Origin of the sequence: Thiobaca trueperi (assembly GCF_004342175.1) — a bacterium.
GTDB classification, from domain to species: domain Bacteria; phylum Pseudomonadota; class Gammaproteobacteria; order Chromatiales; family Chromatiaceae; genus Thiobaca; species Thiobaca trueperi.
Genome location: NZ_SMAO01000003.1, coordinates 284487 through 342157 on the forward strand (window position 1 = coordinate 284487; position 57671 = coordinate 342157).

General features: G+C 61.2%; 50 protein-coding genes (2 of these 50 cut by a window edge). 29 read left to right on the top strand and 21 right to left on the bottom strand.

What is annotated here, in order from left to right; translation table 11 throughout:
* Window positions 1-140, bottom strand: partial view of an NAD-dependent malic enzyme gene (locus EDC35_RS07135; RefSeq protein WP_132976553.1) — the beginning only. 1552 nt of this gene lie to the left of the window's left edge; the window shows 140 of its 1692 coding nt (coding positions 1-140); it begins with the start codon at window positions 138-140; the stop codon falls past the left edge of the window.
* 374 nt (window positions 141-514) lie between these two features.
* Between EDC35_RS07135 and EDC35_RS07140 the strand changes: the two genes are divergently transcribed.
* Genes EDC35_RS07140 through EDC35_RS07165 form a run of 6 tightly spaced genes read left to right on the top strand, consistent with a single transcriptional unit; the run spans window position 515 to window position 5594 of the window.
* On the top strand, window positions 515-2425 hold the full coding sequence (locus tag EDC35_RS07140; protein WP_243651507.1) for an NADH-quinone oxidoreductase subunit 5 family protein: 1911 nt from the start codon (window positions 515-517) through the stop codon (window positions 2423-2425).
* A complete protein-coding gene (locus EDC35_RS07145; RefSeq protein ID WP_132976555.1) occupies window positions 2422-3282 on the top strand; it encodes a respiratory chain complex I subunit 1 family protein in 861 nt (286 codons plus the stop codon). The genes EDC35_RS07140 and EDC35_RS07145 overlap by 4 nt, the downstream gene beginning before the upstream one ends.
* 23 nt (window positions 3283-3305) lie before the next feature.
* The gene (locus tag EDC35_RS07150; protein ID WP_132976556.1) at window positions 3306-3755 is read left to right on the top strand and encodes an NADH-quinone oxidoreductase subunit B family protein; all 450 of its coding nucleotides are present in this window, start codon (window positions 3306-3308) and stop codon (window positions 3753-3755) included.
* Entirely contained in the window at window positions 3752-4150 is a 399-nt protein-coding gene (locus EDC35_RS07155; RefSeq protein WP_132976557.1) for an NADH-quinone oxidoreductase subunit C, read from the top strand. The genes EDC35_RS07150 and EDC35_RS07155 overlap by 4 nt, the downstream gene beginning before the upstream one ends.
* A gap of 3 nt (window positions 4151-4153) precedes the next feature.
* Window positions 4154-5233 carry a hydrogenase large subunit gene (locus EDC35_RS07160; protein WP_132976558.1) on the top strand — a complete coding sequence of 360 codons (1080 nt, stop codon included), beginning with the start codon at window positions 4154-4156 and terminating at the stop codon, window positions 5231-5233.
* 4 nt (window positions 5234-5237) lie between these two features.
* The gene (locus EDC35_RS07165; protein WP_132976559.1) at window positions 5238-5594 is read left to right on the top strand and encodes a 4Fe-4S dicluster domain-containing protein; all 357 of its coding nucleotides are present in this window, start codon (window positions 5238-5240) and stop codon (window positions 5592-5594) included.
* Between the two features lie 66 nt (window positions 5595-5660).
* On the opposite strand, the gene EDC35_RS07170 is transcribed toward EDC35_RS07165, so the two are convergent.
* From EDC35_RS07170 to EDC35_RS07180, 3 genes are all read right to left on the bottom strand, one after another.
* Complete coding sequence (locus tag EDC35_RS07170) at window positions 5661-6944, bottom strand: TRAP transporter large permease (RefSeq protein ID WP_132976560.1); 1284 nt, start codon at window positions 6942-6944, stop codon at window positions 5661-5663.
* Window positions 6941-7654 (bottom strand): TRAP transporter small permease, encoded by a 714-nt coding sequence (locus EDC35_RS07175; protein ID WP_132976561.1) that lies wholly within the window; start codon window positions 7652-7654, stop codon window positions 6941-6943. Before EDC35_RS07175 ends, EDC35_RS07170 begins: the two co-directional genes overlap by 4 nt.
* 94 nt (window positions 7655-7748) lie before the next feature.
* Window positions 7749-8759, bottom strand: coding sequence for a TRAP transporter substrate-binding protein (locus EDC35_RS07180; protein WP_132976562.1), 1011 nt, complete (start codon window positions 8757-8759; stop codon window positions 7749-7751).
* Window positions 8760-8961: 202 nt separating this feature from the next.
* On the opposite strand from EDC35_RS07180, the gene EDC35_RS07185 reads away from it, so the two are divergent.
* Window positions 8962-10029 (top strand): FAD:protein FMN transferase, encoded by a 1068-nt coding sequence (locus EDC35_RS07185; protein WP_132976563.1) that lies wholly within the window; start codon window positions 8962-8964, stop codon window positions 10027-10029.
* 156 nt (window positions 10030-10185) lie between these two features.
* On the opposite strand, the gene EDC35_RS07190 is transcribed toward EDC35_RS07185, so the two are convergent.
* A complete protein-coding gene (locus EDC35_RS07190) occupies window positions 10186-11502 on the bottom strand; it encodes a TRZ/ATZ family hydrolase (RefSeq protein WP_132976564.1) in 1317 nt (438 codons plus the stop codon).
* Window positions 11503-11570: 68 nt separating this feature from the next.
* On the opposite strand from EDC35_RS07190, the gene mtnA reads away from it, so the two are divergent.
* The gene (mtnA, locus tag EDC35_RS07195) at window positions 11571-12623 is read left to right on the top strand and encodes an S-methyl-5-thioribose-1-phosphate isomerase (protein WP_132976565.1); all 1053 of its coding nucleotides are present in this window, start codon (window positions 11571-11573) and stop codon (window positions 12621-12623) included.
* A gap of 89 nt (window positions 12624-12712) precedes the next feature.
* On the opposite strand, the gene EDC35_RS07200 is transcribed toward mtnA, so the two are convergent.
* Together EDC35_RS07200 and EDC35_RS18500 are read right to left on the bottom strand one after the other, a co-directional pair.
* A complete protein-coding gene (locus tag EDC35_RS07200) occupies window positions 12713-13036 on the bottom strand; it encodes a DMT family transporter (protein ID WP_132976566.1) in 324 nt (107 codons plus the stop codon).
* A gap of 42 nt (window positions 13037-13078) precedes the next feature.
* Window positions 13079-13258 (bottom strand): hypothetical protein, encoded by a 180-nt coding sequence (locus EDC35_RS18500; RefSeq protein ID WP_165903371.1) that lies wholly within the window; start codon window positions 13256-13258, stop codon window positions 13079-13081.
* A 253-nt stretch (window positions 13259-13511) separates the two neighbouring features.
* Here EDC35_RS18500 and EDC35_RS07210 point away from each other — a divergent pair, with 253 nt between their 5' ends.
* The 3 genes from EDC35_RS07210 (at window position 13512) to EDC35_RS07220 (ending at window position 15409) form a co-directional block, all read left to right on the top strand.
* Window positions 13512-13826: a DUF3301 domain-containing protein gene (locus EDC35_RS07210; RefSeq protein WP_132976568.1), complete on the top strand. Its 315-nt coding sequence runs from the start codon at window positions 13512-13514 to the stop codon at window positions 13824-13826.
* Window positions 13827-14080: 254 nt separating this feature from the next.
* Window positions 14081-14881, top strand: coding sequence for a 16S rRNA (adenine(1518)-N(6)/adenine(1519)-N(6))-dimethyltransferase RsmA (gene rsmA, locus EDC35_RS07215; protein ID WP_132976569.1), 801 nt, complete (start codon window positions 14081-14083; stop codon window positions 14879-14881).
* Window positions 14882-14899: 18 nt separating this feature from the next.
* The gene (locus EDC35_RS07220; protein WP_132976570.1) at window positions 14900-15409 is read left to right on the top strand and encodes a retropepsin-like aspartic protease family protein; all 510 of its coding nucleotides are present in this window, start codon (window positions 14900-14902) and stop codon (window positions 15407-15409) included.
* On the opposite strand, the gene EDC35_RS07225 is transcribed toward EDC35_RS07220, so the two are convergent.
* The gene (locus EDC35_RS07225; RefSeq protein ID WP_132976571.1) at window positions 15399-16706 is read right to left on the bottom strand and encodes a DUF3422 family protein; all 1308 of its coding nucleotides are present in this window, start codon (window positions 16704-16706) and stop codon (window positions 15399-15401) included. The genes EDC35_RS07220 and EDC35_RS07225 overlap by 11 nt on opposite strands.
* A 442-nt stretch (window positions 16707-17148) precedes the next feature.
* Between EDC35_RS07225 and EDC35_RS07235 the strand changes: the two genes are divergently transcribed.
* The 4 genes from EDC35_RS07235 (at window position 17149) to EDC35_RS07250 (ending at window position 27695) form a co-directional block, all read left to right on the top strand.
* The gene (locus EDC35_RS07235; RefSeq protein WP_132976572.1) at window positions 17149-18576 is read left to right on the top strand and encodes a formylglycine-generating enzyme family protein; all 1428 of its coding nucleotides are present in this window, start codon (window positions 17149-17151) and stop codon (window positions 18574-18576) included.
* A 148-nt stretch (window positions 18577-18724) separates the two neighbouring features.
* Window positions 18725-21214 (top strand): DNA topoisomerase 3, encoded by a 2490-nt coding sequence (locus tag EDC35_RS07240; protein ID WP_132976573.1) that lies wholly within the window; start codon window positions 18725-18727, stop codon window positions 21212-21214.
* A 104-nt stretch (window positions 21215-21318) separates the two neighbouring features.
* On the top strand, window positions 21319-25164 hold the full coding sequence (locus EDC35_RS07245) for a glycosyltransferase (protein ID WP_132976574.1): 3846 nt from the start codon (window positions 21319-21321) through the stop codon (window positions 25162-25164).
* Window positions 25164-27695 (top strand): glycosyltransferase, encoded by a 2532-nt coding sequence (locus tag EDC35_RS07250; RefSeq protein ID WP_132976575.1) that lies wholly within the window; start codon window positions 25164-25166, stop codon window positions 27693-27695. The genes EDC35_RS07245 and EDC35_RS07250 overlap by 1 nt, the downstream gene beginning before the upstream one ends.
* Here the strand turns inward: EDC35_RS07250 and EDC35_RS07255 are convergent.
* From EDC35_RS07255 to EDC35_RS07275, 5 genes are all read right to left on the bottom strand, one after another.
* Window positions 27677-30892, bottom strand: coding sequence for a glycoside hydrolase family 99-like domain-containing protein (locus EDC35_RS07255; RefSeq protein WP_243651508.1), 3216 nt, complete (start codon window positions 30890-30892; stop codon window positions 27677-27679). The genes EDC35_RS07250 and EDC35_RS07255 overlap by 19 nt on opposite strands.
* Window positions 30893-31260: 368 nt before the next feature.
* Window positions 31261-32187 carry a glycosyltransferase family 2 protein gene (locus EDC35_RS07260; protein ID WP_132976577.1) on the bottom strand — a complete coding sequence of 309 codons (927 nt, stop codon included), beginning with the start codon at window positions 32185-32187 and terminating at the stop codon, window positions 31261-31263.
* A gap of 26 nt (window positions 32188-32213) precedes the next feature.
* The gene (locus EDC35_RS07265) at window positions 32214-32441 is read right to left on the bottom strand and encodes a hypothetical protein (protein WP_132976578.1); all 228 of its coding nucleotides are present in this window, start codon (window positions 32439-32441) and stop codon (window positions 32214-32216) included.
* A complete protein-coding gene (locus EDC35_RS07270) occupies window positions 32438-35710 on the bottom strand; it encodes an HAD-IA family hydrolase (protein ID WP_132976579.1) in 3273 nt (1090 codons plus the stop codon). The genes EDC35_RS07265 and EDC35_RS07270 overlap by 4 nt, the downstream gene beginning before the upstream one ends.
* A 51-nt stretch (window positions 35711-35761) precedes the next feature.
* Complete coding sequence (locus tag EDC35_RS07275) at window positions 35762-36697, bottom strand: glycosyltransferase (RefSeq protein WP_165903372.1); 936 nt, start codon at window positions 36695-36697, stop codon at window positions 35762-35764.
* A gap of 324 nt (window positions 36698-37021) precedes the next feature.
* Between EDC35_RS07275 and EDC35_RS07280 the strand changes: the two genes are divergently transcribed.
* Window positions 37022-37873 carry an ABC transporter permease gene (locus EDC35_RS07280; RefSeq protein WP_132976581.1) on the top strand — a complete coding sequence of 284 codons (852 nt, stop codon included), beginning with the start codon at window positions 37022-37024 and terminating at the stop codon, window positions 37871-37873.
* Between the two features lie 203 nt (window positions 37874-38076).
* Complete coding sequence (locus EDC35_RS07285) at window positions 38077-38832, top strand: ABC transporter ATP-binding protein (RefSeq protein ID WP_132976582.1); 756 nt, start codon at window positions 38077-38079, stop codon at window positions 38830-38832.
* A gap of 336 nt (window positions 38833-39168) precedes the next feature.
* Here the strand turns inward: EDC35_RS07285 and EDC35_RS07295 are convergent, their stop codons facing one another.
* From EDC35_RS07295 to gatC, 7 genes are all read right to left on the bottom strand, one after another.
* The gene (locus EDC35_RS07295) at window positions 39169-39369 is read right to left on the bottom strand and encodes a hypothetical protein (protein ID WP_132976583.1); all 201 of its coding nucleotides are present in this window, start codon (window positions 39367-39369) and stop codon (window positions 39169-39171) included.
* 346 nt (window positions 39370-39715) lie between these two features.
* Window positions 39716-40297, bottom strand: coding sequence for an antibiotic biosynthesis monooxygenase (locus tag EDC35_RS07300; protein WP_207896141.1), 582 nt, complete (start codon window positions 40295-40297; stop codon window positions 39716-39718).
* A 484-nt stretch (window positions 40298-40781) separates the two neighbouring features.
* On the bottom strand, window positions 40782-42050 hold the full coding sequence (locus EDC35_RS07305) for a hypothetical protein (protein ID WP_132976584.1): 1269 nt from the start codon (window positions 42048-42050) through the stop codon (window positions 40782-40784).
* Between the two features lie 150 nt (window positions 42051-42200).
* The gene (locus EDC35_RS07310) at window positions 42201-42797 is read right to left on the bottom strand and encodes a GNAT family acetyltransferase (RefSeq protein WP_132976585.1); all 597 of its coding nucleotides are present in this window, start codon (window positions 42795-42797) and stop codon (window positions 42201-42203) included.
* 428 nt (window positions 42798-43225) lie between these two features.
* Window positions 43226-44200 (bottom strand): PIN domain-containing protein, encoded by a 975-nt coding sequence (locus EDC35_RS07315; protein WP_132976586.1) that lies wholly within the window; start codon window positions 44198-44200, stop codon window positions 43226-43228.
* Window positions 44201-44394: 194 nt separating this feature from the next.
* The gene (gene gatA / locus EDC35_RS07320; RefSeq protein WP_132976587.1) at window positions 44395-45849 is read right to left on the bottom strand and encodes an Asp-tRNA(Asn)/Glu-tRNA(Gln) amidotransferase subunit GatA; all 1455 of its coding nucleotides are present in this window, start codon (window positions 45847-45849) and stop codon (window positions 44395-44397) included.
* Complete coding sequence (gatC, locus tag EDC35_RS07325) at window positions 45849-46136, bottom strand: Asp-tRNA(Asn)/Glu-tRNA(Gln) amidotransferase subunit GatC (RefSeq protein WP_132976588.1); 288 nt, start codon at window positions 46134-46136, stop codon at window positions 45849-45851. The genes gatA and gatC overlap by 1 nt, the downstream gene beginning before the upstream one ends.
* A gap of 237 nt (window positions 46137-46373) precedes the next feature.
* Between gatC and EDC35_RS07330 the strand changes: the two genes are divergently transcribed.
* From EDC35_RS07330 to lipB, 12 genes are all read left to right on the top strand, one after another.
* Complete coding sequence (locus EDC35_RS07330) at window positions 46374-47420, top strand: rod shape-determining protein (RefSeq protein ID WP_132976589.1); 1047 nt, start codon at window positions 46374-46376, stop codon at window positions 47418-47420.
* A 75-nt stretch (window positions 47421-47495) separates the two neighbouring features.
* Window positions 47496-48368 carry a rod shape-determining protein MreC gene (mreC, locus tag EDC35_RS07335; protein WP_279387986.1) on the top strand — a complete coding sequence of 291 codons (873 nt, stop codon included), beginning with the start codon at window positions 47496-47498 and terminating at the stop codon, window positions 48366-48368.
* A complete protein-coding gene (gene mreD / locus EDC35_RS07340; RefSeq protein ID WP_132976591.1) occupies window positions 48365-48853 on the top strand; it encodes a rod shape-determining protein MreD in 489 nt (162 codons plus the stop codon). Before mreC ends, mreD begins: the two co-directional genes overlap by 4 nt.
* Window positions 48854-48855: 2 nt before the next feature.
* Complete coding sequence (gene mrdA / locus EDC35_RS07345) at window positions 48856-50727, top strand: penicillin-binding protein 2 (RefSeq protein WP_132976592.1); 1872 nt, start codon at window positions 48856-48858, stop codon at window positions 50725-50727.
* Window positions 50717-51859 (top strand): rod shape-determining protein RodA, encoded by a 1143-nt coding sequence (rodA, locus tag EDC35_RS07350; RefSeq protein WP_132976593.1) that lies wholly within the window; start codon window positions 50717-50719, stop codon window positions 51857-51859. The genes mrdA and rodA overlap by 11 nt, the downstream gene beginning before the upstream one ends.
* 98 nt (window positions 51860-51957) lie before the next feature.
* Window positions 51958-52815 (top strand): CDP-alcohol phosphatidyltransferase family protein, encoded by an 858-nt coding sequence (locus EDC35_RS07355; protein ID WP_243651510.1) that lies wholly within the window; start codon window positions 51958-51960, stop codon window positions 52813-52815.
* Window positions 52706-53227, top strand: a complete 522-nt coding sequence (locus EDC35_RS07360; RefSeq protein WP_243651511.1) for a lysophospholipid acyltransferase family protein — start codon at window positions 52706-52708, stop codon at window positions 53225-53227. Before EDC35_RS07355 ends, EDC35_RS07360 begins: the two co-directional genes overlap by 110 nt.
* The gene (locus tag EDC35_RS07365) at window positions 53224-54171 is read left to right on the top strand and encodes a phosphatidate cytidylyltransferase (RefSeq protein WP_132976595.1); all 948 of its coding nucleotides are present in this window, start codon (window positions 53224-53226) and stop codon (window positions 54169-54171) included. The genes EDC35_RS07360 and EDC35_RS07365 overlap by 4 nt, the downstream gene beginning before the upstream one ends.
* Window positions 54172-54345: 174 nt before the next feature.
* Window positions 54346-55323, top strand: coding sequence for a septal ring lytic transglycosylase RlpA family protein (locus EDC35_RS07370; RefSeq protein ID WP_132976596.1), 978 nt, complete (start codon window positions 54346-54348; stop codon window positions 55321-55323).
* Window positions 55324-55404: 81 nt separating this feature from the next.
* A complete protein-coding gene (locus EDC35_RS07375) occupies window positions 55405-56541 on the top strand; it encodes a D-alanyl-D-alanine carboxypeptidase family protein (protein WP_132976597.1) in 1137 nt (378 codons plus the stop codon).
* A 106-nt stretch (window positions 56542-56647) separates the two neighbouring features.
* Window positions 56648-56917, top strand: coding sequence for a YbeD family protein (locus EDC35_RS07380; RefSeq protein ID WP_132976598.1), 270 nt, complete (start codon window positions 56648-56650; stop codon window positions 56915-56917).
* Entirely contained in the window at window positions 56914-57567 is a 654-nt protein-coding gene (gene lipB, locus EDC35_RS07385; RefSeq protein WP_243651512.1) for a lipoyl(octanoyl) transferase LipB, read from the top strand. Before EDC35_RS07380 ends, lipB begins: the two co-directional genes overlap by 4 nt.
* Window positions 57568-57577: 10 nt before the next feature.
* On the opposite strand, the gene ilvD is transcribed toward lipB, so the two are convergent.
* On the bottom strand, window positions 57578-57671 hold the 3' end of the coding sequence (ilvD, locus tag EDC35_RS07390; protein WP_132976599.1) for a dihydroxy-acid dehydratase. It continues 1754 nt past the right edge of the window; 94 of the gene's 1848 nt are visible here — the last part of the coding sequence; the start codon falls outside the window, past its right edge; its stop codon occupies window positions 57578-57580.

A 57671-nucleotide genomic window follows, 5' to 3' on the forward strand; every position in this document is an offset into this window, starting at 1 on the left:
AGCGCGTCGCGCTCGCTGTCGGGAAAACCGGTGCCCTTGTTCAGCAGGGGATCGTGGACGAGCTCCAGCCCGCGCTTGCGCACCGGGAGTACCGGCGCATCGGGGGAGTCAGTCACATGGTGTTCGAAGGGTCTGGACATGGTCAGGTCTATCGGCGGTTGGCGAATGAACAGGGTTGCCCATTCTACTCCCGCTTTGCCGGGGCGCCATGTCGGTTGATGGCCGCCAGCCGATCTGGCAGGGCGCGCGGCTTTATTACGAATTGTTGACACTTGCTGCGGCCAGATCGGCTAAATTAACACCGTTTTGTCCCTACAAAAAAAGAGTTGATACGCCGGTTTCTACTCGACATTCAAGGTCGTCCGCCACCCGTCATGACTCATCGCCCATTCGTTGCTCGGACCTGCCGTCAGGCGCAGGCCGCGCTGTCCGCATCCTTTCACCGTTCCATGAGGAATCCCGGATGCCGTTGATCGCCCTATTGATCCTTTTTCCACTCTGCGCAGGGCTGGCTGTGCTCTCCACGCGTGACATCGAGCAGCGCGAGAATCTCGTGCGCTGGCTGGCCTATGGGCTCGGCGGCGCCACCCTGCTGCTGGCGCTGCTCCATTTCCGCACGGAACCAGAATTTTTTACGCTCGGTCAGGGGCTGACCGGTGCGCTGGACAACCTCTTCATGCTGGGTGGGATCGCGGTCTCGCTCTATCTGCTCTATGCCTGTCGGCAGATCAAGGGACGCGAATGGTATATCCCGGTCCTGTTGCTGGTGCAGATGGGTCTGATGCTGTTCGTCGAACTGGCCCCCGAGCATCCCGTCGTGGCGCGGCCCTTCTATCTCGACAGCTTCTCGGTCCTGATGGCGCTCATTGTCGGCGTGATCGGCGGTCTGATCTGCATCCATGCCGTCCGTTACATGCACGACTATCACGCGCATGGTCATGGGGCGCAGGAGGCGAAGACGACCTGCCCCGAACGGCGGCGGCGCTCGTTCTTTTTCATGCTGTTCGTCTTTCTGGCCGCGATGTTCGGCATCGTCTTCTCCAACCATCTGCTCTGGCTGTTCTTCTTCTGGGAGGTGACGACACTCTGCTCCTTCTGGCTGATCGCTTACTCGGGGACGGATGAGGCGGTGCGCAACGGTTTTCGCGCGCTCGGCATCAATCTCATCGGCGGCGTCTCCTTTGCCGGCGCGCTGGTCTGGCTGACCCATGGGCCGGGACTGCATACCTGGGAGCTGGATCAACTGGTTGCCGCTGGCAGTGCGCTGGCGCTCATTCCGGCGGTGCTGATCGCGGTCGCGGGTCTGACCAAATCGGCGCAGATGCCCTTCTCGTCCTGGCTGCTGGGGGCGATGGTCGCGCCGACCCCAGTCTCCGCACTGCTGCATTCGAGCACTCTGGTCAAGGCCGGCGTCTTCCTGCTGGTCAAGCTCGCGCCGGTCTTCCACAATACCTACGCCGGACTGCTGCTGTCGCTGATCGGCGGCCTGACCTTCCTGGTCACCTCGCTGATCGCGATCAATCAGCGTAGCGCCAAGCTGGTGCTGGCCTATTCGACCATCGCCAATCTGGGGCTGATCGTCATGTGCGTCGGCATCGGCACGGCGGCGACCCTGTGGGCGGCGATCCTGCTGATCGTCTTCCACGCCGTCGCCAAGGCGCTGCTGTTTCTCGCCGCCGGGACCACCGCGCATCTCATCGGCGGGCGCGACATCGAAGATATGGAAGGACTGGTCTATCGCCGTCCGGCCCTGGCTGCCGCGATGCTGATCGGCATCCTCGGCATGTTCCTCGCGCCCTTCGGCATGCTCCTGAGCAAATACGCCACCCTGCAAGCCTTCCTCACTGTGGAAGTGCTGCCGCTGGGCGGCGTGCTGCTCGCGGTCATCATCGTCTTCGGCAGTGCCCCAACGCTCTTTTTCTGGAGCAAATGGATGGGCAAGCTGGTGGCCGTGCCACGCCGTCCGCAGCCGAGCGAACTGCCGCTGCCGCGCGACGAGGCCATTGCACTCTTCTCGCTCGCGGCACTGACGACGCTGGCCTGTGCGCTCTTCCCGCTGATCGACTGGCTTTTCATTCATCCCTATACCGGCTCGCTGATTGGCGCCGGACTGATCCCGGCGCTGGACGGGCATCTGCCATGGGAGACCATTGCGACCATGAGCTTCATGCTGGCCGCGCTCTTTCTGCTGCCCATCCTCTTCTGGCTGCGCCCGCCGCAGTTCCAGGCGTCGAGCGGCTATCTGAGCGGCGCCAATGTGGACGGCAGCGCCTCCTATCGCGGCGCGATGGGCGCCGAACGCGAGGTCGCCAGCCGCAGCTATTTCCTCACCGATTTCATCCGCGAGGGGATGCTGACCCGTGTCGGTCTGCTCGGCTCCGGATGTCTGCTGATCCTGATGATGCTGACGGGGGCGATCCGATGACCGCGCACGCCTGGACCCTGGCCTTTGCCTTTCTCATCCTGGGGCCGCTGCTCGGCGCCCTGCTGGCCGGACTCGACCGCATCCTGACTGCGCGGATGCAGTCCCGGCGCGGGCCGCCGCTGCTGCAACCCATCTACGACGTGCTTAAGCTGTTCGAGAAGGACACCCTGGTCGTCACCTCGCTGCAGACACTCTATCTCTGGGGCTTTCTGCTGTTCATGGCGATTTCGGGATTCATCCTCTTTCTCGGCGGCGATCTGCTGCTGAGTCTGTTCGCACTCGCGGTATCGGGGATCCTGCTCTGTCTCGCCGCCTATGCGACCAATTCGCCCTACAGCAACATCGGCTCTTCGCGCGAGCTGATGCTGATGATGGCCTATGAGCCGATGCTGCTGATCGTCCCGCTCGGCTTTTTTCTGGTGACCGGCAGTTTCCGCGTCTCCGACATCATCGCTGGCGAGCCCTGGCAGGTGCTGGAGCTTGGCGGCATTCTGATCGGCTTTCTCTTCATCCTCACCATCAAGCTGCGCAAATCGCCTTTCGATCTCAGCTCGTCGCACCATGGCCATCAGGAACTGGTCAAGGGTCTCACCACCGACTTCTCAGGCAGCGATCTGGCGCTGGTCGAGATTGGTCACTGGTACGAGAACGTCATCCTGCTCGGCTGGCTCTATCTCTTCTTCGCCCCGCTGGGCGTGGCCTGGGCGCTGCCGATCTCGCTCATTCTCTTTTTCGGCGAGGTGCTGGTCGATAACACCCATGCGCGGCTCAAATGGGCGCCCACGCTCAGGTTGTCCTGGTGGGTCACGGGCCTGTTTGGCGTGACCAATCTCGTGCTGCTGTCGCTGTTTGCTTAGGTTTTCAAGCGGGTAACTAGACGATGTCTTTCATCACAAAATCCCCCTGGATCCTGCATTACGCAGCGACCAGTTGCAACGGCTGCGATATTGAGCTGCTGGCCTGCCTGACGCCGCATTACGACGTGGAGCGGTTCGGCATCGTCAATACCGGCAATCCCAAGCACGCCGACATCTTTCTCGTCACCGGCTCGGTGAACGAGGAGTCGCGCAAGGTGGTCGAGAATCTCTATGCGCAGATGCCCGACCCCAAGGCCGTGGTCGCCATTGGCGCCTGCGCACTCAGCGGCGGCATCTTCCGCGATGCCTACAATGTCTATGGCGGCATCGACAAGGTCATTCCGGTCGATGTCTATGTCCCCGGCTGCGCCGCGCGCCCCGAGGCAATCATCGATGGGGTCGTGCAGGCGCTCGCCATCCTGGACGAGCGGGCGAAAGAGCGTAAACGTCAACGTAAAATGGTGGCAGCATGAGTCTGGGCGAACCGTTCGAGGATCTCGAACTCGATCAATGGGTGACGACCGCCGTCCGCCATCAGTCTGAGGGCTTTCGTCTGGTGCAGATGACCGGCACCGCGCGTGCGGATCATTTCGAGATCATGGTCAGTTACGACAAAGATTATCGCTGCGTGAATTACCGCACCCGCATTCCGCGCGACCACCCGGAACTGCCCAGCCTGAGCGCCATCTTTCCCGCCGCTTTCACCTATGAAAACGAACTCAAGGATCTGTTCGGCGTGGTCGTACCGGGTCTGACGCTCGATTATGGCGGAAACTTTCTGCGCACCAAGACCAAGATCGCCTTTTCCGGCGAGGTCGTGGTGAAAAAAGGCGCCGCGACAGCCACCAAAGCCGGTCAGGAGGTCTGAGTCATGTCCAATACCATCGTCCCCTTCGGCCCGCAGCATCCGGTCCTGCCCGAGCCCATCCATCTCGATCTCGAACTCGACGACGAGCGGGTCGTGCAGGCGCTGCCGTCCATCGGCTATGTGCATCGCGGGCTCGAACTGCTCGCCGAGCGTCATGACTTCACCGAGATGGCGCAGGTCGCCGAGCGCATCTGCGGCATTTGCAGCTTCATCCACAGTCAGGGCTACTGTCAGGGCATCGAACAGCTTCTGGGCATCGAGGCGCCGCCGCGCGCCGCCTATCTGCGCACCGTCTGGGCCGAACTGTCGCGGATCCAGAGCCATCTGCTGTGGCTGGGACTGGCTGCCGACGCCTTCGGCTTCGAGAGCCTCTTCATGCAGAGCTGGCGCATCCGCGAGGCGATCGTCGATATCATTGAAGAGACCACCGGCGGACGGGTCATCTTCGGCACCTGCAAGGTCGGCGGTATCCGCAAGGATCTCGATGCCGACACCGTGCAGCGGGTGCGCCAGCGTTTGCGCGACATCGAAACCGGCTACGATGAACTGGCGACGATCTTTCGCCGCGATCCCACCGTCAAACAGCGCACCGTCGGCGTCGGTCTGCTCAGTGGCGAGGACGCCTATGCGCTCGGCGCCGTCGGGCCGGTGATCCGCGCCAGCGGCATCGTGCGCGACACCCGGAAGCTCGGCTATGCCGCCTACGGCGAACTCGACTGGGAGCCGATCGTCGAGCAGGCGGGCGACTGCTACGCCCGCTGCGAGGTGCGTCTGCGCGAGATCAGCCAGTCGTTCGATCTCATCGCCCAGTGTCTCGACCGTCTGCCGTCAGGCGAGATCGAGGTCTCGGCGAAAGGCAAAAGGCCCAAGGGCGAGGCCATGTTTCGGCTCGAACAGCCGCGCGGCGAGGTCTGTTATTACATGCAGGCCAACGGCCAGAAAAACCTGGAACGCTTCCGCGTCCGCACCCCGACCTTCGCCAACATCGCCCCGCTGGTGCACATGCTCAAAGGAAGCGAACTGGCCGACGTGCCGGTCATCGTGCTGACCATCGATCCCTGCGTGAGCTGTAACGAGAGGTAACGCCATGTCCTGGTTCCCCATCTCCACGCTGGTGACCCGGAACGCCATGCAGCGTCCCGCGACCCGGCTCTATCCATTCGAGCAGCGCACGCCCTATGCCCGCACGCGCGGGCATGTCGCGTTCGCCATCGACAACTGCGATTTCTGCACCGTCTGCGCCGTCAAATGCCCGACCCGCGCCATCGTCGCCAGCAAAAAAGACCGGACCTGGGCCATCGACCACAGTCTCTGCATCCTCTGCGAGAACTGCATTGAGGGTTGCCGCGAAGGCTGCATCACCCTGAGCGACAAGCCCTGGCCGCCGATGCTGGCCAAGGATGTGCTCGGTTTTCGGCAGGCATTCGAGTCGCCTGCTGTTTAAGGCGGTTTCCAGGATACGTCAGACATCAGGCCCGCGCCGCAAGACGACGGGCCTGTGTCATTGCCGCTACATCATTCCCAGGTAGGTCGGCAGCCAGATCGACATCGTCGGCCAGTAGGTGACGAGCATCAGGAAGCAGAGCATCGCCAGCAGCCAGGGCCAGACGGCGACGGTCAGTTCGGTGATGCCCATCTTGGTGATGCCCGAGGCGACATAGAGATTGAGCCCCACCGGCGGGTGACACATGCCGATCTCCATGTTCACCACCATCACGATGCCGAAATGCACCGGATCGATCCCGAGCGCCATCGCTACTGGAAAGAGGATCGGCGCAAAGATGAGCACGATGGAGGTCGGCTCCATGAAGTTGCCAGCTGCCAGCAGCAGGACGTTGACCGCCAGCAGGAAGCCGATCGGCCCCAATCCCTGCGCCAGCATCCAGTCGGCGAGCGTCTGCGGGATGTTCTCGTTGGTGAGGATGAATGAGAACATCACGGCGTTGGTGATGATGTAGAGCAGCATGGCGCTCATGTTCGCCGAGTTCAGCAGCACACGCGGCACGTCCTTGAGTTGCATGTCCTTGTAGATGAAGACGGCGACGATGAAGGCATAGACCGCGCTCATGGCGGCGGCCTCGGTCGGGGTGAAGAGTCCGGCATAGATACCGCCCATCACGATGACGATCAGCATCAGACCCCAGATCGACTCGCGGAAGGTGCGCCAGCGCTCGCCGAAACTCGCCTTGGGCATACGCGGATAGCCGAATTTGCGTGCCCGCCACCAGGTCACGCCGCCCAGTACGGCGGCGAGTCCGATGCCCGGAATCACGCCCGCCATGAACATGGCGCCGACCGAGGTGTTGGTCGCCACTGCGTACATCACCATCACGATGGACGGCGGGATGAGGATGCCGAGCGCGCCCGAGGTGGTGACGATACCGGCGCCGAATTTGCGGGGAAAACCGGCCTTGAGCATCGCCGGCAGCAGGATCGAGCCGATCGCCACCACGGTCGCCGGACTGGAGCCCGAGACCGCCGCGAAGAGCGCGCAGGCCGCGACGCCGGCCAGACCCAGCCCGCCGTACCAGTGTCCGACCATCGCCGAGGCGAAGGCGATCATGCGTCGCGCCACCCCGCCGTGGGTCAGAAAATTACCGGCGAGGATGAAGAAGGGGATCGCCATGATCTCGAACTTCTCGATGCCGGTGAAGAGCTTGAGCGCCACGGATTCGAGCGGCACCTGGGTCATGGTGAAGAGGAAGGTGAGCACGGTCAGACCGAGCGCGATGGAAATCGGCATCCCGGTCAGCATGAGCAGGGTCAGGATACCGAAGATGATGAGTGCGCTCATGACTGGCGGTCCTCGCGGTCGGCGCCGTCCTGGCGGTCGGACTCGCCCAGGGATGGATGTTTGAGATCGCGGTAATGCAGGTTGTCGTCCATGTCGTAGACGTTCACATCCACCGGCACGGTTTCTTCGGCCAGACCTTCGACATGGCCGTGGTCATGCTGCGGCAGTTCGCCGGTGCGGAGGAAGCTGTAAGCCACCTGCAGAAAGCGGAAGCACATGAGGGTCGAGCCCAGCGGCACCGCCAGATAGACGAGCCAGGTCGGCCATTCGAGATCGGGCGTGGTCGGGCCTTCCGGGAGGTCGCCGGTCTCCAGACCAAAGAGATTCAGCGTGGCGTAATGCGCACCGTTTTCCCAGATGAAGCGGGCGCCGAGCGTGGCGACGATGGCGGTGAAGATTGCGCCGGCCAGCAGGCCGAAGAGGATGATTTTGGCGCGCCGGCTGTCCGAGAGACGGTTGATCAGCACATCGACGCCGACATGGATGCCGGTTCGTACCCCGTAGGCGGCGCCGAATTTGGCCATCCAGACGAAAAGGATGATGCAGAGTTCCTGAGTCCAGCCGAAGTCGAGCGACAGCAGCCAGTCCTGCACGACGGGAATGTCATAGCCGGAGGCATAACGGTGCAGGACCGAGGCGAAGACGATCAGGGTCGCGCTGCCCATGAACAGAATCACGAGCCATTCTTCAAGATGATCGAGCAGTTTCATGCGTGGATGCTCCAATTTAAACCGCATTCAAAAAAAATGACGGGCGACATTTCGAGCCATGACTCGAAACGCCGCCCGTCACTCTTGACGCCGTTTAAAGCGAGTCGGGCTTGAAGCCGGTTGCCTGATAGATGTCCTGAATCAGCTTCTTGCCGACGCGCGGGGCCATTTTTTCGTGCACCGGCACCAGCTTGAGTTTGAAGGCCAGCTTCTCTTCGTCAGTGGGCTTATAGATCTTGGTCTTGCCGCTCGCCTCAATGCCGGCCAGCGCCTGATCGTTTTCTTCCTTGGCGATCTTGTTTGCCAGTTCGGTGGCTTCGTCCATGGCCTGGTTCAACTGCTTGCGGATGTCATCCGGCAGACCTTCCCAGAATTTTTTGTTGACGATGACCGCATAGCCCAGATAGCCGTGCTGGGTCAGGGTCAGGTCGGATTGCACCTCATGCATCTTCTGGGTGTACATGTTGGACGGCGGGTTTTCGGTGCCATCCACCACGCCGGTGTCGAGCGCCTGATACACCTCGGAGAACGCCATGACCTGCGGCAGCGCGCCGAGCGCCTTCATCTGCGCTTCGAGCACCTTGGACGACTGGATACGGAATTTCTTGCCCTTCATGTCATCGGGCGTCTTGATCGGGAAATTGGCCGAGAAGGACTTGAAGCCATTGTCCCAGTAAGCCAGACCGACGATGCCCTTGGGCTCCAGCTTTTTGAGGATCGACTTGCCGATCTCGCCCTGAGTGACCGTGTGCAGATCGTCATAGTCGGTGAAGATGTAGGGCAGGTCGAAGGCCTCGAAGTCCTTGACGCCCAGCGGGCCGAACTTGGCCAGCGAAGGGGCGAGCATCTGCACCGCGCCGATCTGGAGCGCCTCCATTTCCTCTTTGTCTTTGTAGAGCTGGCTGTTGGCATAGACCTCGACCTTGACCTTGTCTCCGGTCAGCTCGGCGGCGCGCTTGGCGAAGAAATCGGCGGCTTTTCCCTTTGGTGTGTCCGATGCGACCACATGGCTGAACTTGATGACGATCGGCTGATCGGCGGCCTGGACAGCGCTTGCTGCGCCAATGGAGAGCGCCAGGCCGAGTATCAGGACGGGAAATTTCATGCTGTACCCCTCATCATTTGAAATAGTCTTTCGTTAGGCTATAGAATTCAACGTCATGTGACGAAGAACCCGTTGCAGACTACACGTCCGTTGGGCTGCCTTCAAGACAGGGGAACCTCTCGCCAGACGCGTGGGCATCCGGCCGCGATTGCGGCATCCGCAGGCTCTGTTGCTCGAACTGCCCATTTTTCAGGAATCTCCGATGTTCAAATCCGGCTTCATCCGTTCCAAGGTTGCAGGCGCCCGTGGCTGGTCTGCCATCGCCCTGACGATCCTCTCGCTGACTGCCTGTGGAGAGCGGGCAGCGCCTCTGATCGAAATCGATGGCCCGACGATGGGTACCTACTATTCGGTCAAGATCGCCCGCCCACCCGCCGGCCTGACCACCGAAGGTTTGAAACCGGGACTGGAAGCCGTGCTTGATCAGGTGATCGCTGAAATTTCGACCTATGACGAAACCTCCGAATTGTCGCGGCTCAACCGCAATCCGAGCACCGACTGGATTCCGGTCTCGCCCAATCTCTATGCCGTCATCGCCGAAGGTCAGCGCATCGCCGCACTGACCGATGGCGCCTTTGACATCACCATCGGACCGCTGGTCAATCTCTGGGGCTTTGGTCCCGAGTCACGGCCCGAGACGGTGCCGAGCGCCGAGCAGATCCAGGCGGCGCGTGAGCGGGTTGGCTGGCAGAAGCTGGAACTGCGCGCCTCGCCACCGGCGGTACGCAAGGCGCGCGCCGATCTCTATATCGACCTCTCCGCCTTGGGGGAAGGGGAGGGGGCCGATCGGCTCGCGGTCTGGCTGGATGGGCAGGGCGTGACGGATTACATGATCGCGGTGGCCGGCGCCATCCGCGCCAAAGGGCTCAATGCCAAAGGCCAGCCGTGGGCGATTGCGATTGAAGAACCGCGCCCCGACCGGCGCGCCGTGCATCGCATCATTCCGGTCTCGGATCGGGCGCTCTCGACCTCGGGCGACTATCGCAATTTCTTCGAACAGGACGGCAAACGCTATTCGCACGAGATCGACCCCGCCACCGGCGCCCCGGTCGATCGCAATCTGGGCTCGGTCACGGTCGTTGGCGACAGCGGTCGGGTGGTTGATGGTCTGGCGACCGCGCTCATGGTACTCGGCGACCAGCGCGGTCCGGCGCTGGCCGAAGCCCAGGGGCTGGCGGCCTATTTTATCGTCCGCGAGGGCGACGGCCTGCGCGGCTTCGGCACGCCGGGGTTTCAAAGCGAAGTCGAAGGCGATGAACGGGGCGAGTGAAACTGACAGGAACGATTGAACCCAGCCGGACGGGGCATTCGCCCCGTCCGAAACGGTTTGAGCGATGCCGATCTGTCTTCAACACGTACGTGACGGGGTGAATACCCCGTCACGCTTGGAGCAACTGCTGGGGCGAATGAATTCGCCCCTACGATCTTATCCCATGATCTCCAGCCGCTCGCCCCAGACCTGAGCCGTTGCGACGATCTCCGCCGTATCCAGCCGCGTAGGCATCCCGTCGCGGAGCACCTGACGCCCCTGGATCCAGACCTGACGCACCTGATGACGCCCGGCGGCATAGACCAGTTGCGACACCGGATGATAGAGCGGCTGCGTATGCGGATCGCGCAGATCCAGGGCGACGAGGTCGGCTGACTTCCCCGGCTCCAGCGAGCCGATCTCATCCTCCAGCCCCAGGGCGCGTGCGCCGTTGATCGTCGCCATCCGCAGCGCGGCGGCAGCGGGCACGGCCGAGGCCGAGCCCGCCACGCCCTTGCCGAGCAGCGCGGCGGTGCGCATCTCGCCCAGCAGATTCAGGTCGTTGTTGCTGGCTGCGCCATCGGTGCCGAGCGCGACATTGACGCCGGCCTCCAGCAGTCTGGCGACCGGGCAGAAGCCGCTCGCCAGCTTGAGATTCGACTCCGGACAGTGCACCACATGCGCGCCGGTCTCGGCCAGCCGCGCGATCTCGGCCTCTTCGAGCTGGGTCATGTGGATGGACACCAGATTCGGCCCGATCAGCCCCAGACGGTCCAGACGGCTCAATGGACGCTCGCCATGATCGCGCAGCGATTGGACGATCTCGTCGTGGGTCTCATGCAGATGGAGATGGATCGGCACCTCCAGCTCGTCGGCCAGGGTGCGGACCCGTTGCAGCGGCGCGTCGCAGACGGCATAAGGCGAATGCGGCGCGAAGGCGACCCGGATCAGCGGATGGTCACGATACTGATCGTGCAGGCAAAGCCCCTTGGCGATGTAGGCGTCGGCGCAATCCGCATAGCCGGTCGGAAAATCGACCACGATCATGCCGATCACGGCGCGCATCCCGGCCTCCGCCGTCACCTGCGCCGTCACGTCCGGGTGGAAATACATGTCGTTGTAGCAGGTCACACCGCCGCGCAGCATCTCCAGCACCGCCAGCCGCGTGCCGTCGCCGACGAATGCCGGATCCACCCAGCGCTGTTCGGCCGGCCAGATGTGATCGTGCAGCCAGGTCATCAACGGCAGATCGTCGGCCAGACCGCGCATCAGTGTCATGGCGGCATGGGTGTGGGCATTCACCAGTCCCGGAATCAGCACATGACCCGGCAGCTCGACCACCCGTTCGGCCTGGATCGACTGCCGCGCTTCAGCGGAAGGCAGGACTGCCAGAATGCGCCCCTCGGCAATGGCGACCGCATGCTCGGTCAGTTGCCGATCTTCGGGGTCAACAGGAAGCATCCACTGCGCATGGATCAGGAGTTCGGCTTGCATCGTGCGGTCCTTTGGTTGTGGCGTCGAATGGGAGAGAATGGCGGGCAACATGCCACAAGGAGACATTGATGAAAACCACCCCCGCCATCCCCACGCCCGACGATGCCGCGCTCTGGCATGAAGGCCGTCTGTATCTGGCCGATCAGCGTCTGCTGCCTGAGCGCGCCGAGTTTCTGGTCTACGACCATGCCGCCGAGGTGGCCGACGCCATTCATGACATGGTCGTGCGTGGTGCGCCCGCCATTGGGGTGACGGCGGCCTATGGTGTGGTGCTCGCGGGACGCGATGCCTTTGCCGCCGCCGGTGCGGGCTGGAGGCAGGCCATCGAGGCCGATCTCGAACGTCTGGCGGCATCCCGTCCGACGGCGGTCAATCTCTTCTGGGCCATCCGGCGCATGCGCGACCGGATCGCGCAACTGGATGCCGCCGATCCGACCCCGGCTCTGTTGGATGAGGCGCTCGCCATCCATGAGGAAGATCGCGCCGCAAACCGGCGCATCGGCGATCTGGGTGCCGAGTTGATCGCGGGTCCGACCGACATCATCACGCACTGCAACGCGGGTGCCATCGCCACCGGCGGTTATGGCACCGCGCTGGGCGTGGTGCGCAGTGCTTATGCTGCCGGCAGGATCCGCCGTGTCTACGCCGACGAGACCCGGCCCTGGATGCAGGGCGCGCGGCTCACCGCCTGGGAGCTGATGCATGACGGTATCCCCGTCACCCTGCAAGCCGACTGCGCGGCGGCAAGCCTGATGGCGGGCGGGACGGTCGGCTGGGTCATCGTCGGCTCGGATCGGATCGCGGCCAACGGTGACGTGGCCAACAAGATCGGCACCTATGGTCTGGCGGTCATGGCTAAATATCACGGCATCAGGGTGATGGTCGCCGCGCCGACCTCCACGGTCGATATGGCGATCAGCTCCGGCGCCGAGATCCCCATTGAGGAGCGCGATCCTGCGGAACTGCTGGGCTGCGGCGGACGGCGCATCGCCCCGGCGGGCTGTCTGGCGCGCAATCCGGTGTTTGACGTGACCCCCGCCGCGCTGGTCGATGCCATCGTCACCGAACGCGGTGTGGTGCTGAACCCGACGACCGAGAAAATGCGGGCGTTGATGGGGTAGGGGCGAATTCATTCGCCCCGGCTCCGGCACCAGCTTGAGCCCGATGATACTGGCCGGTACCGCCGTAGTAGGGGCGAATAAATTCGCCCCTACTCGGAAACGAGCTTGAGGCCAATGATGCCGATCAGGATCAGACCGACGAAGAAGAAACGCGCCAGGGTCGCCGGCTCGGCGAACAGCAGGATGCCGATGACGAAAGCGCCCACCGCGCCAATGCCGGTCCAGACCGCATAGGCGGTGCCCATCGGGATGGTCTTCTGGGCGACCAGCAGACAGGCGCCGCTGGCGAGGATGCAGAAGATGGCGAAGGCGATCCAGCCCCAATGCAGCCCCGCGTCCGTCAGGCCGAACTTGAGCCCGACCGGCCAGCCCCATTCAAACATCCCAGCAACCACGAGATAGATCCAGGCCATTGCAGTCGATTCTCCAGCGTGATGGGCGGTTGGGCGCCCGAGTCAATGTTTGAAGGGCAGAGCGATCAGTGACGAGTCGTCCGCGAACATGGCGTCGAGTCGGTCGATGTCGAGCTGTCGCTCCGTCGGCAGACTGCTTTTAAGCATCCGCAGCCGGTTCATCGTCTTTTGCGCCTGATCGGTGCGATTCTCGGCCAGATGATCCTTGGTTTCATTCAGCAATCTCGCCAATTCATCGGGGCGGCTGGATGCCATCCCGCCAGACGGTTGCGGCGTCTCGACCCTGTCCGCTGCGGTTGGCGCGGGAGGTGGGTCGCATGCAGTCAGCATCAAGGCGATGAGCGCCCAGCAAGGGGCGAAGAAAGGCTTGTTCATGAGGGCGAGGAATGGCGCTGATCACTGTGAATTCCGGTTCGAGCAGATACACTACCGCCGCCAACTGCCAACTGCCAACTGCCAACTGCCAAGGATACCCATGAGCGATCTTCTGGCCATCTTTCTGCTGTTGCTGCTGGGCTGGTTCTGGCTCGACAGCCTGCGCGCCCGCGAGATCGCGGTCGGCATCTGTCAGGCCGCCTGCGTCCAGCGCGATCTTCAGTTTCTGGATCAGGCCGTCGCGCTGCGCCGGCTCGGGCTGGCCTGGCGCGCCGAAGGCGTGCGGCTGCGCCGGGTCTACCGCTTCGATTTCAGCGAGGAGGGCACCGGTCGGCGCAGCGGCTATCTGGTGCTGCGCGGTCTGCATCTGGAGGAACTGAGTTTCGGCCTGCCGGATCAGGTCGCGGACGCCTGAGCGCCACGCGCGGTCGCCGTCCTCCGGCGGACGCCAAACCCTAATTTCGGGTACCCTAAACCGCGCCCGGTGCGACAGGCGATGTTTGGGGATTGGGCCGGCCTTGGCAGAATCGACGACGGTTGGCGCTGGCGCGGTTTAAGTCATTCAATAATATTAAATTTTAAACCGCGTCTCCACTGAGGTCGCTGGCCTCATCAGAGCTGAATACAAAATGAAAATGACGCATATTGCGCTGGACGCGGTTTAGCGCGATGGAACATCAAGCCCGCAAACGCTTCGGCCAGAATTTTCTTCACGACCCCGGGGTCATCCAGCGTATCCATGCCGCGATCACTGCCCGCCCGGGCGAGCGGCTGGTCGAGATCGGCCCCGGTCAGGGCGCTATCACCAGGGGTTTGCTCGCTGCCGTCGGCAGGCTTGATGTGGTCGAGCTGGACCGCGATCTCATCGAGCCGCTGCGTCAGCAGCTTGGCCCCCTGGGCGATCTGCGCATCCATCATGGGGATGCGCTCGCTTTCGATCTCTGCCAACTGGTGGCGGATGAAGAGAAGCTTCGCGTGGTCGGCAATCTGCCCTATAACATCTCCACTCCGCTGCTCTTCCATTTCATCGACCAGGCCGATTGTCTGCTCGATCTGCATCTGATGCTGCAAAAAGAGGTCGTGGATCGCATCGTCGCCGATCCCGGCGACAAGACCTATGGACGGCTCTCGGTGATGGTGCAGAGTCGATGCAGCGCCAGCCGCCTCTTTCTGATCGGCCCCGGCGCGTTCAAACCCGCGCCCAAGGTGGAATCGGCCTTTCTGCGTCTGCGGCCCCTGCATCCCCTGCCGTATCCGATCGATGATCCGGCGCTGCATGCACGGATCGTCGCGGCGGCTTTCGGTCAGCGGCGCAAGACGCTGCGCAACAGCCTTTCCGGGCTCGTCGATCAGGCGCTCTTCGATGAGGCCGACATCGACCCGACCCGGCGCGCAGAAAATCTCGATATCGCCAGTTATGCCCGGCTGGCAAACGCCGTCTGCCGGGCGCAGCGTTCGCAGCCGGACTGATGACGCGGAGATGACAGCATGAAACAGGCGTGGCTCAAGCAAAACAGCAGTTCTGTCCTGGTGCTCCTGGCGGTGCTGGCGCTGGTGCTGCTGATGGGCGTGCAGATGCGTCAGCGCGGCAATCCCAATCCGGTCGCCTATCCGGGGCCATCGGGTCTGCCGCAGGTGGTGCTGAAAGAGAATGGCGTCCACCAGTATGTGGTCACCGGACGCATCAATGGCGAGCCGGTGGAGTTCCTGGTGGATACGGGCTGCGCCGATGTCGCCATGTCCTATTGGCTGGCGCAGCGTCTGAGGCTGCCATTGCAACAGGGGGAGATGCATGTGACCGGCAATGGCAATGTGCAGGGCTGGTCCGCCCGGCTCGATTCGGTCGATGTCGGCGGGCTGATCGTGCGGCAGGTGAATGCGACCGTACTGCCGAACCTTCAGGGCGGTCAGGTGCTGCTGGGCATGGCCTATCTGCGTCATATGGAGGTCATCCTCGCCGGTGGCGAGATGACCCTGCGGCCTGACGTCAATCGTTGAAATAACCCTGTTTGTGCAAGCGTGCCTTCATGCGCCGGATCCCGAGCCAGGCCGCGCCGACGATGACCGGCGCCGCCAGACCGGTAGTATAGGTGGCGTCGAGCGGCAGACCGTGGGCCTCCAGTCCTTTCAGCAGATAGCCGACCAGCCCGACCCCGTAATAACCGATGGCGATCACCGAGAGCCCTTCGACGGTTTCCTGCAATCGCAGTTGCAACTGGGCGCGCCGGTTCATGGACTCCAGCAGATTCTGATTCTGCTTTTGCAGCCCGACCTCGACCCGAGCGCGCAACAGACTGGTCAGACGCGCCGCGCGCTCGGCGAGATTCTGCTGGCGTCTGGCGGTCGATTCGCAGGTGGCGATCGCCGGGGCGAGACGGGCGTCGAGAAATTCAGAGAAGGTCTGCAAACCTTCGATGCGCCGCTGGCGCAGCTCTTCGAGCCGTTGCTGGATGACCTTGTAATAGGCGCGCGAGGCATCGAAGCGCGAACTGGTGCGCGCCGCCAGGGTCTCGATCTCGGCCGCCAGGGTGGTCAGCTCGGCCAGGAGTTCGGCATCCGGCACGCCGCTGCCGAAGGCGTCCTCATCGGCCATTCGCGCCGCCACTTCCACCAGCCGACGGTCGGCATTGCTCAGACAGCCATTGGCCTCGCGCGCGACGGGCAGACCCAGCAGCGCCATGGCGCGGTAGGAATTGATTTCGAGGAAGCGTTTGGCCGAGCGGCCGGCCTGATTATCGGACAGCCCCCGATCACGCAGCAGGATTCGCGAACAGCCATCGCTGTGGATCCGCAGATCCGACCAGGCGAGCGCTGCGCCATTCACCACTTCCGAGCCGATGATGACATTGCCGGCAAAGAGTTCGCTCAGTTCCTCGCTGCTGCGCTCGGGCATGTCGCGCGATTCGAGCGCCAGCGAGACGGCGGCGACGACCTCGCCCGGCATCTCGGCCAGCCAGTCGCGCGGAAGCTCATTGAGCACCGGATAGGCGAAGGGATGCACGAAGGCGCCCTGTTTGCTGAAGGTGTAGGTCACAAACTCGGTGTGACGCTCCCAGCGCAGCCGGATGTCGCCAAGCCGGGCTGAATAATACTGATCGATCATTTCCGGCTGTGGCAGGCCATAATGCTCAAGCAGCCGTCGCAGATGCCGGACATTGCGGCCACTGCCTTTTTCGCCACAGAGGGACGCAAGATGTGAGACACGCTCAGGTGCGTGCAGCGGCTCATAGGTGCGCGCATGCAGCTCGGCGATGCCCTGATGACGGAGCGGATGTTCCTTGAATGGCAATGGCATGGTGCAGGCTTTCCTGTAGGTGCGAATTCATTCGCACAGGCGTTGTGGCAGTTTGCAGTTTGCAGTTTGCAGTTTGCAGTTTGCAGTTTGCAGTTTGCAGTTTGCAGTTTGCAGTTTGCAGTTTGCAGTTTGCAGTTTGCAGTTTGCAGTTTGCAGTTTGCAGTTTGCAGTTTGCAGTTTGCAGTTTGCAGTTTGCAGTTTGCAGTTTGCAGTTTGCAGTTTGCAGTTTGCAGTTTGCAGTTTGCAGTTTGTTTACTTGATTCTGAAAAGTTCCCGTCGGATCATCGTTCTGACGACTGACGACTGACGACTGACGACTGACGACTGACGACTGACGACTGACGACTGACGACTGACGACTGACGACTGACGACTGACGACTGACGACTTTCTTCAAACCCGTTGCGGACCCCCCGCAATCTCGCAATGTGATGCCTTCAGGATGGCTGAACAACTCGACTCGCAATTTTATGATGAAGACGCTGAAACCCTGCGCAAGACCCTGGATGAAATGCGCCAGGAGGCGGCGCGGGAGGTTGAGCGTCTGAACCGCCAGCTTGCCGAACGCCATTATGCCTCTGACAACTCGGTCGCTTCCGCCACCGAGCGTCTGGCGCTGCACCAGGAAATGACGGTGCTGCAACAGACCCTGGAGGCCAAGGCACAGGCGCTCGATCAGATCACCGAAGAGTGCCGGCGTCTCGAAGACGAGCTGGAAGATCACAACATGGCGCTCGATGGCCTTAAACAGGAGGTCGAGCGCAAGGAGCAGGCGCTCAAGGATGCACAGTCTGAACTGGAGCAGTTGCGGCGGGAAATGGCCGAGCGCCAGCCGCCGTCAGCCGCAATCAGCCCGGCGGCTCCCAGCCGGCCCGCGCCGCCCCCCGCACCGGTCAGGCATCCGGTGAACACCGCGCTGGCCGGGCTCCTGGTGCTGTTCGTGGTGCTGTCACTGTCCATGGGCGTGTTTCTCTATCTGATCCGGGATCGGATTGATTTCCAACTGGCGGGCTTGCGCCAGCCAGCGGAGGTGCCTGCCGTGGTCGCTGTTCAGACATCGACAGCGGGCGCGACCGCTTCCCAGACTGAGCCAGTGGTCAGGACCCCGGAGACAGCCAGCTCAACCGTGACGGAATCCGAACCGCCGCGCGTGCAGAATGACCGTCTCCGCAGCGGCGGACTGGGTCCGGCGATGGCGGCGCTTGCGGGCGGTGTCTTTCAGATGGGCAGCAACAGTCTCTCTGGCGAGGATTTCAGCCCGGCGCGCGAGGTGCGGATCGATCCCTTTCTGATCGGTGTCCATGAGGTGACTTTCCGTGACTATGACCGCTTCGCGCGGGCGACAGGACGGTCACTGCCCAATGATTTCGGCTGGGGACGCGACACCCGCCCCGTGGTGGGCGTGAGCTGGGATGAGGCGACGGCCTATGCCGACTGGCTGTCGCGGGAGACCGGCAGGCGCTATCGGCTGCCCAGCGAGGCGGAATGGGAGTTCGCCACACGCGCTGGCGGCACCGGTTCTTACTGGTGGGGCTTTGGCATGGAGCCCGGACGCGCCGTCTGTCTTGACTGTGGCAGCCAGTGGGACAATCGCTCGACGGCACCGGTCGGGAGTTTCCCGCCCAACCCATTCGGTCTCTACGATCAGGCGGGGAATGCAATGGAATGGGTTGCCGATTGCTACACCGCTGGCTATCGCGGCGCGCCGGACGACGGACGCCCGCGACTGGATGGCGATTGTGCGACACGGGTCGCCCGGGGCGGAGCCTTCAACCGACCGTCGGTGTCCATGCGCTCGCATGTCCGCGCCCGCTTCACGCCTCAGAGTCAGTTCAATCTACTGGGATTCCGAGTGGCCCGTGAACCATGAAGCGGCTTTCCAGGAAAATTTATACCCGTCTGAGATGCGGTCATCGGACAGGATTAAAAGGATTAAAAACAATGATTTGAAAAGTCCTGTCCATCCTGGGAAATCCTATTAATCCTGTCTATTTCGATTTGAATCGCACAAACCCCGCATGACCACCGTTGTCCTCGCCGAAAAACCCAGCGTGGCGCGCGATATTGCCCGGGTGCTCGGCGCCGCCCGCAAGGGTGAAGGCTGTCTGGAGGGCAACGGCTATCGGGTGACCTGGGCGCTGGGTCACCTGATCCATTTTGCCGAGCCGGACGACTACGGCGAGGACTGGGCCAGACGCTGGTCGCTGGATCCGCTGCCGATGGTGCCGGAACGCTGGAAGCTGCAGGTGGGCGAACGAACCGCCAGCCAGTTCAGGCTGGTCAAGGCGCTCATCAACGCCCCCGAGACCGAACGCATCGTCTGCGCAACCGACGCCGGGCGCGAGGGCGAGCACATCTTCCGGCTCATCTACGAGCAGGCGCGCTGCAACAAGCCGGTCGAACGGCTCTGGATCTCCAGCCTGACCGACGAGGCGATCCGCGAGGGCTTCCGCACCCTCAAGCCCGGCCAGACATTCGATCATCTGGCCCAGGCCGCGCGTGCCCGCGCCCAGGCCGACTGGCTGGTGGGCATGAATCTGACCCGCGCCTATACGGTGCATAACCGCGTGCTCTGCACCATCGGTCGGGTACAAACCCCGACCCTGGCCATGATCGTGGCGCGTGATGCTGAGATCGCCGGTTTTACCAAGGCGTTTTTCTATGAGCTGGTCGCCCATCTGGCCGAGGGTTTCGAGGCCCGTTATCTGCTCGACGGCGCGACACGCATCGAGAGGAAGGAAACCGCCGAGCGTCTGCACCGCGCGCTCAGTCCGCACCCGACCGGCATCGTGCGCAAGGTGGACAAAAGGATCCGCCAGAACCGTCCGCCGCCGCTCTATGACCTGACCAGTCTGCAACGCGACGCCAATCGGCGTTTCGGCTTCACCGCCGCGCAGGTGCTGGAACAGGCGCAGACACTCTACGAGACCCACAAGCTCATCAGCTATCCGCGTACCGAGAGCCGGCATCTGTCGGAAGACATGCTGCCCCGGCTCCCCGGCATTCTGCGCAATCTGGAGCACCCGCTCGCCGCTGAGGCGCTCAAGCGTCTGGAGGCCGGGCACCGCTTGAGCAAGGCTTATGTTGACCGCACCAAGCTGACCGATCATCACGCCATCCTGCCTACCGGCAAGATCCCGCCGGCTGATCTGCCGGGACCGCTGCGCAAAATCCATGATCTGGTCGCCGCACGCTTTGTCGCCATCTTTCTGCCGGATCAGCGGCTGGAGGAAACGCGGGTCGAGATCGCCATCGGCGAAGGGCTCTTTCTGGCGCGCGGCTCAGTGGTTCTGGATCCGGGCTGGAAACGGGTCGATGCAAAGGAGGCCGGGCCGGATCGTCCGCGCTCGGGCAGGCAGAAGGACGCCGCAGCGGAGAGCGACGACAGCGAGCCGCCGGGCTCGCTGCCGCCGCTGGAGCCGGGTCAGACGGTTCATGTGGACCGACTGGAGGTGCGCGAGAAAGAGACCCAGCCACCGCGCCACTACGATGACGCCAGTCTGCTCGCCGCCATGAAGAACGCCGGACGCACCATTGAAGACGATGCACTGGCCTCGGCGATGGCGGCGTCCGGTCTCGGCACCCCGGCGACTCGCGCTGAGACTATCGAAAAGCTCATCCGCACCGGCTATCTGGAACGCCAGCGCAAACAGATCCTCGCGACTGAGAAGGGCAGGGCGCTGATCGGTCTGGTGGCCGCGCCGCTCAGAAGCCCCGAGCTGACCGCCGAATGGGAACAGCGACTCAAGGATGTGGAGCGTGGCGAGGGCGATGTCGCCGGTTTTTACCGTGACATCGTCGCCTTCGTGCGCGATCTCATCCCCTGCATCGCCCAGGGGCCGGCCCTGAGCCCCGAGCAGGTCGAGGCCGCGCGGCAGGGCGAGCCCAAGCGCCGGGGCGGCAAAGGCGCCGCGCGCGCTGGCGCCGTGCAGTCCGCCGGGCTCGGCAAATGTCCGCTCTGCAAGACCGGCGAAATCACCGAAAACACCAGGGCCTTTGGTTGCAGCCGTTATCGCGACGGCTGCGGATTCACCATCTGGAAGACAGTTGCGGGCCTGAGCCTGACCAAGCCACAGGTGCGCCAGCTCATCGAGCAGGGGCGAACCGACGTGATCGAGGGTTTCTGTTCCAAGGCCGGCAAGCCCTTCACCGCCGCCCTGCGTCTCGATGCTACGGGCAAGGTCGTTTTCGACTTCAGCACCGCATCATCTGAGCCCGTCTCCGCATCGCGCACGGGTATCCGCGAACAACCGCCGCGCTGCCCCAAATGCGGTCAAGGCCAGATCATTGAGGGTCGCCGGGGATATGGCTGCAACCGCTACCGCGAAGGCTGCGATTTCGTGGTCTGGAAGTCGGCTGGCGGTCTGATACTCAACGAGGGACAGATCCGCGAGCTGATTGAGCAGGGACACACCGGGCCGGTTGATGGGCTGGCAGGCGACGACGGAGAGCCCCGGCGCGCGGTGCGCCTTCATCTCGACGAACAATGGCGAGTGGTGTTCGAGTGAACGGAGTCTGGATCGTCGCCGTGTTGGTGTTCGTCTGATGTATCATCGCACGGCTATTGACCACCTTTCCGTTCCGTTCACCATCGATCAACTCTTCACTCGTGATGACCAGCCTAGATAACAGCCTGATTCCGCACAATCCAGTCCTGGTCCTGGGTGACGGCCCCGTCATCGCCCTGGTCGCCCAGCCGGGAGATGAGGCATTTGGGTGCGGCGGCGCACTTGCGCGCCATGTCCAGGCTGGCGATCAGGTCGTGGTGGTTGTCGCGAGCGGCAATGAGACTTCGTCGGTCGAGATACCCTCCATCACAGAGAGTCGCGCCTGCGCCACCTGTCTTGGCTATGACGACATCCGTTTCTGGTCAGTATCCAGCGCGCATCTTGCCTATGACGAAGGATCTGTGCGCCGGGTCATGCAGCTGATCGCCGAGATTGATGCCGCGTTGCTTTATGCCCCTTTCCCGGAGGATCCTGACCCCGTTCGCGCCCGATGGGGTCTGATCGCGCGCGAATCAGTGCGGCGTGCGGCGGGCCGCTGCTGTCTGGCAGCCTATGAAATTGGCGTCCCATTGACGCCGAACCGGCTGCTCGACATCACCGCCACCTTAGAGCGAAAACAACAGGCCATGGCCTGTTTCCAATCGCGACTGACAACCCCGCTCGATCAGCAGACCCTGGCCCTCAATCGGGTGCGTACCTTCAACCTGCCAGCGTCTATTGCAGCCGCAGAGGGTTATTGGCTGGCCGCGTCGGCGGAGATCCCGGATTGTCTGCCCGGCCTGGCTGCGCGTCCGTTCAGGCGCGCGTTTCAGCCCACCATTGCGCCGGGGTCGCTGGTGTCGGTCGTGATCCGCTCGGCGGGGCGCGCGACCCTGGATGAGGCGCTGGACTCCATCGCTGCTCAGACCTATCGCCATGTCGAGGTGATCCTGGTCGATGTGACCGGCTGCATGGCGTTGACTCTCCCTGATTGGTGCGGTGAATTTCCGCTGCGCCGGGTCTCGACCGGCGCTCCGCTCGGCCGTGGCGCTGCCGCGAACGTCGGGCTGGCCGCCGCATCCGGAGAGTTTGTCATTTTCCTTGATGACGATGACTGGTTCCTGCCCGAGCATCTTGCCGGGCTGGTCGAAGCGATCAAGACTGCAGATGGCGCCTCGGCCGCCTACGCCGGGGTCGAATGTCGGACTCAGGGCGCTGATGGCGAGAGGCGGGTTCTGCATGTGTTCAACGAGTCGCACGATCCGGTGCGTCTGCTGGTGGAAAACTATCTGCCAATCCACGCCGTGCTATTCAGTCGTCATCTCCTCGGAGACGACTTGCGCTTTGATGAGGCGCTTCATGTCTACGAAGATTGGGATTTCTGGATCCAGCTCAGCGCGCTCACCGACCTGGTGCATGTCAATGCTGTGACGGCTGTGTATCGGATCGCTCAATCAAGCGGCTTTGGGATTCGCCATGCCGATCCGGCGGTTGAGCATGGACGCGCCGCGCTGTTCGCCAAGTGGCGCTCGCGCTGGAGCCTGGAGCAGTTGATGGTGATCGCCGATTATGCCAAGCATCGCTCCATGTACCTGGAGCTGCGCGAGCGTGGTGAGCGCGACGTCATGCAGATGAGCGATCTGTACAAGCAGTTCGACCGGGTTCGTACCGATCTGGAGCAGAGTCAGGTTCAGTTCGCGCTCCTCTCCGCCGAGAAAGGTGCGCTGGATGAACAGGTCCGTAGTTTGCGTGAGCGGATTCTGGCAAACGAGGGGTATTGCCGTGCCGCTGAGTCAGAGCGGGACGCCAGCCGGAAATGGTTAGGCCTGCTCGGGATCGAACAACTGGACGACGTCCTCAAGTGTCGCGATGATCTGGCCCGGTATCGTGCGTTCCAGGGGCGCATGCGTTCTCTGGGTGAATGGGTGGTGCGTCCCTTCAGGGGGCCGCGACGGGCATTCAAGCGGGCGACCCTGAAAATGGTGGCGCCGTTGTCCCGATCAACCTCCCATCTTTGGCATCTCGTCCTGATCATTCAGGCCTTTGGGCCGCTGGCTGTACTGCGCGCTTTGCGTTCGCGTCTGGGCTCGCCGGGTACCAGCCGCAGCAATCCCAGCCTGGCAGATCTGTGGCAGGTCATCGAACTCGAATCGATTGCACTGCCATCGTCACACCCACGGCCGCTGGTCTCGATCCTGATTGATCTCGGCATCCAAAGCCTGGACTTGCGTTACCTGCTGGAAGGGCTGGCGAAGACCCCAAACGCGCCGCCGATTGAGGTCTTGCTTCTCTGCCCTCGGGAGCATCCGGTGGCGGCGCTTCTGCAAACCCGGTTGCAGCAGATGAGGATCGTGCAGATCGATGACACGAAGGGGTTTGCCGCAAGGCTCTCCGCCGTGCTCGCACAGTGCAAGGCTGACTGGCTGCTGTTAACCGTCAATGCATCGCTGCATCCGGTTGACTGGCTGACCCGGCTTTTAGATGCCGGGCGGGATGCCCAGGCAACCGGGACGGCGGCCGGCGCGGTCTGTTCCAAGGTGATTGGCACGGATGGCTGGCTGGTTCAGGCGGGAATTTTGCGCACACATGATGGAAAACTCCTGCACCTCGGTGCGGGTGGGGATCCGCAGGCACCAGAATATAATTATCTGCGCGAGGTGGACGCCGCCTCGGATGTCTGTCTGTTATTGAATCAGGAAGCGGTGCGACAGGCGCTTGCGGCCTCCGTCTCACCAGTCGATACCTTCGGCTTGATGCATCTATTCGAGGGGATGCGTTCGCGCGGCTGGTCCGTTCTCTACCAGCCGGAAGTAACGGCGACCGTCGTCAGCCCCGAGCCCTGCGTGCCCGCCCTGCTGGAAACAAGCCGCAAGCGGTTACTGGTTCTGGATGCCGTCATGCCGACCCCGGATCAGGATTCGGGATCACTGCGGATGACCAGTCTCCTGGAGATTTTTCTCGACCTTGGCTGGCATGTCACCTTTGTTCCCTCGAACCTCGAACTCTGCGCGCCCTACGGCCCTTACCTCCGGCGTCGGGGGATCGAGGTGCTCTATCGTCCGCTGGTCGGCTCGATCCCGACGTTTCTTGAGCAGCGCGGCAACAGCTTCGATCTTGTGATCCTGAGCCGGCACTATGTCGCCACCGCCTTTCTGGATGTCGTGCATCTGCACGCCCCGCAGGCATGGGTCTGGTTTGATACCGTCGATCTGCATTATCTGCGCGAACAGCGCGAAGCCAAGCTGCGCGGCGACCCCGTCGCGCTCAAACAGGCGATCGAATGCAAACGTCAGGAGATCGACTTGATGCGCCGGTCTGATCTCACCCTGGTTGTGAGCCCGGTCGAGCGCGACCTGCTCGCGACCGAGGCACCGGATGTTCGGGTCGAGATTCTGAGTAACATCCACTCACTGCATCCGACTGAAACGCCTTTTGCGGCGCGTGATGCCATCGTCTTCATCGGCGGCTTCAATCACACACCCAACGTCGATGCCGTTGAATACTATGTGAACGATATTCTGCCCCTGGTTCGGGCTCAGCTCGGACCGGTGCCGACCTATCTCATCGGCAGCCGTCCGCCTCAGGAGGTCCTGGCGCTGGATGCCCCCGACCAGGGTTTACATGTGACCGGCTATGTCGAGGATGTCACCCCTTTCTTTGCGCGGGCGCGTCTCTCGATTGCTCCACTCCGTTACGGGGCTGGCGTCAAGGGCAAGATCAACATGAGCATGGCCTATGGTGTCCCGACAGTCGCCACGCCCTGTGCCGGCGAGGGCATGTTCCTGCGTCCGGAAACAGACATCCTGATCGGCGAGGACGCCGCCGCCTTTGCCGCTGCGGTCGTCCGTCTCTACCGCGATCAGACGCTGTGGGAGTCCATTGCCGCCAACGGACTCGCTAACATCGAAACCCATTTTTCCCGACAGACCGCGCAGGTCATACTAAAACGACTGCTGTCGGAGCGTTTCTGATGAAGGTTCTGCTGATCACGCATGGCGAGTTTCTCGACGACTCGCGCATCGCCTCGGGCAACAGCGTGCGCGCTTATTATCTCGAACGCGGCCTTGCCGAGGCCGGGATCGAGATCGTGCATGTCCATCCTGCGGCATTGGGCACGCCCGCCGATCCGGCACCCCGGCCCGGCATTCGGGTGCGCGTCTACCAGGACCGCAGCACCCTGGCCTCACTGATCCGTGAGGAGTCTCCCGAGGCGCTGATTGTCGGTTACTGGGAGCTGATCGAATGGCTGCCGGAAGATCTGGATTTGCCGATCATCCTGGATGTGGTCGCGCCACGGATCCTGGAAGCCATGTATCAGGACCAGCTCGATCTTTCCGGCGAGGTTGGACGCGCACTCGCCTGTTACCGTCGGGCTGATCGCTTTCTGGTCGGCAACCGGCGTCAGGCCAGCTTTCTGACCGCCTGGCTGATCCTGGCCGGATTCGACTGCCGGGTGGCGGCGCCCATCGATGTGCTGCCGATCTCGACCGAAAGCGCGCCGCCGATGGGAGCGACTGCCGACATCAGGCTGCGATTGGTCTCCGGTGGCGTTTCCTGGCCCTGGCGTCGCACCGAACGCTGGTTCGACACCCTGGTGAGCGCGCTCCAGCAGCAGGGCACGGGCGGCGAGGAACTGACCTTATTCTCGGGTCGCTATCTCTATTCGCTGGAAGAGGAGAAGCCGGTCCCTGGTCCGCGTGAAGCGGCCTGGCCAGCGACGCTCGTCAAGCGCCACGAGTTGCTGCCCTATGGCGAGATGCAGCGATTTCTGCGCAGCGCATGCCATGTTGGCATTGAGCTTGCGGACGAGAATCCAGAACGCTGGCACAGCCAGTCATTCCGCGCCATGGAGTTCCTGCGTAATGGCCTGCCGTTGATCTGCAATGGGTACACTGAACTGGCGGAGCAGATCCGCGCCCAGGATGCCGGCTGGGTGATTGACCACGAAGACGAGCTCGATGCAGTGATCGGTGAGATCGTCGCCCGTCCCGACCTGATCGCCAGCAAATCTGCCAATGCACTGAGGCTGGTTGACGAGCGTTTTCATTATGCCCTGACGATCAAGCCGCTGCTTGCGTTCCTCCGCGCCCCTGTCAAAGCTGTTCCCGGCGCGCCACTGATCGCACTGGAGCCGGTCGCGCCACCCCCGGCCACCAGCATCGACCCCAGACCCGCTGATCAGCCTGATGACAGCCCGGCGTCCGCGTTGAGTGGATCCTTGCCCCTCGCGCTTGCGCGGCGCATGCGCAGGCACGTCCGGCAGCTATCGCGAAGCCTGCTGTTGCCGGTCGCGCGCGCCATGGGTCGACTTTACCGAACCGACGCGGTCATCCTCGTCTCGCGCTCTGACATCCGACCCGCCAATCATGGTGCGGCAGTAAAGATTGACCGCACTGCCTGGGGGTTATCGCATCTGGTCGAGGCCGTCTATCTGCTAAGCGAGGATCGCGCCATCTACCATGAGGTGCGCGCCGGTCGCTTCCAGGAACGACGTTTCCCGCGCTGGCTGCAACGGATCGGCCCGGATCAGGAAAGGGTTCGCGAGAATCTGATCGCAGCCGGCATACCCTCTGGCGACGCCTTTCTCTATGACCCGGTCGGTGACTGGAGCTTCATCGTCCGTATCCTTTACCTGGCCCTGAAGACCGGCGCGCGCACCTATCAGGCGGAGTTTCCAGCCTATGGTCGTGCGACGGTCTGGGCGCGCGATCTGCTCGGAGGACGGGCGCTGCTGGTCGAGCATAATGTCGAGTATCTGCGCCTGGCGGAACAGACGCCTGATCTGCCAGCCCACGGGTTGCGATTGCTCCGGGAGATCGAGCTTGCCTGGTGCAATCGCTCGGATGCCGTCATCACGGTCTCCGAGGCCGATCGCCAGCGTCTGCTGGAGGCGGGGGTCGGGGGCGAGCGGTTGCATGTGATCCCGCATGGCGTGGATCTGGAACAATTTGATCGCGCCGAACCGCTTGACCTGCATGCCATCTACCGGATCCCGTGCGAGCGGGCGATCCTGGTCTATCACGGCATCTATCTCTATCCACCGAATCTGGAAGCGATGGAGGTCATGGCGCGAGAAATTTTGCCGCGACTCGAACGTCTCGGCGTGGCGGCAACGGTGCTGGCGATCGGTGCCTATCCGCCCGCACTGACGCTCCATCCGCACCTGATCTTCACGGGGCCGGTCGATTCGGTGGCGCCTTACCTGAAAGGCGCGGATCTGGCTGTCGTCCCGCTACAGAAAGGCGGCGGGACGCGCATGAAGATCCTTGACTATTTTGCGGCTGGTCTGGCCGTCGTGAGTACCACCAAAGGCGCCGAGGGGATCCCGATCAAACCAGGTGTGCAGGCGAGCCTCGCTGACGATCATGATGGTTTCGCGCAGGCGGTTGCCGCTCTTCTGGCGGCTCCGGAAATGAGTCAGCGTATGGGCGTGGCGGCGCGGGAGTTCGTCGCGCCGCTGGACTGGCGGACCATTGCCGCGCGTTATCTGGAACTGGCCTGAGCAACGCCAAGCTCCTCACAGTCGGTAAAGCGCGGCGCCTCCTTGCTCGCCAGACCGAACGACTCATAAAGACTCTGTGCATAGGCATCCGCTTTGGCGCGGATGTCCGCATCCAGGTCGATACTGGTGGCGACCTGACGCTGGACCTCAACGATCTCTCGCAGTTGCATCAGATTGAAATTGGACAGCGTCAGGCTGCGCGGATGACGGCGGTGGTCGTTCAATGCCAGCGGCGAGAAGGCGATGGATCCTTCGCGTAACAGCTCCAGGTAGGCCACCCAGTCTCCCGCGATGCGGTAACGGCGGATCCGCTCCAGATTGGAGCGCAGAACACTCAGGAATGCCTGGCGCCGGAAAACGACCGCGCTGACATTCGGGATGCTGTTCTTGACGGCCAGAGCCTGGGCGATCTCCTCATGCCCGGAGCGCGTATAAGGACGGCGCCATTGCTCGCGTGACAGATCAGCGACATAGTCCAGATAATCCCCGCACAGCACCTCACCGGTGGGATCGATCTGGCGCGACTGGGTGAAGCTCATCACGACGTCCGGCGTGGCAAAACCGCGCATCGCCTCCTCCAGAAACGAGGGGGCCGCCAGATCGTCCGCCTCGGCAATCCAGACATAGTCGCCGCGCGCGCGTTCCAGCCCGGCGAGCCATTGCACAAACGGCGAGCCCGAGTTGTCGGCATTGAGGATGATCTGTGCCTCGGGGGCGAGACGCGGCAGTTCGGTTTCCAGCCAGTGGCGGCTGTCATCGGTCGATCCATCGTCCAGGACGATCAGTTCATAAATCGGCAGGGTCTGGTGAAGGATGCTTTTGATCCTTGCTGGCAGATAGCGGCAGTAATTGAAATTGGGCACCACCACTGAGATTCTTGGCGAAGGCGCGCGAGTCTCCGCCAGGAGATCGAACAGATATCGCTGAAAACCGAAGTCACGCACGATCAACTCGCGCCCGCGCATCCCTGCCGCGCGGCGCGCGTCCTCATGGTCGAGGAATTCGGTGATGGTCTGGGCGAAGGCATCAACCGTCAATCCGGGAACCAGGCGCACGGCTCCGCTGGGCGCAAGATCGGCAAACCCGCCAGCATCCTCGAAGGCAACCACCGGCACCGCGACGGCCAGCGCCTCCAGCACCACCGAAGGGAATGGATCCTCGCGTGAGGTCATGGCATAGACATCGGCACCGGCATAGAAGGCGTCTGTCTCAGGCAAGTGTCCGGGAAACAAAAAATGGGGTTGCGCATTTGCCTGGTCGATGAGTGGCTCGACCATTGTCCGCATCCCGCTGTCGATGCCGCCCACCCAGACGAAATAGGTATCGGAGCGTGACGCGTAGATCGCCAGACCAATCAGCGCAAAGAGATCGAATCCCTTGCGCCGATCTCCATATCCGACCCCCAGTACGATCCGCGCCGATAAGGGCAAGCCGAGTTGTTGCCTCAGTTGGGTGCGGATCTGCTTGGATGTCAGCCGTGCGGCAAGCCGATTCTGCTTGTAGAGCCCCTGAGGACGGATTCGACTCTGAGCGTCGCGCAGACTGGCAAAGCGGATGAAGCCATCACGGACGATGCGCGCCGGGAAGACGACGACATCCGCGTCGGTGGCAATGTGATGCGCATGAACTCTAAGGTCGAGACTGCGGATCAGCTCTGGCAATTCATGCACGAGGGCGATGATGCGGAATCCAGCCGCTCGCAGACTTGGTGTGAATCGACCCGAAGCGGTCGAATTAACGATAGCATCCTCGATGCCGCGTTCGCGGAGCCGCTTGGCGAGCCGGTGTCCGGGCGCGCGATCAGCGGTGTCGGCGTCGAGTCGATGCACGTCGGCGACAGCGGCATAGTCGGGGAGCAGGCTGCCCGGACCGAGCACCACCATCGTGACCTGATAACCGAAATCCTCATGGAGTCGTTGTGCCATGCGGAGTGCGAGATACTGCGCGCCGTGGGGATGCGCATCGTGCGCCACCAGCAGGATCTCGCGGCGGACTTTGGTACGTGAGCGCAGCAGTGCGTCGCGGGTTGCCTGTAGATAGGCGTAGCCATGACGTTGATCCGGTTCGAGGTGTGCGCCCTCCGCCCACTCATTCCAGGCATTGATGAAGACGAGTCGTTCGGAGGGATCCGAGAAGCGATCAGCCGTGTCTTCGATCGCATTTTCCAGCCATTCCCGATACCCCGCCGGTGTCGAGCCGAGGAATAGTGTACCGCTGCCGCGTCGACGTGCCTCATTGTCCCAGCCTGGATTGACGCCGCGAAACAGCGGGTAATCGCAGGGCATGTAATGACGGCTGCGCTCAGGATAGACCGTCCAGTCGTAGATTCTGCCCTTGAAGGCCGGGTCACGGTTCTCGATCTGGTTGGTGATGTCAACCGGATGACTATTGTTGGGCGGAAACTCGATGGCGGCATCGAAGCCATAATCGGTTGGTGAAGTGGACTCGAATGATTGCGTGTATGCCAGGTAGATATCACCGATACCATTGTCTTGACACCAGCGACGCCAGCGTGCGGCGGTTTCAGCCGGGTTCGGGAGCAGAGTCGGACGGTAGACCAGCAGCAGCGGTCTTTGTCCAATGCGGATGTAGCGAGGATCGCGGAGATATTTTGCGACCGCAGCAATAAAGGCAATGTCGTCCTCGGGGGAATGCGCTTGGGCCATCAGGATCTCGTTTTCGCGCCCATCCCAGCGTCGGCTCCAGCTTTCGTTGGCCCAGCAGAGACAGAAGGGGAAATCCAGCGGCCGGCTCAGATAGTCCTCCAGCGGTCGTTCCAGCAGTCGCTTGCCATTGAACCAATAGTAGTAAAAGGCAAATCCACTGAGTCCATACCGCTTCGCGAGTTCGATCTGGCGCTCCATGACCTCGGGTAGTCGCAGGTCGTAGAACCCCAGTTCACCCGGCAAGTGGGGTTGATAATGGCCGGGAAACTGCGGTCTGCCCCGCACGACGTTGGTCCATTCGGTAAAGCCCCGTCCCCACCAGGCATCATTCTCAGGGATCGGATGAAACTGAGGCAGATAGAAGGCGATGAGCCGCGCTGGGAGCAGACCTGGTGGTTCGGCGTCAAGGTATGCGACGGGTTCGACCACCCGCTCCTCTGGCAGAATTCCGGTTCCGCGCCACAAATCGCCACGCTGACGGGCCTGCTGATAGAGCTGGAACCCCGGATGCGATTTAAATAAAAATGGCAAGGTGCGGAACATTGCCCGCTGAATGCGCTGGCGTGCGGGAATATCGAGTGGCAGGAGGCGCCACAGAGGACGAAGCAGATCGGCGACCATATTTCGTAGCTTGAACGTGCTATTCGCTGCCCGATAGCGCAACGCGAGAGCATCGTCCCTGAGGCCATCAGGCATGGTGTGGAGTGGGTGTCAGGTCTCGCAAGACCAGGACGGTACAATATCAGAGAACAGGCTGTCGGTGCCCGTGAAAACACATGTCAACCGACCTCCGACCCGGCGATTCGCCACTCATCAGTCAGCTCCGGTTCGTTTCGCGTCAGGCGATTCTTCCACAAGAAATCCAGGCTTCCGTTCGCTGCATCGATTTCTATGTCGGGTCAAGGGTTATGCCGGAAGGCACCGGTCACGCCCCGCAACGCATCCCACAGGGCCAGACCCATCATCCGCAGGTGTTCGCGCCGGGGCGGGATCACCAGTCCGAAATAGAGCAGCTTGAACAGCGCACGCGGGAAGTCCTGGATCTTCCAGGCCCAGGGAACATAGCGGCGACCATAGAGCAGGAAACGGTTGCGGGTCTGATAATACTGACGCACCGGATCATGAATGTAGATCGGTCCCTTGCTGTGACGCACGGAGAGAAACCGCGTCTGCTTGCCGATCTGGTGATAGAGCACCGCATTGCAGACGCCGTATAAATCGAATCCCCGATGCCGGGCGCGAAAGCACCATTCCAGATCGATGTTGTCGATGAAGAGCGCATCCTCCGGCAGACCAACGCGGGCATAGACCCAGGCCGGCGTCAGCAGACCGGATGAGATGAGAAAATCGGTGCGGATCAGGTCATCCATGCCCTGACAGCGGCCTTTCAGTGCTGCATACGGCGTGAAACGGATGAATGGCATGGAACGACCCGATGGCTCGAAGACCGCGCGCGGCCCGACGCCAGCGATCTGCCGTCCATCATCCAAGAGCCGACGGTAAGCGGACAGCAGCCGGGCGACCAGATCCGGCGCGGGCAAACTGTCCTGATCCAGCAGTAGCGTAAAGGTCGCGCCCAGCGCCAGTGCGGTCTCGATCCCCTGACGCTGTCCCGTCGCCAGTCCGAGATTGTCGGCATTCTCCAGCAGCACGGCGCCTTGCGCGGCGGCCTGCGCGACCAGCATTGCCCGCAGCGATGGATGCGAGGCGTTATCCACCAGCACCAGATGTTCGACCTGAACCGCAATCCGCGCCAACCGCTGTGCGAATTCCGCCGGCTCAGGGTTATAGCTGACGATGATGGCGGCGACCGTTTCTGGCGTCATGTTCGCGTTCGCCGTTGGCGATGGCGTCACCGGAGCCGATGGCCCAGCCGTTTCCAGAGCACGGCCAGCGCCATGATGGAGCCCGTGGCATGATGGAGCAGCCAGCACAGCAGCAGCTCGCTCCAGCGTGGACGCACCGTCAATGCCTGCGGCTGACGACGGTTGACGAGCCACCAGACCAGCCAGACGCGGACATGCTGACCGCTGGTGCAGCGGGCAAGGTCGTTGCGATGATCGAAATAGGATGGGTTCATGGACGGATCCGACTCAAATCGAGATAACGCAGCAGTGGATTCAGCCCTGGCAAAGGTATCAGACGTCCCGAGCCATAGATCCAGTTCGAGCCCCGCAGCCGTTGTAGAACGGCGCGAGGGGACAGAAAATCACGCAGACGCAGACGATCATGCGTCAGGTGCATGACGGCGTCAAAACCGAAGTCCTCGGAGTGCGTCACCTGCATCAGCGCCTGTGCCTCCTCGCGTGTCGGATGCGCCACCACCCGTTCGGTCAGGGTCATGATGAAAGGCCGAATCTCCTCGAAGGTGTAGCCGGTCAGGCGCGCGGCATGGACGAAGCGCTCGGCGAAGGCCAGCGCCCCGGCGCGGAAGTCATCGATCTGCGGGTTCATGGCCAGCTCCGCGCGACGATCCGGCGCGGCGTCGCTCTTGAGCACCGGCTCCACCCGCCCATTCGCGTCGCGGGCATAGCCCAGGGTGCTGGCATGGAGCGCGCGGGCGCCTTCCTCGAAGAGTTCCTCGAAACGCGAGACCCCATCCTCCAGCCAGTTGCGGCGGCGCACATCGTACAGCAGTCCAAAGATGGTGTTGCGCGCCGGATCGAAGCTGTGACGGATGCCATGCACCCAGCCCAGATAGAGCCCGAAGACATGCGGATAATCCGCACGTTCGCCGTAGGCGTCCTGGAAATAACGCTGGCTGGAGCCGTTCCAGCCGATGTCTACCAGCCCCACCCGCTGCGCCGAGAAAAAGCCGTTCTGCGCCAGATAATCGCCAAGCAGTTCGCGGCAGGCGCTGCCGTGTCGCCTGACCACGGACTGAAACGCCGGATCCTCGATCAGCGCCCGATAGCGGGGCGAATGCCAGTCGTAGATCGGCTCGTCGAGGTCATAGCCATGACGCGCGGCGATCTCGCGGATGTCTGCGGGCGGGATGTCGAAGGTCCGGCAGAGGCTCAGGAGTCCCTGCTGTTTGGGATTGTAGAGCGGGGCCAGACTGGTTTCATAAGCCAGACCATCGGCCAGCGCCGCCGGGGCGGTGGACTTGCGTGAGACGTACAGATACTCGACCGCCGGGATCTCCTCCGGCTCCATGAGTCGCGGTGCCAGATACTCGAACAGACGCAGAAAAAGCTCGCCTTCGCGGGCGAGAAAAAACAGCCGCTCAATCCGCTCGGTGCGGACCTTTTCGATCACGCCGAAAATAAAGGTGCAGAAGATCGGTCCCAGGTAGGAAAAACCGAGATCGAAGGCGAATCCCCGCGACGGCTCCGGGGCGATGAGCTGCATCAGATGCCGTCCGCGCCAGTAGGGGTTTTTCACTGCCAGCCAGGCATGACCGCGCAGGATGGCGCGGCGGCGATTGTTGGCGCGGTCGTCGAGCCAGATGGCGCGCAGCCCGAGACTGAGCGCCATCTTCACGTCTGAATGGTGGTTGTCGCCGATATGCAGCACGGACTGGGGGGCGACTCCCTCCGTCTCCAGCACATGCCGGAAGAGGCGGCCCGTGTATTTGCCGATGCCGGTGTCGGACGAGACATAAATCTGATCGATGAAAGGGGACAGACCCAGCCGCGCGAACAGAATTTCCAGATGCGACTGATCCAGATACATGTCCGAGACCGCAATCACCCGCAATCCGCGTCGGCGCAGTCGATCCAACAGCGATTCCATCCCCGGTTTGACATAGAGACAGTCGCCCTCGGCGCGCAATTCCTCAGCGACGATCCAGTCCGCGAGCTCAGGATCCGGCGCGCCGGTCAGCAGACGCGCCATCTCGGCAGCCAGATCGGAGAAACGGCATTCATGGTCTTTGGCATCCGCCTGACGTTCGCGCCGCAGACGCGCTTCCACGTCCGCGCGCAGCGACAGCAAATCGGCCAGATCCCATTCCCTGCTGAGATGGACCCGCAGATGTCTGACCAAGCCGCGTGCGGCGATCAGCTTGACATGATCCGGCGGGTCGATGAGCCGTTCCAGCAGGGTGTCGAAGATGTCGAATGAGACCAGTTTCACGCCGTCCAGATTGGCCTCGATCAACTGGTGCAACTGCGCCGGATCGCGTGCATGGGCGGGTTTGCCGGATGTCAGACCGGCACCAATCCGCCGCAGACGGTGCAGCGGGCTCAGCAGTGCGAATCCAAACCGATAGATGCGACTATGGCACACGGCATCCAGTTCGGATTGAACCTGGACCAGTTTCGCCTCGCTGGCTGACAACAGATCGTTCAGGCGCTGGCGTTCGGCATCCAGCTCGCCATTCGCAGCAACCAGACTCTGATTCGCCTGATCCAGGGCGACATTGGCGGTATGCAGCCCCGTGTTCGATGTGCTCAGTTCAACATTGATTCGGTGCAGATCGCGGTTGCTCTCGTTCAGCGCGCGATTGGCACTGTCCAGCTCCAGATTGATCGCGTGCAGCTCGGTGTTCGACTCGGACAGACCATCGACGGTCGCCTGCCAGCGGCGACGCCAGCCTTCGCGATCCAGCTTGACGATATGCCGTTTGATCCGGTTGAGATAGGCCAGTCCGGGTGCGATCTCTGCGCCGAACACACGCGGCAGATACTGGCGCAAGAGGAAATCGGTCTCCAGATTCGCCCGCAGCGGGTGTTCCAGGATGGCGTTGGCGCCGTGCAGGCGGTAATCGAGCAGCGGCTCGTCAAGCAGAAATTCGAGTTTCAGCCCCGGCGTGGTCGCGGCGCGCAGCAGATACTCGTAATCGAGCACATAGCGGAATGGACGCAGACCGCCAAGCCGTGCGTAGGCCGCGCGCGTCATGAAGAAATTGGAGGTCGTGATGGCCCAGTTGCCGGTCAGGAGTGCGCGCGCCGGATCGCTTTCCGCGACATAGCGCGCCTTGAGATCCGCATGCCAGCGCCGCCACCAGTGCGTCGGGTCGGTCACCGGGTCGCCAGCGGCATCGATCAGACGCAGATCGCTCAGAATCAGATCGCAACCGCCTGCCTGACTCACCTCCAGCAGACGCGCCAGACGCCGGGGATGGAAGCGATCATCCGAGTTGAGAATCGCCAGATAGTCGCCGGTCGCCAGATCGAGACCGCGATTGATGGTGCGCTGCGAACCCTGATTGGCCTGATGGTGGAGTTGCAGACGCGGATCATCGATGGCGGAGAGCACCGCCAGGGTGTCATCGCTCGAACCGTCGTCGATCACAATCACTTCCAGGGTCACTTCTTCCTGCTGCAGGACCGAATGGACCGCCTCCGCCACATACCCCTCGTGGTTATAGGCCGGAATGATGACTGAAATCAAAGGTGACGCCATGATGGTGACTCAAACTGGTTGGCAGTTGGCAGTTGGCAGGACGACTGACGACTAACCGCGTCTCCCAACCCGCAGCCGGATGAGCAGACGCCGCAGCGGTGCGGTCAGACGCCAGGCGGTGGAGTCCAGCACCGCGTCCAGGCGCGCCTGACAATCCAGTCGCGCGCGTGCCTGCTCCGCCAGATCGTGTCGTAATTGCTCCAGATACCGATTCTGGCGCGCCAGCTCCATGAGATCCAGAAATCCCTGCGGCGTCACGCGCTCGCGCCACTTCGCCGCCAGCAACAGGGCGCCGGCATGAATCTCATCAATGGGCGCGCTCACGCCGAAACCGGTGCCGGCATCAATCCGGTAAAAAGCGGTCAGTCTCGGCACTTCGATAAAATCGGTGTGCTGCGCGACCTGCAACCAGAAATCCCAGTCCTCGAAACGGTCCAGCGACTCATCAATGCGACATCCGTCACTCAGCAGGGTCCGCGCAAAGAGCACGCTATGGATCGGCAGAAAATTCCCCGCCAGTAGTTTGGCCTGCCCGAATGATTCCGCGAAACGCTGAGGCAGCGCGTGACCCGCGCCATCCACCACCTGGCAGTGGCTGTAAGCCGCCTGTGCGCGCGACTGTCCGACCGCCTCCAGCAGTCCGGCCAGATGATCGGGCGCGAGAAAGTCATCATCGTCGAGAAACAGCAGCCAGTCACCCCGTGCCGCGTCCAGTCCGCGATTGGCCGCCGCCGCGCGCGGCACGGGCTGGGATGAATCGATGAATCTGACCGGCCGTTCGCCCCACAGATCCGGTGCCGGACGATGATCCGATCCTCTGGCATTGACGAGCAGGATCTCGATCAATGGATGCGTTTGTGCGGCAAGACTGTCCAGTGCCTGGGCAAGTGTCTCGCGGTCAAGGCTGCGCACGATCACGCTGACCAGCGGCAACGACGTAGCGCAATGCCCTTCTGTGAATGGGTGGCGACGATCTGAAACGGGCACGCAATCTGCTCCATCGAATTGAGACATTCCGGCTCGGGTCAGGCGATATTCCTTAAAATCCGGATCCGCGCCCGCAACCCAGGGAGATGCAGGTTCCCAAGGAAACAGCGTGGTATAGTGCGCGCAGACTAACAGAAAATCCTTTGGCGACGTGCACCGAAACACGGGGCCGACGAGGGCTTTGTGAGCAGGTATGGATCGATACCTGATTGAAATGCGGGCTCTTTGATGGACTTGCTTGTGTTCAAAGGGGCCACGACAGGGCATGTCTGGTTATCGCGTTGAGCCGCTATCGTTATCTTCCTGTCTTTGGACACCCACCTGATGTCAACCGACCTCCAACCCGGCGACTCGCCACTCATCAGTCAACTCCGGCAGGGTCTGCGCCGCGATCAGATCGCCAGGGCCGTGCATGACATCGGCGCGGGCTGGCAGCGGCGCGAACTCTGGATGACGCTCGCCCTGCACGATGTGCGCAAGCGTTATCGCCGCTCCAAGCTCGGCCCCTTCTGGATCACGCTCTCGATGGGCGTCATGGTGCTGGCGCTGGGTCTGCTTTACGGCCAGATCTTCGGTCAGGACCTGCACGACTATCTGCCCTTTCTGGCCGCCGGATTCGTCGTCTGGGGGCTGATCTCGGCCATGATCAACGACGGTTCGCAGGCGTTCATCGACGCCGAGGGCATGATCCGCCAGCTCAATGCGCCGGTTTCGATCTATGCCTATCGCGGGCTGTGGTCGACCCTGATCGCCTTCGCCCACAACATCTGGATCTTTTTTGCCGTCGCGCTCTGGTTCGGCGTTGATCTGAACTGGAACCTGCTCTGGATCCCGCTGGCGATTCTGGTCCTCTTGCTGAACGGCCTCTGGATGTCGCTCTTTTTCGGTCTGTTGAGCGCGCGCTTTCGCGACGTGCCGCTGATCATCGGGAGCGTGGTGCAGGTGCTCTTCTTCGTCACGCCCGTCATCTGGCGCCCCGAGATGCTGCCGGGACGCGCGCTCATGCTCCATCTCAATCCCTTTTATCACATGGTCGAGATCGCACGTGCGCCCATGCTCGGCCAGCCGCCCGAACTGGAACACTGGCTGGTGGTTCTGGCCATACTGTTCGTCGGCTGGGCGATCACCCTGTTTTTTTACTCGGCTTACCGGTGGCGCATCGCCTACTGGGTTTAAACCGCGTCCGGTACGGCATGCGGTGTTCGTGCGTGGGTCCGGTCTCGCTGGCAACGGATGGATGTCGGCGCTGACGCGGTTTAAGTCATTGATTTTAAAATTTACCTAAACCGCGTCGCACTGAACGTCGTTGGTCGCCGCAAGGCCAGCCTTCACTCGAAGCAACGCCCGTCACACTGGACGCGGTTTAGCAGGACACGACTGTGGCATCGATCACCCTGGAAAACGTCTCCGTCTCCTTCCCGGTTTATAGCGCCTCCACCCGCTCGCTCAAGAATCGTCTGATCCAGAGCGCGACCGGCGGCCAGATCCGCGCCGATGCGACCTCGCAGCGCATCTCGGTGGTGCAGGCGTTGCAGGACATCAATCTGTCGCTGCAAAGCGGGGATCGCATCGGTCTGGTGGGACACAACGGCGCCGGCAAGACGACCCTGCTGCGGGTGCTCGGCGGGATCTATGAGCCGAACAGCGGGCGCGTCGCGGTCAAGGGCTCGACCGTGCCGCTCTTCGACATCAGTCTCGGCATGGACCAGGAAAGCACCGGCTACGAGAACATCATCCTGCGCGGGCTCTTTCTGGGACTGACACGCCAGCAGATCAAAGCCAGGATGGACGAGATCGCCGATTTCACCGAGCTGGGCGATTTTCTCAGTCTGCCGATCCGCACCTACTCCGCTGGCATGCAGATGCGGCTTGCCTTTGCCGTCTCCACCTCGGTCGTCCCCGACATCCTCCTGCTGGACGAGGGCATCGGGGCCGGCGACGCCGCCTTTCTGAACAAGGCGCGCGAGCGTCTGCAACGCTTTACCGAGCGGGTCTCGATCATCGTCCTCTCATCCCATTCGGACGAACTGATTTCAAACATGTGCTCGAAGGCGGTGCTGATGGAGCATGGCCGGATCCTCTGCTATGGCCCGACCGACGAGGTGCTGGAGCGTTACCGGGTGCTGCGCGGATAAGTCCGGGGTAGATCGGGAGGAGGGTGCGTGCAAACCACGCCGGTTCGGTTTGATGCTAATGCGTGATTGCTGTTAGGCTCTTTTTGTGTCAAGCATGCGATCATATTCCTTAATGAGTGCCGATCCAAATCCAGATGTAACCACCTTCATCCTCAATGGCGAGTGCTCAATGCTCGATTCCGACATGAACCGACCAAAAATTCCCGACTTTCTTGACATGCAGGGACGGGTGGCGAGGATTCTCTTTCAGTAGAGCGTAGTTCTTTCGTGCAAGATCCTGAATACGTGCTGGAAGTGCATGGAAGCAAATCCAAAATCTATTCGTCGTTCGGTGCATTAGATTTGACGAAGCGTTCCTTTTCGTTTTTCGTCAAGCGCCTCTTCCATCAGAAAATCCAGGCTTCCATTGGCTGCATCGATTTCAATTTCTTTGTCCCACGAGTCTGCATCGTGTTCGGCTAGCCAATGCACGAGTTTCATGTACTCACGGTGAGGTAATGCCTCGATTTGAGATTTAACCTCTTCGAATGTTTTCATGAGAAGACCTCTTTGGGAGTCTGGTGAATAGATTAATCGGCTCCGCTGGCGCGTCAATGCAGAATGGGCACGGCGTCGTCTGCTCTTAAACCGTTAGGCGGTTGCTGCTATCAATGTTGGGGTGCGCTTCCGCTTACCCCAAATCTACGGCCGTTATTAATTGTAGGATGGGTAGAGCGCAGCGAAACCCATCATTTTTCGTCCGTTGCGGTGAATGATGGGTTTCACGGCCAATCGGCATCCGTGCCAAAGGTCAATGTCATACCGTGGCCGTTCTACCCATCCTTGTATCTTGGATTTCGTGATGGTTAGCTCCCATCGCACGAGACTGAGGCAGCTTGCGGGCTCAGGTAAACAGCCACCGCTGCACAAGTCTTGTGTAGCGCGGCATGACCACATAGACCATCAGGAAGACGACCACGGCGGTGACCACCAGCGTGGTGAGCAGCGGGTTGGTCGGAATCCCGGCCAGCCGAAAGGCGGGCGCGACGACCAGCGGCGCCCCAAGCGCCAGGGGATAAATCGCCGACCACGTCAGCAGATACTGCTTCCAGCGCACCGGCACCTTGGCCTTCGCTCCCGCCGGCGTGAACCAGAAATCCAGGCCACTGCTGACAAAGAAGTCATCGCTGCCGACAAACAGCGGCTGAACCTGCGCGATCAGTTGTTCGCGAGCCTTCGACTCCATCCACTGCTGGAGATGTTCTTTCGTGTCGAAGCGGATGATGACCGTATAGGTTTCGGTCAGGCCTGGGATGGGTCGGACGATGTGCCAGTCCAGGTGACCGGGCGCGGCTTTGCACAGCGGTGCGATCTGGTCGAGCCAATGCTCGTATGCCGCATGCTGATCCCCACGCACTCGATGCGTGATGACGGCCGTGGCGCCCTCATTGTCTTTGATGGCGGGCTGGATTGATTGATTGTTCAATAGCTGCGGGCTCCGCTCTTAAACCGTTAGGCGATTGCTGCTATAAATGTTGGGGTGCGCTTCCGCTTACCCCAAGCTACGGCATTTGTCCGTTGCGGTGAATGATGGGTTTCACGACCAATCGGCATCATTTGCAATTTTCGATGTTGTCGCGTGGCCGTTCTATCCATCTGCCTTGCTAACGGAGAATCTATCTTTGCTTTTGCGACAAACTCTTGGTCAAGTTGCAAGTAGGGAAATTAAACCGCGTCCAGAGCGAAATGCTGAGTTTCGAGTGAGTTCGACGTTTGAGGCATTGACGGCCCTTATTTGTGACGCGGTTTAAAATCTTATTTTTTAATGTTAAACCGCGCCCGCTCACACGATCGTCAATGCCGCCAAGATCGATCCAAGCCCAAAACATCGCATACTGCACGGGGCGCAGTTTAGTTATATGCGAATCAAATACAGTCAAAATTCAGATCATATAGATTAGGGCGCCGCTTTATTCTGCATATAATGATAGCTTTTGATCTTTAAGCTTTTTTAGCAAAATTTCAGTCTTATTTTGGTCTGGGTACAGTCTGCCTAAGTCTGTATCTTTTATTTTCAGGTTGTTTTTAGCTGACTCATAAGCCGGCAAAACTGGCAGATATCGATTCTCGTAACCAACCCATCCTCCGCCTACCATGAGCGCTGCTAAAGATGCAGTGAGCGCGATATAGATCCATCGTTTGTAATGAAACTCGACCAGAGGGAATAGCGCAATCAATGCTGCCCAGAACCAGGAAGTCATGGTCAGATATCTGGAGATAACAGAATAAGAAGGCTTGTCTTCTGAAAATCGACCGGATGAAACAGCAAAGGCAGTCAAAATCAAGAATATCGCTATTGCAAAATAAGGAGAGACAATAAGCCGTTGGCCCCTGCTGAGTTTCAGGGGCACCACAAGATAAAAAATCAAGCCGAATACGCCAAACAGCCAAGCAATATGCCAGTGTGTGAAGATGGGTGCGCCAAGAAAATTGAGTATCCAGATGCCCCATGAGTCCAAATGAGTCAAGATGTAACTGAAATCAAGATGGCTTTTTGTTTGCCATCCATGGAAAAAAAATGTCACTGAGATAAGCGAGAAAATTGACCAAGCGACAAGTCGGAGTAATCGCAGTGCGCGATCCTCGAATTGTAGGAGGATGAAAAATCCGCAGATCCAGTAAAACAAACCGTTCGCCATGGAATAATTCGCCACGAAACCCAGCGCTATGGCTCCATAGAAAGATAAAGGGCTCGCTTGTTTTGCCAGCAGGAAAAAACCTATGACGACACTGAGCATGCCCAGATACATGATCGTCTGAAAACCAATCAGCCAGCTTTCCCATTGCCCAAGATTAAAAACAACCAGCACGATTAATGGAATCGTCCAGATGTCGGGGGAAACATCAAGCCGAGACCAGATTTTTTTAGATTGCCATATAAAAAAAACAAGCGTGATCAGGGCGAAAAAAAAGTTTATCCATAACTCTGCGTTTACATTATATTGAGTGAGCTGCGCCAATCCAATCCAGATTATTCGCGGAAAAAACGGCCTGTGCTCATTGTGCTGTGAAATTAATTGTTCGAAGGAAATTCCCGTATCTTGGATTTTTAACAGTTGAGATAAAAAATCCCACTGATCCCAGAAAGGGATATTTAATCCAAGCAGAAAGATATAGCATGCCACAATGGCGGGGGGCAGTGCGGCAATTATAAAAAGATAATTTCTTCTATTTCTCATGTGGCGACTGCATTTGTTAGCTCGCGTTGGGATGAATGGGCGCAAATCCCAACATCACGCCAGCAAATGGTTTGGGTTCGCAAACTCACCTCAACGCGATATTATTTTTAGTCTGTTGCGCTGAATAATGGGTTTCACGCCTAATCGGCATCACTGGAAACCATTGGGGTTATCGTTTGCCTGTCCTGCCCTGCTGTATTTTTCCTTGGTAAGAAATGCCAGGCCGTAATATTTGTTATTGTTGAACTCAAATTCATTTATGACTTCAATCCCTGCCTTTCTTGTATGCGCAAAATATGATCTCGTATTTACTTTGTTAATAAAGGTTGTTCCAACTTCATATTTATCTCCCATTTCCTCTTTCATTTTACTGAATAGCATCGGAAATGAATCGGTCCCCCGGAGATTGAAGTCGATGCAGACGGGTCCGTATTGAAAAGAATTTTTTAAATCTATTTTTATGCCTTTGTATGTTATTCTGCCGAAAAGTTTTATCATGTGTTCAAACATTGGTCTTCCATGGAAATAATCCCATCCGGCAGCTACAGCATAGCCAAGAATTTTACTATTGCCGTCGATTACAAACAAACCGTCCAGTTGAATCAAATCATGAATCTGCTCTCCAGTAAATGGGGTTGTCACGAATCCGTTTTTCTTTTTTTCGTCCGTCAGGTTGGTAACAAGGTTTTTTTCCTGGAGATCAAGTATTCCAGCGATATCGGATGATTCTGCAATTCGATAGTTCATTCTGTGCCGCCACAATAAAATCTGTTTTTCCAAACTTGGAAAAGTTTGAAATGCATTTCGTAAAATATTCCGGTTTGCGCAGGTCGGGATGAACGGGAGCGAATCCCGACATCGCGCCAGCAAATGGTTGGAGTTTCAGCTCGTTCAGCTCGTTCCCACGCTCCCGAGACTGTGCAAGTTTCGCATCTGCCATTTAACGGCCGATTGTCGTAGGCTGGGGTGAGCTTGCAAACCCGAGCATTTCAGCGGTTTACGGAGCGACGGATGCTGGGTTTCGTTCTTCAACCCAGCCTACAGGGAATACTTGCCCAATCTCTCCCGCGTGGGAATGCCGTTGCACCGCTCTAGCGGCGCGGATGGTGACGCGACGCTGGAGCGTCGCGACGTGCTCCCACGCCGGAGCGTAATGGGAGTCAGAGATTATAAGTTTACCCCATCGACTCTTCTAATTCTGCTAATGCTGTTTCGAGTGTTCCCTTGTGACTTTCCTTTGTGAGTCTTGATCTATGCGGTAATGCGGCCATTCTTATGAACTCCGCCACATCGGTATCTGGAACGATCCAACCAAACTGGTTGTTTATATCCGCAGCATCCAAAATTGCTTTGGCTTCTTCTAGAGAGAAGTACTGGTAATGTGATAACCGGGCTACTAGCGCATGTGTTGCCGCAAAGCTTCCGCATGTTTCTAGTTCGTCTATCAGGGCTTTTTTCTCTGGATCAAAAGAGAGGCTGACGCCGTCATAATGGTCTTCAACAAATTTATTTAAGCTCTTGTATCCAATTAATCTGGAGGATTTTCTGGCTGACCACTCGTGAACAAGAAAAGGATTCAGATCGTCTGTGTTAACTTTTGAATAGAAGTCGCTGTCCTCGCTGATGAGATAAAGATCCTCATCATCTGGAACTGCTTTGAGGAGCAGCAGCCAGTTTATCGCGTCACCTATCGAGCCGTTTTTGCCTGGGGGATTGCCAATGTCTATGCGCATTTTGGCTATTGAATAAATATCTTGCGTTGTGGGGATTGCTGTCGATCTATTAAATATCTGTTCGATTAGATGATCTGCGCGCAAGTTGTTTGATTTGATGTCTTGGTAAACGCGCCTTGTTACGTCTGAATATTTTCTCTTGAACTGGTTGGCCAGCTCCAACAATGATTGATATTCTTCGTATCCTTTTATAAAATATGGGAACTGCGCAGCTAAACTAACTCCCTTCATCTTGTTTAATGCATCGACGATTTTCGCCTCCCTATTACGCCAAAATTCATCCTTTACTTGATCTGTTAGGTGAACTATTACTGCGCCTTGATTATTTGAAACAAATACGCTATTTAATGCGTCTAGGTCATCATTGGTGAAATGATAGAAGTTCAGCAGAATGTTTGTATCTATGAATACATGCATGATTTTCATCCGCGCAAAATATTCTAAATTACACAACTTTTCTCATGCTCTAAGCTGATCGCGGCCTGAAACAAGAATCTGCGCAGGCCAGAATGAACAGCACAAATCCCCGCAAATCCTTTGCCGTCATTGCAGGGTTTTTCTCTCGCTCATTCCAGCCTGCTGAAACTCATTCCTCAAACCACCCCATACATCTATTCAAACCCCGCCGGTGCGGCCTGATGCCAGTGCGTCACATGCTGGAAACGATGCGCGACATTGAGCAGTCTGGCCTCATCGAAATAATTGCCGATGATCTGTAGACCGACCGGCAGGCCATCGACCGGTTCGACCGGAATGGACATGCCCGGCAATCCGGCAAGGTTGGTCGCAATCGTATAGATGTCGTTGAGATACATGGCGACCGGGTCATCCATCTTCGACCCGAGCGCAAAGGCTGTGGTCGGGCTGGTCGGTCCCATGATGACATCGACCTGCTCGAAGGCGCGCTTGAAGTCGTCGGCGATCAGATGGCGGATTTTCTGCGCCTTGAGATAGTAGGCGTCGTAATAACCGGCTGAGAGCACATAGGTGCCGATCATGATGCGGCGCTGGACCTCGGCCCCGAAGCCCTCGGCGCGGCTGCGCTGGTAGAGGTCTGCCAGGTCTTGCGGGTTCTCGCAGCGATGCCCGTAACGCACCCCATCGAAACGGGCGAGGTTGGACGAGCACTCGGCAGGGGCGACCACATAGTAGACGGGCACCGACAGCGGGCTGTTGGGCAGGCTGATCTCGACGATTCTGGCGCCGAGCGCCTCGTATTCCTTGATCGCATCCTGGATGACGGCGGCAACGCGGCTGTCCAGTCCGGCCCCAAAGTATTCCTTGGGCAGACCGATGCGCAGACCGTGCAGGTCGTCGTCGAGCGCATCGACATAGTCCGGCACCGGGACATCGGCGCTGGTCGAGTCGCGCGGGTCGAAGCCGGCCATCTCGTCGAGGACGAAGGCGGCATCGGCGGCGGAGCGGGCCATGACGCCGGCCTGATCGAGCGAGGAGGCGAAGGCGATCATGCCCCAGCGCGAGCAGCGCCCGTAGGTGGGCTTGATGCCGCTGATACCGCAGAGCGCGGCGGGCTGGCGGATGGAGCCGCCGGTGTCGGTGCCGGTGGCGGCGGCGCAGAATCGCGCGGCGACGGCGGCAGCCGAGCCACCGGATGAGCCGCCCGGTACCCTGCTCTCGTCCCAGGGATTTTTGACCGGGCCGTAGAAGCTGGTCTCATTGCTCGACCCCATGGCGAATTCGTCCATGTTAGTCTTGCCGAGCACCACGGCGCCGGCAGCGGCGAGACGCTCGACCACGGTGGCGTCGTAGGGCGCGATGAAGTTATCCAGCATCCGCGAGCCGCAGCTCGTCCTGATCCCCTCGGTGCAGAAGATGTCTTTATGGGCGATGGGGATGCCGGTGAGCGGACCCGTATCGCCGGACTTGAGCGCCCGGTCGGCGCGTTCGGCAGCAGCCAGGGCCGATTCGGCGGCGACCGTCACGAAGCTGTTGAGCCTTGGATCCAGCCGTTCGATGCGATCCAGATAATGGCGCGTCAGCTCGACACTGGAATAACGGCGCAGCCGCAGATCGGCGGCCAGTTGGGCGATGGATTTGTTCTGCATCAGTCGAGAACCTTCGGAACCAGATAGAGTCCGCCCTCGGTCAGCGGGGCGATGGACTGGAAATGTGCGCGCTGGTCCGGCTCGCGGGCCTCGTCGGGACGCAGACGCTGAACCATGTGCAGCGGATGCGCCATGGGTTCGACGCCGCTGGTATCGACGCTGTCCATCTGGGCGACCAGAGTGAGGATGTTGGAGAGATCGGCCGCATAACGCGCGCTCTGTTCGGGGGTGATCGCGAGCCGGGCGAGGTGGGCGATCTTATCGATATCGGAACGGTCCAGTGACATGGCGATCCTGCCTGGAGGCTGAAAGCTCGGCAAAATACCATAGGGCGTGTGAGTGGGGAACTCGCCACAGCATGACCTGCATCGCCCTTTGCGTCGCCACGCCTTGCCGATCCAGGCCGGCATTGCTAGATTAGCCGCCCAATCAACCTGTGGCTCCTGTTCCCGACCCCGAACGGCCCTCTTTACCGGATGCCCCCACGCGCCTGGCGTCCTTATTCCCTGGAAGGTAACTACCTGATGTTTTTTAGACGCATTCGTGGGATGTTCTCCAACGATCTGTCGATTGATCTTGGCACGACCAATACCCTGATCTATGCCCGTGGTCTGGGAATCGTGCTCAATGAGCCCTCCGTGGTGGCGATCCGTCACGAACGGACGGGCGGCGGCAAATCGGTGGTGGCGGTTGGCGAGGAAGCCAGACAGATGCTTGGACGCACCCCGCAGAGCATTACTGCGATCCGGCCGCTGAAGGACGGTGTCATCGCCGACTTCACCGTGACCGAAAAGATGCTGCAATATTTCATCCATAAGGTGCATGAGTCGCGGATGTTCCGCCCCAGCCCGCGTGTGCTCATCTGTGTGCCCTGCGGCTCGACCCAGGTCGAGCGCCGCGCCATCAAGGAGTCCGCCGCCGGTGCGGGCGCGCGCGAGGTCTATCTCATCGAAGAGCCCATGTCGGCGGCCATCGGCGCGGGTCTCATGGTGCACGAGCCGCGCGGCTGCATGGTGATCGACATCGGCGGGGGCACCTCCGAGGTCGCGGTGATTTCGCTCAATGGCATCGTCTATTCGGAATCGGTGCGGGTGGGCGGGGATACCTTCGACGACGCCATCATCAATTATGTGCGCCGCAACTACGGCACCCAGATCGGTGAGGTCACGGCGCAGCGCATCAAGCACGCCATCGGCTCCGCCTTTCCCGGCAACGAGGTGCTGGAAATCGAGGTCAAGGGTCGCAGTCTGGCCGAGGGCATTCCGCGCAGCTTCACCCTCAACAGCAACGAGATCCTTGAAGCCCTTCAGGAACCGCTGGCGATGATCGTGCATGCGGTCAAGATGGCGCTGGAGCAGACCCCGCCGGAGCTGGGCGCCGACGTGGCCGAACGCGGGATCGTGCTGACCGGCGGCGGGGCGCTGCTGCGTGATTTCGACCGTCTGATCGCTGAGGAAACCGGTCTGCCGGCACTGCTGGGCGAGGATCCGCTGACCTGTGTGGCGCGTGGCGGCGGCAAGGCGCTGGATATGCTCGATGCGCAGGAAAGCGGTCTGTTCGCAACCGAATAGACAGCGGGCGGGCTCCACCCCACGGGATCCCATGCACACTGAAGGTTCTGGTCGAGGAACGCCGTCATCAAACCCCTGTTCGTCCATGGACCTTCTCCCGCCCTGCGGGCGATTCTGGCCGTGAGTCTGGCGCTTGTGCTGATCATTGCCGATCACCGTTACCATCATCTGGGTCTGGTGCGCTCGCTGCTCTCGGTCATCGTCTATCCCTTGCAGTATGCCGCCAATCAACCGGCCAAACTGGCCCGCGAGGCGCAGGGCCGACTGGCCAGCGAGGCGGATCTGCGTCTCGCGGGCGAGACGCTGCGCCGCGAGAATCTGCTGCTCAAGGCGCGTCTGCAACGACTGGAGGCGCTGGAGGCCGAAAACATGCGTCTGCGCGATCTGCTCGGCTCCTCGTTCGATGTCGGCGAGCGGGTGCTGATCGCGGAAATCCTCTCGGTGGATCTCGCGCCCTATCGTCAGCAGGTCATGGTCAACAAGGGAACCAGCTCGGGGGTCTTCATCGGTCAGCCGGTGCTGGACGCCAATGCCGTGATGGGACAGGTGATCCAGGCCAATCCCTTTTCGTCGGTGGTGCTCCTGATCACCGATGCGGATCACGCGCTGCCGGTGGAGGTCAACCGCAACGGGCTGCGGACCATCGCCGCCGGCACCGGCCCGAGTCATGAACTCGAACTGCTCTATATCCCGAAAAATGCCGATATCCGGGTCGGCGATCTGCTGATTACCTCCGGGATGGACGAACGCTTTCCGCCCGGTTACCCAGTGGCGCGGGTCAAAACGGTGCGTCAGGATCCGGATAATCCATTCACCACGGTCATCGCCGAGCCGAACGCGCGGCTGGACCGCAGCCGGGAAGTGCTGCTGGTCTGGACCCTGAGCCCGGAACTCCAGCAACAGGCGCTGACCGGCGATATCCGGAACACCGTGAGCGGACGGCAATGAGCGCGGGAGCATGGCGGAATATCTGGACGGTCGTGCTGAGTCTGGCGCTCGCCATGTTTCTCACCATCCTGCCGATGCCGGCTGCGGTCGAGGACTTCCGACCGCAGTGGGTGCCGCTGACGATCATCTTCTGGTGTCTGACCCGGCCGGAGCAGGTGGGTGTGTTCTGGGCCTTTGGCACCGGTCTGACGCTTGATGTCCTGGCCGGTTCGCTGCTTGGCCAGCAGGCGCTGGGGCTGTCGGTCATCGCCTATGCGGCCGTCATCCTGCACGCGCGGATCCGGCTCTTTCCGCTCTGGCAGCAGAGTCTCTTCGTGTGGGTGCTGCTGCTGGTCGAGCGTCTGCTGACACTCTGGGTGCTCGGCGCCACCGGCCAGCCGCTGCCGACCCTGACTTACTGGCTTCCGACCTTCGTCGGTCTGCTGCTCTGGCCCTGGCTGTTCGTGGTGCTGACCGCCATCGAACAGCGGCTGAACGGGCGCTGATCATGGGCGAGCCCAGTTTTGAGGATCGCAAGCGCGAGCAGCGGCTGGTGACGAGTCGTGCGGTGGTATCGGGCGTGCTGGTGATCCTCGTCCTCTCGGTGGTGGTGTTGCGTCTGCGTTATCTGCAAATGGACCGCCACGAACATTTTTCGGTCCTCTCCAAGGATAATCGGGTCAAGATCCAGCCGGTTCCGCCGACGCGCGGACTCATCTACGACGCCAACGGTGTGGTTCTGGCCGACAATCGCCCGACCTTTTCGCTTGAAATCACAGTCGAAAAGGTCGAAGACCTGAAGGCGACCATCGACGAACTGGCCCGCATCATTCCGATCGACGACAAGGATCGTGCCCGCTTCGAGCGTCTCAAGCGCCAGCGGATGCGTTTTCAGGGCGTGCCGATCCGGCTCAATCTGACCCCGTCCGAGGTCGCGCGCTTTTCGGTGGACGGCTATCGCTTTCCTGGCGTCGATGTCCGCGCCGAACTGATCCGCATCTATCCGTTGAGTGAAGCCACCGCCCATGTCCTGGGCTATGTGGGGCGGATCAACGAGCGGGATCTGACCCAGATCGATACCGGCAACTATGCCGGCACCCATTTCATCGGCAAGGGCGGTCTGGAAAAGGCGCATGAGGACGTGCTCCACGGACGGGTCGGTTATCAGCAGGTCGAGGTCAACGCCCGAGGGCGCGTCCTGCGCACCCTGGAGGGCAGCCCGCCTACGCCGGGTCAGGATCTGCTGCTCTATCTCGATATGGCGCTCCAGCAATCGGCCATCGACGCCCTCGGCGACCGGCGCGGGGCCGTGGTTGCCATTGATCCGCGCACGGGCGGCGTGCTGGCCATGGTGAGCAAGCCGAGCTTCAATCCCAATCTGTTCGTCGAGGGCATCAGTCAGGCGGATTACGAGGCGCTGCTGCATTCGCTGGACAAACCGCTGTTCGACCGTGCGGCGCGTGGTCAGTATCCGCCCGGCTCCACCGTCAAACCCTTCATCGGTCTGGGTGGACTCAACGCCAATTTCATTACGCCGAAGAAAATCACGTTCTGTCCCGGTCATTTCTCCTTGCCCGGACAGAGCCATCGCTTTCGCTGCTGGAAACGCACCGGGCATGGCTCCACCAACCTGGAAAAGGCCATCGTCGAATCCTGCGATGTCTATTTTTACGATCTGGCCAGCCGCATGGGGATCGATCGGCTGTATGGGTTTCTCAGCCAGTTCAGCTTCGGCGAACGCACGGGAATCGATCTGTCCGGCGAATTGCCCGGACTGCTCCCTTCGCGCGAATGGAAACAGCGGGTGCGCAAGCAGGCCTGGTATCCGGGCGAGACCCTGATCGTCGGCATCGGTCAGGGATCCTTTCTCGCCACACCGCTGCAACTCGCGGCCGCAACCGCGACCATGGCCAATCGCGGACATTTCATCCAGCCAAGGCTGGCTCGTGCCAGCCGCTTTCCCGGCGCGGACACTGAAAGCCAGTTTCCGCTGGTTTCACGCCAGATGGAGACCATCGACTCGCATCATTGGGACGAGGTCATCAAGGATATGGCTCAGGTCGTCGAGAGCCCGCGCGGGACGGCCAAGCGCATCCGCTCGCCGGATTATCGTATTGCCGGCAAGACCGGCACCTCGCAGGTCTTCACCATCGGTCAAAAGGAAACCTATGACGAATCGAAGGTTTCCGATCGGATGCGTGACCATGCGCTCTTTGTCGCCTTCGCGCCGGTAGAAGATCCACGGATCGCCGTGGCGGTGCTGGTCGAGAACGGCGGTCACGGCGGTTCGGACGCCGCGCCGGTTGCGCGACGGGTGATCGATGCCTATCTCGGCGGCACTCCGCTGGCCGGACCGGTCGAGGCCAGTGATGGCGACTAAACCCATATCGACCGGTGCCATTCCCAGCGGCTTCGATCTCGATCTGGAGGCTGCCCCCCCGAGCATCCTGCGTCGGCTCCATCTCGATCCCCCGCTGCTGCTGGGACTGCTGGCGCTGTGCGGTTTCGGTCTGCTGGTGCTCTATAGCGCGGGTGACCGTAACCCGCTGATCGTCGAGCGCCAGCTCCTGCGGCTGAGTCTCGCCTTTGGTTTCATGTGCGGGGTTGCCCAGCTCTCGCCTGTCACGCTGCGCAACTGGTCGATGCCGCTCTATTTTCTCGGGGTGCTCATGCTGATCGCCGTCATGCTGTTCGGCGACATCGGCAAGGGCGCGCAGCGCTGGCTCGACTTCGGCTTTCTGCGCTTTCAGCCTTCCGAAATTCTCAAACTTGGGGTGCCGATGGCGGTGGCCTGGCTGTTGTCGATGCGCCCCCTGCCGCCGCGTCTGTCGTGGACCTTTCTGGCGGTGATCCTGATCCTGATTCCGGTGCTCATGATCGCCGAACAGCCGGATCTGGGCACCTCGCTGCTGGTGACCAGCGCCGGGATTCTGGTGCTCTTCATGGCCGGTCTGCGCTGGCGGATCATCCTGGCGCTCGCCGTCCTGATCGCCGCCATCGCGCCGCTGGTCTGGTTCTTCGCCATGCATGATTATCAGCGGGCGCGGGTTCTGACCTTTCTGAATCCGGAATCGGATCCGCTCGGCACCGGTTATCACATCATTCAGTCCCAGATCGCCATCGGTTCGGGCGGCATCTCGGGCAAGGGTTGGCTCAACGGCACCCAGTCGCATCTCGAATTTCTCCCTGAACGCCATACCGACTTCATTTTTGCGGTCATCGGCGAGGAATTCGGTCTGACCGGCATCCTCGCGCTGCTGGTGCTTTATCTCTTCATCATCCTGCGCGGACTCGTCATCGCCGCACGCGCCGCAGACAACTACGGACGCATCCTGGCGGGCGGATTGACCCTGGTGTTTTTCGTCTATCTCTTCGTCAATGTCGGGATGGTGACCGGGCTGCTGCCGGTGGTCGGGGTGCCGCTGCCGCTCATCAGCTATGGCGGCACCTCGATGGTCACGCTCATGGCCGGCTTTGGCATGCTGATGTCGATCGAAACGCATAAGAAATAACGGGCCGGGGCCGGTGATCGGCCTGTGGACCGGCTTGCCAGCCGGGCAGATCCGGGTGCATGCTTTCGCGCATCCGCCACCATTGCCCGACTGCGCCCATGCCGGATTCACGCCCCGCCCGTCGTCCGCTGAAGACCCGCAACACCTCCTGGGCGCGCTGGCTCGCCTGCCGGCTCGCCGCGCGGCGGGTTTCGCCCAATGCCATCTCGATCTTCAGTCTGGTCTTCGCCGGTGTCGGCGCGCTGGCGATGCTGGCGGCGCCGCTGTCCGCGCCTGAGGTGCGCGGGCTCTGGCTGATCGCGGCGGCGGTCTGCATCCAGTTGCGTCTGCTGTGCAATCTGCTGGATGGCATGGTGGCGGTGGAGGGTGGACTGGGATCCAGGACCGGCGAGATCTACAACGAACTGCCCGACCGTCTCGCCGATCCGCTGCTGATCGTGCCCGCCGGTTATGCGACCGGCATCGCCGGGGGGCCGGAACTGGCCTGGGTCGCCGCGATCCTGGCGCTCCTGACCGCGTATGTCCGTACCCTCGGCGGTCTGGCCGGGCTGTCTCAGCATTTCGCCGGACCGATGGCGAAGCCGCACCGCATGGCAGCCATGACCCTGGGTCTGCTGCTGGCGGCGCTGGTCGTTCCCTGGGGGATGGAGGGTGCGGTGCTGCTGGTCACTCTGGCGGTGGTGGCGCTGGGGACGCTGATCACCCTGATCCCCGCCGCACCGGGGCCATCCTGCGCGCGCTGGAATCGTCATGAACCTGGATCGTTCTGCCGCGCGGATCCTGGCCGGATTCACCCGGCTGTTCACGGGGGTGCGGGCGGGCGGCTGTCTGCCCACGGCGGGCGCGGTGCAGCGGGTCTATTTCGCCAACCACGCGAGCCATCTGGATACCCTGGTCATCTGGGCCTCGCTGCCGCTGGCGCTGCGTGCGCGGACCCGCCCGGTGGCGGCGGCTGATTACTGGGATCGTCCAGGGCTGCGCCGCTGGCTGGCATGGCGCGTTCTTCAGGCGCTGATGGTGACACGCGGCGGCGCTGGCAGTCGCGACGCCCTGCACCAGCTCATCGCGGCCCTGGATGAGGGCGATTCGCTGATCATTTTTCCTGAAGGCACCCGTGGCGATGGCGGCGGTGTCGGCGAGCTGCGTCCGGGTCTCTATCACATCGCCCGCGAGCGTCCGGCGGTTGAGCTGGTGCCGGTCTTTCTCGACAACCTGAACCGCATTCTGCCCAAGGGCGAATATCTGCCGGTGCCCCTGATCGGGCGCGTCACCTTCGGCGGGCCAATCCGGCTCGAAGCGGGTGAGGATCGGCACGCCTTTCTGCAACGGGCACGCGACGCCCTGCTCAATCTGGGGGATCGGCGATGACGCTCATCTGGGATCGCGACATCCTCATGCTGCTCGGCGGGGTGGTGGCACTCCTGATTCTGGGCAGTCTGGCCGGACGGATCCTCGACCGGCGGGTGACGGAGGAATCGGGGCGGGCGGTGGTGATCAATCTCAATGCCCGGGTGCGTGCCTGGTGGGTCATGGTCGCCGTCTTTGTCTTGGCGCTCGCGACCGGCGGGATTGGCTCGGTGGTGCTCTTCGGTCTGCTCTCCTTCGTGGCGTTGCGCGAACTCATCACCCTCACGCCGACCCGGCGGGCGGATCACCGCACCCTGTTCTGGGCCTTCTTCGTCTTTGTGCCGGTCCAGTATGGGCTGGTCTACAGCGAGTGGTATGGGCTCTTCGCCATCTTCATCCCGGTTTACGCCTTTCTCTTCGTGCCGGTGCGCAGCGCACTGGCCGGAGACACCCAGGATTTTCTCGCCCGCACCGCCAAGATCCAATGGGGTCTGATGCTGGCGGTCTACTGCGTGAGTCATGCCCCGGCGCTGCTGATGCTCCAGATCCCCGGTTACGCAGGGGAGGGCGCCAAGCTGCTGCTCTATCTGGTGATTGTGGTGCAGTTGAGCGACGTGCTTCAGTATGTCTTCGGCAAGACGCTGGGCCGGCATCGGATCGTCCCGCAGGTCAGCCCCAACAAGACCTGGGAAGGCTTTCTGGGCGGGGTCGGGGCGGCGACCCTGATCGGCGCCGGACTCTGGTGGGTGACGCCCTTCAGTCCCTGGGCCGCTGTCGGCATTGCCCTGCTCATCAATCTCGCGGGTTTCGCTGGCGGGCTCTGTCTGTCGGCCATCAAGCGCGATCTCGGGGTCAAGGACTTCGGCACCCTGATCGAAGGGCATGGCGGGGTCATGGATCGCATCGATTCGCTGTGCTTCGCCGCGCCGCTTTTTTTCCATGTCGTGCGTTATTTCTACACCTGATTCAGGACGGCGGTGATCTCGGGAGCCGTATTGCCCTGCCTGATCGCTCTCCGGCGTCCGTGCCCGAATGCGGTATCGACGGGCTTCTCCGAATCAAAAATCGCTTTAAGATTAAAGCGCTTTGCGCCTATACTGGAAGTCAATTCTGCGCCAGGCATCGCTTCCGGAGCCCCGATGCTCGCCATCCGCCGTTTTCTGCCCTTGCGTCTCCTGAGTCTGGCTCCGCTGCTGACCCTGTTCCTGATCGGCTGCGCCAGTCGCGGCGACCGGAGCGACGACGAGATCCCGCCGCATATCGCCCGCATCCCCGACGCTGTGCCCAAGGTTGAACCGCTGTCCAGGTCGGGCAATCCTGAATCCTATGTGGTGCTCGGCAAGCGTTACTACACCCAGCGCGACCGCCGGGGCTATGTGGAGCGCGGGCTTGCCTCCTGGTACGGCCAGCCCTTTCACGGGCGCCCGACCAGTTCGGGCGAGACCTATGACATGCACGCCATGAGCGCGGCGCATAAGACGCTGCCGCTGCCAACCTATGCGCGGGTGACCAACCTCGAAAACGGTCGCAGCATTGTGATCAGAATCAATGATCGCGGTCCTTTCAAGGATGAGCGCATCATCGATCTGTCGCATACGGCGGCGGTCAAGCTGGGCGTGGTCAGAACAGGTACGGCCAGGGTCGAGGTCCGCGCCATCGAGCCGTCCCGTCGGGGTGCGGATGCCAGTCCCTTCCTTGCCAGTCATGCCGACGGCGGGAGCAATCAGCGCCGCCTTGCGTCGCGCCCGACGACGCTTACAGCATCCAGACCACCCAGCGCGCCCGCCACCCCGACCAGGATCCGGGAGGCAACATCCGTCACGCCATCTCCGCCCATCGCCGCCGGGGTCGCGCCCCGCAGTCAGGTGCCGGTCCAGGGAACCCCGCTGTATCTACAGGTCGGCGCCTTTGGTGATCCCGGCAACGCCGAGCGTCTGCGCGCCCGTCTGACGACTCACCTGCTGCACGAGCAGATCCGGATCCTCGATCCCGATACCAGCGGCGCGGTGCTCTATCAGGTCAGAATCGGGCCGCTGGCCTCCGAGCATGAGGCCGAGCGACTCGCCGAACAGATCACCGCCCTTGGCGTGGAGCGCCCGCTGCGGGTCTGGAATTGACGCCGGGTGCCAAATCCAGGGTGGGAGGGTTAGAATGGCGGTCGCCCAAACCCCGCCATCCCCAGCTCCGGATACCCCCTCATGAAGTCAGCATTCACGCTTTTCTGGTTTTTTCTGTGCGCCTTCCCGGCCCTTGTCCTTGGCGCGCAGCCGCCAATACCCGGCCCTCCCGAGTTGCCGGTGAAGGGTTATGTGCTGATCGATTTCAACAGTGGCAAGACCCTGGCCGAGATGAATGCCGACGAGCGCCTGGAGCCGGCGAGTCTGACCAAGATCATGACCGCTTATACCGTCTTCCGCGAACTGGCAGGGGGCAAGATTCAGCTCACCGATCAGGTGCTGATCAGCGAAAAATCCTGGCGAACCGGCGGTTCAAAGATGTTCGTCGAGGTGGGCAAACAGGTCAGCGTCGAGGATCTGCTGAAAGGTATGATCATCCAGTCCGGCAACGATGCCGCCGTGGCGCTGGCTGAACATGTCGCCGGCAGCGTGGAGTCCTTCGCCGATCTCATGAACGCGCACGCCAAGCGGCTCGGCATGACCGCCAGTCATTTCACCAATCCCAATGGACTGCCCGACCCGGATCTCTATACCACCGCCCGCGATATGGCGCGGGTCACCCTGGCCCTGATCGCTGAGTTTCCGCAGTACTACGCCTGGTACAAGAGTCTCGACTTCACTTACAACAAGATCACCCAGCCCAATCGCAATCCGCTGCTCAAGCGCGACCCCACGGCGGATGGCGTCAAAACCGGTTACACCAAAGCCGCCGGCTACTGTCTGATCGGCTCGGCCAAGCGTGACGATATGCGACTGGTCTCGGTCGTCATGGGCTCGGCGAGCCCCAATGCGCGCGCCGAGGCCAGTCTGGCCCTGCTGAACTACGGGTTCCGTTTCTATGAGAGCCACGTCCTGTATCCGGTCGGTCAGCCGATTGAGACCCTGCGGGCGTGGGGGGGCAACCTGGAAAAGCTGCCCGTGGGACCGGGTTCGACGGTTGCGGCGATCATTCCGCGCGGCACTTACGATCAGCTTAGCGCGCACATCGAAAAGACCTCTGATTTCAGGGCGCCGATCGCCAGCGGTGCGCAGGTTGGCGATGTCGTGGTCATGCAGGGCGATGATGAAATCATGCGCGTTCCCTTGGTCGCGCTGGAGGAACTGGCGCAAGGCAATCTCTGGCAGCAGGCCAGGGACAGCGTTTTGCAGTTGTTTTAAACCGCGCCCGGTGTGGTAGGTGATGTTTGGGGATTGGGTCGGCCTTGGCAGAATCGACAACTGTTAGGGCTGGCGCGGTTTAAGTTGAGACGATGGGATAGAGGTCATGTCTGATTCATCAGAGACACTTTTCGAGTTTCCCTGCCATTTCCCGATCAAGGTCATGGGACGCGCCGACTGCGGTCTGGATGCGGTCGTGATCGAGATCGTCAGTCGCCATGCCCCCGGCGTCGATACGACCGCCATCTCGATCCGCCCCAGTCGGGGCGGTAAGTGGATCGCGGTCACACTCACCTTCGAGGCGCAGAGCAAACCCCAGCTCGACGCCATCTATCGCGATCTCAGCGCCCATGAACAGGTGGTCTGGGCCTTGTGAGCCAAACCCTGTCCAATCAGGTATCCCGCTTCCGAATCCGGCAACTGTCCGGTCTCCAGGATTATCTGACCACGCTGGAGGCGATGCGGGACTTCACCGACCGCCGCGATGCGGGGACCGGCGACGAGCTCTGGCTGCTTGAGCATCCGCCCGTCTTCACCCTGGGTCAGGCCGGACGCCGCGAGCATCTGCTTGATCCAGGCGACATCCCGGTCATCCAGGTGGATCGAGGGGGACAGGTGACCTATCACGGTCCGGGACAACTGATCGCCTATCTGTTGCTCGATCTGCGTCGCGCCGGACTGGGCGTCAAACGGCTGGTGAACCTGCTGGAGCAGGCGGTCATCGATCTGCTGGCGATCTATGGCATCGACGCTGAACGCCGGGCCGACGCGCCCGGCGTGTATGTCGCTGACGCCAAGATCGCCTCATTGGGTCTGCGGATCCGCAACGGGTGCAGCTATCACGGTCTGGCGCTGAATGTCGCCATGGACCTGGAGCCCTTCCGGCGCATCAATCCCTGCGGTTATGCCGGGCTGGCCGTCACCCAGATCTCAGATCTGATTGAGGGAGTTTCGGTGACAGACGCCGGCAGCGCACTGGCCGAAACACTCACCCGTCTGTGCAGGCAGCAATCGCCTGCACCCTGACGCTCACCGGTCACTGGACCCGCGAAATATCCCGCACGGCGCCATGTGCGGCGCTGGTGGTCAGGGCGGCATAGGCCTTCAGCGCCGTTGACACCTCGCGCTGA

What these genes read in the sequence shown, in the direction of transcription:
- EDC35_RS07375 (WP_132976597.1), top strand. Translation starts at nt 55,405, where the DNA reads ATGAAGTCAGCATTCACGCTTTTCTGGTTTTTTCTGTGCGCCTTCCCG.
- EDC35_RS07150 (WP_132976556.1), top strand. Translation starts at nt 3,306, where the DNA reads ATGTCTTTCATCACAAAATCCCCCTGGATCCTGCATTACGCAGCGACC.
- mtnA (WP_132976565.1), top strand. Translation starts at nt 11,571, where the DNA reads ATGAAAACCACCCCCGCCATCCCCACGCCCGACGATGCCGCGCTCTGG.
- EDC35_RS07365 (WP_132976595.1), top strand. Translation starts at nt 53,224, where the DNA reads ATGACGCTCATCTGGGATCGCGACATCCTCATGCTGCTCGGCGGGGTG.
- EDC35_RS07235 (WP_132976572.1), top strand. Translation starts at nt 17,149, where the DNA reads ATGGCTGAACAACTCGACTCGCAATTTTATGATGAAGACGCTGAAACC.
- EDC35_RS07245 (WP_132976574.1), top strand. Translation starts at nt 21,319, where the DNA reads ATGACCAGCCTAGATAACAGCCTGATTCCGCACAATCCAGTCCTGGTC.
- rodA (WP_132976593.1), top strand. Translation starts at nt 50,717, where the DNA reads ATGGCGACTAAACCCATATCGACCGGTGCCATTCCCAGCGGCTTCGAT.
- EDC35_RS07270 (WP_132976579.1), bottom strand. Translation starts at nt 35,710, where the DNA reads ATGGCGTCACCTTTGATTTCAGTCATCATTCCGGCCTATAACCACGAG.
- EDC35_RS07145 (WP_132976555.1), top strand. Translation starts at nt 2,422, where the DNA reads ATGACCGCGCACGCCTGGACCCTGGCCTTTGCCTTTCTCATCCTGGGG.
- gatC (WP_132976588.1), bottom strand. Translation starts at nt 46,136, where the DNA reads ATGTCACTGGACCGTTCCGATATCGATAAGATCGCCCACCTCGCCCGG.
- EDC35_RS07180 (WP_132976562.1), bottom strand. Translation starts at nt 8,759, where the DNA reads ATGAAATTTCCCGTCCTGATACTCGGCCTGGCGCTCTCCATTGGCGCA.
- EDC35_RS07160 (WP_132976558.1), top strand. Translation starts at nt 4,154, where the DNA reads ATGTCCAATACCATCGTCCCCTTCGGCCCGCAGCATCCGGTCCTGCCC.
- EDC35_RS07280 (WP_132976581.1), top strand. Translation starts at nt 37,022, where the DNA reads ATGTCAACCGACCTCCAACCCGGCGACTCGCCACTCATCAGTCAACTC.
- EDC35_RS07170 (WP_132976560.1), bottom strand. Translation starts at nt 6,944, where the DNA reads ATGAGCGCACTCATCATCTTCGGTATCCTGACCCTGCTCATGCTGACC.
- EDC35_RS07220 (WP_132976570.1), top strand. Translation starts at nt 14,900, where the DNA reads ATGAAACAGGCGTGGCTCAAGCAAAACAGCAGTTCTGTCCTGGTGCTC.
- EDC35_RS07380 (WP_132976598.1), top strand. Translation starts at nt 56,648, where the DNA reads ATGTCTGATTCATCAGAGACACTTTTCGAGTTTCCCTGCCATTTCCCG.
- EDC35_RS07185 (WP_132976563.1), top strand. Translation starts at nt 8,962, where the DNA reads ATGTTCAAATCCGGCTTCATCCGTTCCAAGGTTGCAGGCGCCCGTGGC.
- EDC35_RS07310 (WP_132976585.1), bottom strand. Translation starts at nt 42,797, where the DNA reads ATGAACTATCGAATTGCAGAATCATCCGATATCGCTGGAATACTTGAT.
- EDC35_RS07225 (WP_132976571.1), bottom strand. Translation starts at nt 16,706, where the DNA reads ATGCCATTGCCATTCAAGGAACATCCGCTCCGTCATCAGGGCATCGCC.
- EDC35_RS07240 (WP_132976573.1), top strand. Translation starts at nt 18,725, where the DNA reads ATGACCACCGTTGTCCTCGCCGAAAAACCCAGCGTGGCGCGCGATATT.
- EDC35_RS07315 (WP_132976586.1), bottom strand. Translation starts at nt 44,200, where the DNA reads ATGCATGTATTCATAGATACAAACATTCTGCTGAACTTCTATCATTTC.
- EDC35_RS07370 (WP_132976596.1), top strand. Translation starts at nt 54,346, where the DNA reads ATGCTCGCCATCCGCCGTTTTCTGCCCTTGCGTCTCCTGAGTCTGGCT.
- EDC35_RS07200 (WP_132976566.1), bottom strand. Translation starts at nt 13,036, where the DNA reads ATGGCCTGGATCTATCTCGTGGTTGCTGGGATGTTTGAATGGGGCTGG.
- EDC35_RS07165 (WP_132976559.1), top strand. Translation starts at nt 5,238, where the DNA reads ATGTCCTGGTTCCCCATCTCCACGCTGGTGACCCGGAACGCCATGCAG.
- rsmA (WP_132976569.1), top strand. Translation starts at nt 14,081, where the DNA reads ATGGAACATCAAGCCCGCAAACGCTTCGGCCAGAATTTTCTTCACGAC.
- EDC35_RS07355 (WP_243651510.1), top strand. Translation starts at nt 51,958, where the DNA reads ATGCCGGATTCACGCCCCGCCCGTCGTCCGCTGAAGACCCGCAACACC.
- EDC35_RS07260 (WP_132976577.1), bottom strand. Translation starts at nt 32,187, where the DNA reads ATGACGCCAGAAACGGTCGCCGCCATCATCGTCAGCTATAACCCTGAG.
- EDC35_RS07175 (WP_132976561.1), bottom strand. Translation starts at nt 7,654, where the DNA reads ATGAAACTGCTCGATCATCTTGAAGAATGGCTCGTGATTCTGTTCATG.
- EDC35_RS07210 (WP_132976568.1), top strand. Translation starts at nt 13,512, where the DNA reads ATGAGCGATCTTCTGGCCATCTTTCTGCTGTTGCTGCTGGGCTGGTTC.
- EDC35_RS07265 (WP_132976578.1), bottom strand. Translation starts at nt 32,441, where the DNA reads ATGAACCCATCCTATTTCGATCATCGCAACGACCTTGCCCGCTGCACC.
- EDC35_RS07305 (WP_132976584.1), bottom strand. Translation starts at nt 42,050, where the DNA reads ATGAGAAATAGAAGAAATTATCTTTTTATAATTGCCGCACTGCCCCCC.
- gatA (WP_132976587.1), bottom strand. Translation starts at nt 45,849, where the DNA reads ATGCAGAACAAATCCATCGCCCAACTGGCCGCCGATCTGCGGCTGCGC.
- EDC35_RS07330 (WP_132976589.1), top strand. Translation starts at nt 46,374, where the DNA reads ATGTTTTTTAGACGCATTCGTGGGATGTTCTCCAACGATCTGTCGATT.
- mreD (WP_132976591.1), top strand. Translation starts at nt 48,365, where the DNA reads ATGAGCGCGGGAGCATGGCGGAATATCTGGACGGTCGTGCTGAGTCTG.
- EDC35_RS07190 (WP_132976564.1), bottom strand. Translation starts at nt 11,502, where the DNA reads ATGCAAGCCGAACTCCTGATCCATGCGCAGTGGATGCTTCCTGTTGAC.
- mrdA (WP_132976592.1), top strand. Translation starts at nt 48,856, where the DNA reads ATGGGCGAGCCCAGTTTTGAGGATCGCAAGCGCGAGCAGCGGCTGGTG.
- EDC35_RS07295 (WP_132976583.1), bottom strand. Translation starts at nt 39,369, where the DNA reads ATGAAAACATTCGAAGAGGTTAAATCTCAAATCGAGGCATTACCTCAC.
- EDC35_RS07155 (WP_132976557.1), top strand. Translation starts at nt 3,752, where the DNA reads ATGAGTCTGGGCGAACCGTTCGAGGATCTCGAACTCGATCAATGGGTG.
- EDC35_RS07250 (WP_132976575.1), top strand. Translation starts at nt 25,164, where the DNA reads ATGAAGGTTCTGCTGATCACGCATGGCGAGTTTCTCGACGACTCGCGC.